The sequence below is a fragment of the Streptomyces misionensis genome, from assembly GCF_900104815.1.
Lineage (GTDB): Bacteria > Actinomycetota > Actinomycetes > Streptomycetales > Streptomycetaceae > Streptomyces > Streptomyces misionensis.
Genome location: NZ_FNTD01000003.1, coordinates 111,460 through 165,652 on the forward strand (window position 1 = coordinate 111,460; position 54,193 = coordinate 165,652).

65 protein-coding genes and 1 CRISPR repeat array (2 of these 66 running past the window's edge) are annotated in these 54,193 nt (G+C 70.5%); of the genes, 40 read left to right on the forward strand and 25 right to left on the reverse strand.

The features are described 5' to 3' along the window. On the reverse strand, positions 1-95 hold the 5' end (the start) of the coding sequence (locus BLW85_RS00740) for a hypothetical protein (protein ID WP_074990021.1). Its footprint begins 316 nt before the window's first position; only the first 95 of its 411 coding nucleotides appear in the window; its start codon is at positions 93-95; the stop codon falls past the left edge of the window. A gap of 551 nt (positions 96-646) precedes the next feature. Here BLW85_RS00740 and BLW85_RS39105 point away from each other — a divergent pair. Then, a complete protein-coding gene (locus tag BLW85_RS39105; RefSeq protein ID WP_074990022.1) occupies positions 647-1,021 on the forward strand; it encodes a hypothetical protein in 375 nt (124 codons plus the stop codon). Positions 1,022-2,114: 1,093 nt separating this feature from the next. Then, a complete protein-coding gene (locus BLW85_RS00750; protein ID WP_074990023.1) occupies positions 2,115-2,324 on the forward strand; it encodes a hypothetical protein in 210 nt (69 codons plus the stop codon). A 325-nt stretch (positions 2,325-2,649) separates the two neighbouring features. Here the strand turns inward: BLW85_RS00750 and BLW85_RS00755 are convergent, their stop codons facing one another. Further along, the gene (locus BLW85_RS00755) at positions 2,650-3,666 is read right to left on the reverse strand and encodes a hypothetical protein (protein ID WP_208624799.1); all 1,017 of its coding nucleotides are present in this window, start codon (positions 3,664-3,666) and stop codon (positions 2,650-2,652) included. A gap of 50 nt (positions 3,667-3,716) precedes the next feature. Here BLW85_RS00755 and BLW85_RS00760 point away from each other — a divergent pair, with 50 nt between their 5' ends. Beyond that, complete coding sequence (locus BLW85_RS00760) at positions 3,717-4,202, forward strand: hypothetical protein (protein WP_074990024.1); 486 nt, start codon at positions 3,717-3,719, stop codon at positions 4,200-4,202. Positions 4,203-4,358: 156 nt separating this feature from the next. Here BLW85_RS00760 and BLW85_RS00765 read toward each other — a convergent pair whose 3' ends face one another. Next, the gene (locus tag BLW85_RS00765; RefSeq protein ID WP_074990025.1) at positions 4,359-5,804 is read right to left on the reverse strand and encodes a pentapeptide repeat-containing protein; all 1,446 of its coding nucleotides are present in this window, start codon (positions 5,802-5,804) and stop codon (positions 4,359-4,361) included. Between the two features lie 462 nt (positions 5,805-6,266). Between BLW85_RS00765 and BLW85_RS00770 the strand changes: the two genes are divergently transcribed. Next, positions 6,267-6,764, forward strand: coding sequence for a hypothetical protein (locus BLW85_RS00770; RefSeq protein ID WP_074990026.1), 498 nt, complete (start codon positions 6,267-6,269; stop codon positions 6,762-6,764). Positions 6,765-6,789: 25 nt separating this feature from the next. On the opposite strand, the gene BLW85_RS40520 is transcribed toward BLW85_RS00770, so the two are convergent. Next, positions 6,790-6,918, reverse strand: a complete 129-nt coding sequence (locus BLW85_RS40520; protein WP_279628557.1) for a hypothetical protein — start codon at positions 6,916-6,918, stop codon at positions 6,790-6,792. Positions 6,919-7,179: 261 nt separating this feature from the next. On the opposite strand from BLW85_RS40520, the gene istA reads away from it, so the two are divergent. Further along, positions 7,180-8,781 (forward strand): IS21 family transposase, encoded by a 1,602-nt coding sequence (gene istA / locus BLW85_RS00775; protein WP_074990027.1) that lies wholly within the window; start codon positions 7,180-7,182, stop codon positions 8,779-8,781. Continuing rightward, positions 8,778-9,542 (forward strand): IS21-like element helper ATPase IstB, encoded by a 765-nt coding sequence (istB, locus tag BLW85_RS00780; protein ID WP_074990028.1) that lies wholly within the window; start codon positions 8,778-8,780, stop codon positions 9,540-9,542. The genes istA and istB overlap by 4 nt, the downstream gene beginning before the upstream one ends. On the opposite strand, the gene BLW85_RS40700 is transcribed toward istB, so the two are convergent. Both BLW85_RS40700 and BLW85_RS00790 read right to left on the reverse strand, forming a co-directional pair. Beyond that, positions 9,539-10,438 carry a tetratricopeptide repeat protein gene (locus tag BLW85_RS40700; protein WP_341867924.1) on the reverse strand — a complete coding sequence of 300 codons (900 nt, stop codon included), beginning with the start codon at positions 10,436-10,438 and terminating at the stop codon, positions 9,539-9,541. The two genes, istB and BLW85_RS40700, sit on opposite strands and share 4 nt — an antisense overlap. A gap of 84 nt (positions 10,439-10,522) precedes the next feature. Further along, on the reverse strand, positions 10,523-11,365 hold the full coding sequence (locus BLW85_RS00790; RefSeq protein ID WP_244174770.1) for a tetratricopeptide repeat protein: 843 nt from the start codon (positions 11,363-11,365) through the stop codon (positions 10,523-10,525). A 258-nt stretch (positions 11,366-11,623) separates the two neighbouring features. On the opposite strand from BLW85_RS00790, the gene BLW85_RS00795 reads away from it, so the two are divergent. Beyond that, entirely contained in the window at positions 11,624-12,286 is a 663-nt protein-coding gene (locus BLW85_RS00795) for a hypothetical protein (protein ID WP_074990029.1), read from the forward strand. Positions 12,287-12,347: 61 nt separating this feature from the next. On the opposite strand, the gene BLW85_RS00800 is transcribed toward BLW85_RS00795, so the two are convergent. The 4 genes from BLW85_RS00800 to BLW85_RS40850 form a co-directional block, all read right to left on the reverse strand. Further along, positions 12,348-14,342 carry a hypothetical protein gene (locus BLW85_RS00800; RefSeq protein WP_143060389.1) on the reverse strand — a complete coding sequence of 665 codons (1,995 nt, stop codon included), beginning with the start codon at positions 14,340-14,342 and terminating at the stop codon, positions 12,348-12,350. A 435-nt stretch (positions 14,343-14,777) separates the two neighbouring features. Next, positions 14,778-14,948 carry a hypothetical protein gene (locus tag BLW85_RS39110; RefSeq protein WP_167381342.1) on the reverse strand — a complete coding sequence of 57 codons (171 nt, stop codon included), beginning with the start codon at positions 14,946-14,948 and terminating at the stop codon, positions 14,778-14,780. Between the two features lie 22 nt (positions 14,949-14,970). Beyond that, positions 14,971-15,132, reverse strand: coding sequence for a hypothetical protein (locus BLW85_RS39890; RefSeq protein ID WP_244174771.1), 162 nt, complete (start codon positions 15,130-15,132; stop codon positions 14,971-14,973). 577 nt (positions 15,133-15,709) lie between these two features. Then, on the reverse strand, positions 15,710-15,844 hold the full coding sequence (locus BLW85_RS40850; protein ID WP_425275321.1) for a hypothetical protein: 135 nt from the start codon (positions 15,842-15,844) through the stop codon (positions 15,710-15,712). Positions 15,845-15,909: 65 nt separating this feature from the next. Beyond that, positions 15,910-16,489: a CRISPR direct-repeat array (repeat unit 28 nt; unit sequence GAGCTACCCCCGCCGGCGCGGGGACGAC). Positions 16,490-17,100: 611 nt separating this feature from the next. Here BLW85_RS40850 and BLW85_RS00810 point away from each other — a divergent pair. Continuing rightward, positions 17,101-17,508, forward strand: a complete 408-nt coding sequence (locus BLW85_RS00810; RefSeq protein WP_074990031.1) for a hypothetical protein — start codon at positions 17,101-17,103, stop codon at positions 17,506-17,508. On the opposite strand, the gene BLW85_RS39895 is transcribed toward BLW85_RS00810, so the two are convergent. The 5 genes from BLW85_RS39895 to BLW85_RS00835 form a co-directional block, all read right to left on the reverse strand. Further along, positions 17,505-18,083, reverse strand: coding sequence for a hypothetical protein (locus BLW85_RS39895; RefSeq protein ID WP_074990032.1), 579 nt, complete (start codon positions 18,081-18,083; stop codon positions 17,505-17,507). The two genes, BLW85_RS00810 and BLW85_RS39895, sit on opposite strands and share 4 nt — an antisense overlap. A 268-nt stretch (positions 18,084-18,351) precedes the next feature. After that, the gene (locus BLW85_RS00820; RefSeq protein ID WP_074990033.1) at positions 18,352-18,696 is read right to left on the reverse strand and encodes a DUF6415 family natural product biosynthesis protein; all 345 of its coding nucleotides are present in this window, start codon (positions 18,694-18,696) and stop codon (positions 18,352-18,354) included. Then, on the reverse strand, positions 18,693-19,322 hold the full coding sequence (locus tag BLW85_RS00825) for a hypothetical protein (RefSeq protein ID WP_143060390.1): 630 nt from the start codon (positions 19,320-19,322) through the stop codon (positions 18,693-18,695). Before BLW85_RS00825 ends, BLW85_RS00820 begins: the two co-directional genes overlap by 4 nt. A gap of 77 nt (positions 19,323-19,399) precedes the next feature. After that, positions 19,400-19,948: a hypothetical protein gene (locus tag BLW85_RS00830; protein ID WP_143060391.1), complete on the reverse strand. Its 549-nt coding sequence runs from the start codon at positions 19,946-19,948 to the stop codon at positions 19,400-19,402. 87 nt (positions 19,949-20,035) lie between these two features. Continuing rightward, complete coding sequence (locus BLW85_RS00835; protein WP_074990036.1) at positions 20,036-20,680, reverse strand: TetR/AcrR family transcriptional regulator; 645 nt, start codon at positions 20,678-20,680, stop codon at positions 20,036-20,038. 62 nt (positions 20,681-20,742) lie between these two features. Between BLW85_RS00835 and BLW85_RS00840 the strand changes: the two genes are divergently transcribed. From BLW85_RS00840 to BLW85_RS00855, 4 genes are all read left to right on the forward strand, one after another. Beyond that, positions 20,743-21,543, forward strand: a complete 801-nt coding sequence (locus BLW85_RS00840) for a 2OG-Fe(II)-dependent halogenase WelO5 family protein (protein ID WP_074990037.1) — start codon at positions 20,743-20,745, stop codon at positions 21,541-21,543. Beyond that, positions 21,540-22,610: a serine/threonine dehydratase gene (locus BLW85_RS00845; protein ID WP_074990038.1), complete on the forward strand. Its 1,071-nt coding sequence runs from the start codon at positions 21,540-21,542 to the stop codon at positions 22,608-22,610. The genes BLW85_RS00840 and BLW85_RS00845 overlap by 4 nt, the downstream gene beginning before the upstream one ends. A gap of 95 nt (positions 22,611-22,705) precedes the next feature. Then, complete coding sequence (locus BLW85_RS00850) at positions 22,706-23,494, forward strand: aminotransferase class IV family protein (protein WP_279628558.1); 789 nt, start codon at positions 22,706-22,708, stop codon at positions 23,492-23,494. Positions 23,495-23,503: 9 nt separating this feature from the next. Next, positions 23,504-24,415, forward strand: a complete 912-nt coding sequence (locus BLW85_RS00855; protein WP_074990039.1) for an SUMF1/EgtB/PvdO family nonheme iron enzyme — start codon at positions 23,504-23,506, stop codon at positions 24,413-24,415. A gap of 10 nt (positions 24,416-24,425) precedes the next feature. Here the strand turns inward: BLW85_RS00855 and BLW85_RS00860 are convergent, their stop codons facing one another. Beyond that, a complete protein-coding gene (locus tag BLW85_RS00860) occupies positions 24,426-24,761 on the reverse strand; it encodes a hypothetical protein (RefSeq protein WP_143060392.1) in 336 nt (111 codons plus the stop codon). 95 nt (positions 24,762-24,856) lie between these two features. Here BLW85_RS00860 and BLW85_RS00865 point away from each other — a divergent pair, with 95 nt between their 5' ends. Both BLW85_RS00865 and BLW85_RS38175 read left to right on the forward strand, forming a co-directional pair. Then, positions 24,857-25,174 (forward strand): hypothetical protein, encoded by a 318-nt coding sequence (locus tag BLW85_RS00865; RefSeq protein WP_074990041.1) that lies wholly within the window; start codon positions 24,857-24,859, stop codon positions 25,172-25,174. Further along, positions 25,147-25,377, forward strand: coding sequence for a hypothetical protein (locus BLW85_RS38175; protein WP_074990042.1), 231 nt, complete (start codon positions 25,147-25,149; stop codon positions 25,375-25,377). The genes BLW85_RS00865 and BLW85_RS38175 overlap by 28 nt, the downstream gene beginning before the upstream one ends. On the opposite strand, the gene BLW85_RS38180 is transcribed toward BLW85_RS38175, so the two are convergent. Then, a complete protein-coding gene (locus tag BLW85_RS38180) occupies positions 25,374-25,610 on the reverse strand; it encodes a hypothetical protein (RefSeq protein WP_074990043.1) in 237 nt (78 codons plus the stop codon). The two genes, BLW85_RS38175 and BLW85_RS38180, sit on opposite strands and share 4 nt — an antisense overlap. Before the next feature lie 24 nt (positions 25,611-25,634). Between BLW85_RS38180 and BLW85_RS00875 the strand changes: the two genes are divergently transcribed. After that, positions 25,635-25,964 carry a DUF6233 domain-containing protein gene (locus tag BLW85_RS00875; protein WP_074990044.1) on the forward strand — a complete coding sequence of 110 codons (330 nt, stop codon included), beginning with the start codon at positions 25,635-25,637 and terminating at the stop codon, positions 25,962-25,964. A gap of 30 nt (positions 25,965-25,994) precedes the next feature. On the opposite strand, the gene BLW85_RS00880 is transcribed toward BLW85_RS00875, so the two are convergent. After that, positions 25,995-27,122, reverse strand: coding sequence for a hypothetical protein (locus BLW85_RS00880; RefSeq protein WP_074990045.1), 1,128 nt, complete (start codon positions 27,120-27,122; stop codon positions 25,995-25,997). Positions 27,123-27,815: 693 nt separating this feature from the next. On the opposite strand from BLW85_RS00880, the gene BLW85_RS00885 reads away from it, so the two are divergent. The 3 genes from BLW85_RS00885 to BLW85_RS39115 all read left to right on the forward strand — a co-directional run bounded on the left by BLW85_RS00885 (position 27,816) and on the right by BLW85_RS39115 (position 29,570). Further along, the gene (locus tag BLW85_RS00885; protein WP_074990046.1) at positions 27,816-28,151 is read left to right on the forward strand and encodes a hypothetical protein; all 336 of its coding nucleotides are present in this window, start codon (positions 27,816-27,818) and stop codon (positions 28,149-28,151) included. A 3-nt stretch (positions 28,152-28,154) separates the two neighbouring features. Continuing rightward, positions 28,155-29,333, forward strand: coding sequence for a site-specific integrase (locus BLW85_RS00890; protein WP_074990047.1), 1,179 nt, complete (start codon positions 28,155-28,157; stop codon positions 29,331-29,333). An 87-nt stretch (positions 29,334-29,420) separates the two neighbouring features. Next, the gene (locus tag BLW85_RS39115) at positions 29,421-29,570 is read left to right on the forward strand and encodes a hypothetical protein (RefSeq protein ID WP_167381343.1); all 150 of its coding nucleotides are present in this window, start codon (positions 29,421-29,423) and stop codon (positions 29,568-29,570) included. 1,040 nt (positions 29,571-30,610) lie between these two features. Here BLW85_RS39115 and BLW85_RS00900 read toward each other — a convergent pair. The 5 genes from BLW85_RS00900 to BLW85_RS00920 all read right to left on the reverse strand — a co-directional run bounded on the left by BLW85_RS00900 (position 30,611) and on the right by BLW85_RS00920 (position 37,386). Beyond that, complete coding sequence (locus BLW85_RS00900; protein WP_244174772.1) at positions 30,611-31,261, reverse strand: DciA family protein; 651 nt, start codon at positions 31,259-31,261, stop codon at positions 30,611-30,613. 9 nt (positions 31,262-31,270) lie between these two features. Continuing rightward, positions 31,271-32,782, reverse strand: a complete 1,512-nt coding sequence (locus BLW85_RS00905; RefSeq protein ID WP_208624800.1) for a transcriptional regulator — start codon at positions 32,780-32,782, stop codon at positions 31,271-31,273. 1,046 nt (positions 32,783-33,828) lie between these two features. Beyond that, positions 33,829-34,509, reverse strand: coding sequence for a RibD family protein (locus BLW85_RS00910; RefSeq protein WP_074990049.1), 681 nt, complete (start codon positions 34,507-34,509; stop codon positions 33,829-33,831). Positions 34,510-34,513: 4 nt separating this feature from the next. Further along, a complete protein-coding gene (locus tag BLW85_RS00915; protein WP_074990050.1) occupies positions 34,514-35,947 on the reverse strand; it encodes a helix-turn-helix domain-containing protein in 1,434 nt (477 codons plus the stop codon). Positions 35,948-36,066: 119 nt separating this feature from the next. Continuing rightward, positions 36,067-37,386, reverse strand: coding sequence for a GNAT family N-acetyltransferase (locus BLW85_RS00920; protein ID WP_074990051.1), 1,320 nt, complete (start codon positions 37,384-37,386; stop codon positions 36,067-36,069). Positions 37,387-37,751: 365 nt separating this feature from the next. On the opposite strand from BLW85_RS00920, the gene BLW85_RS00925 reads away from it, so the two are divergent. The 15 genes from BLW85_RS00925 (at position 37,752) to BLW85_RS00990 (ending at position 49,552) form a co-directional block, all read left to right on the forward strand. Further along, entirely contained in the window at positions 37,752-38,546 is a 795-nt protein-coding gene (locus BLW85_RS00925) for a hypothetical protein (protein ID WP_244174773.1), read from the forward strand. 178 nt (positions 38,547-38,724) lie between these two features. After that, positions 38,725-39,033 (forward strand): WhiB family transcriptional regulator, encoded by a 309-nt coding sequence (locus tag BLW85_RS00930; protein WP_079172192.1) that lies wholly within the window; start codon positions 38,725-38,727, stop codon positions 39,031-39,033. A 146-nt stretch (positions 39,034-39,179) separates the two neighbouring features. After that, on the forward strand, positions 39,180-39,521 hold the full coding sequence (locus BLW85_RS00935; protein ID WP_143060393.1) for a hypothetical protein: 342 nt from the start codon (positions 39,180-39,182) through the stop codon (positions 39,519-39,521). Between the two features lie 100 nt (positions 39,522-39,621). Beyond that, positions 39,622-39,825, forward strand: a complete 204-nt coding sequence (locus tag BLW85_RS00940) for a hypothetical protein (RefSeq protein WP_074990054.1) — start codon at positions 39,622-39,624, stop codon at positions 39,823-39,825. Then, positions 39,818-40,000 (forward strand): hypothetical protein, encoded by a 183-nt coding sequence (locus tag BLW85_RS00945; protein ID WP_074990055.1) that lies wholly within the window; start codon positions 39,818-39,820, stop codon positions 39,998-40,000. The genes BLW85_RS00940 and BLW85_RS00945 overlap by 8 nt, the downstream gene beginning before the upstream one ends. 13 nt (positions 40,001-40,013) lie before the next feature. Next, positions 40,014-40,604 carry a DUF6197 family protein gene (locus tag BLW85_RS00950; RefSeq protein WP_244174774.1) on the forward strand — a complete coding sequence of 197 codons (591 nt, stop codon included), beginning with the start codon at positions 40,014-40,016 and terminating at the stop codon, positions 40,602-40,604. Positions 40,605-40,720: 116 nt separating this feature from the next. Next, complete coding sequence (locus tag BLW85_RS00955; protein ID WP_074990056.1) at positions 40,721-41,080, forward strand: hypothetical protein; 360 nt, start codon at positions 40,721-40,723, stop codon at positions 41,078-41,080. Positions 41,081-41,319: 239 nt separating this feature from the next. Further along, positions 41,320-43,227, forward strand: a complete 1,908-nt coding sequence (locus BLW85_RS00960) for a DUF2637 domain-containing protein (protein WP_074990057.1) — start codon at positions 41,320-41,322, stop codon at positions 43,225-43,227. A 31-nt stretch (positions 43,228-43,258) separates the two neighbouring features. Continuing rightward, positions 43,259-43,426, forward strand: coding sequence for a hypothetical protein (locus BLW85_RS39120; protein ID WP_167381344.1), 168 nt, complete (start codon positions 43,259-43,261; stop codon positions 43,424-43,426). Positions 43,427-43,555: 129 nt separating this feature from the next. Continuing rightward, positions 43,556-44,032: a hypothetical protein gene (locus BLW85_RS00965; RefSeq protein ID WP_074990058.1), complete on the forward strand. Its 477-nt coding sequence runs from the start codon at positions 43,556-43,558 to the stop codon at positions 44,030-44,032. Further along, positions 44,029-44,337: a hypothetical protein gene (locus BLW85_RS00970; RefSeq protein WP_074990059.1), complete on the forward strand. Its 309-nt coding sequence runs from the start codon at positions 44,029-44,031 to the stop codon at positions 44,335-44,337. The genes BLW85_RS00965 and BLW85_RS00970 overlap by 4 nt, the downstream gene beginning before the upstream one ends. A gap of 128 nt (positions 44,338-44,465) precedes the next feature. Then, entirely contained in the window at positions 44,466-46,619 is a 2,154-nt protein-coding gene (locus tag BLW85_RS40525; protein ID WP_279628559.1) for an ATP/GTP-binding protein, read from the forward strand. Positions 46,620-46,640: 21 nt separating this feature from the next. Next, entirely contained in the window at positions 46,641-47,057 is a 417-nt protein-coding gene (locus BLW85_RS00980) for a conjugal transfer protein TraB (RefSeq protein ID WP_074990061.1), read from the forward strand. An 80-nt stretch (positions 47,058-47,137) separates the two neighbouring features. Next, complete coding sequence (locus BLW85_RS00985; protein ID WP_074990062.1) at positions 47,138-49,285, forward strand: chromosome segregation protein ParM; 2,148 nt, start codon at positions 47,138-47,140, stop codon at positions 49,283-49,285. A gap of 78 nt (positions 49,286-49,363) precedes the next feature. Continuing rightward, positions 49,364-49,552 carry a hypothetical protein gene (locus BLW85_RS00990; RefSeq protein ID WP_074990063.1) on the forward strand — a complete coding sequence of 63 codons (189 nt, stop codon included), beginning with the start codon at positions 49,364-49,366 and terminating at the stop codon, positions 49,550-49,552. Here the strand turns inward: BLW85_RS00990 and BLW85_RS39125 are convergent, their stop codons facing one another. Beyond that, complete coding sequence (locus BLW85_RS39125; protein ID WP_167381345.1) at positions 49,553-49,714, reverse strand: hypothetical protein; 162 nt, start codon at positions 49,712-49,714, stop codon at positions 49,553-49,555. Between the two features lie 153 nt (positions 49,715-49,867). On the opposite strand from BLW85_RS39125, the gene BLW85_RS00995 reads away from it, so the two are divergent. The 4 genes from BLW85_RS00995 to BLW85_RS01010 all read left to right on the forward strand — a co-directional run bounded on the left by BLW85_RS00995 (position 49,868) and on the right by BLW85_RS01010 (position 52,431). Further along, entirely contained in the window at positions 49,868-50,434 is a 567-nt protein-coding gene (locus BLW85_RS00995; RefSeq protein ID WP_074990064.1) for a DUF6197 family protein, read from the forward strand. A gap of 114 nt (positions 50,435-50,548) precedes the next feature. Further along, a complete protein-coding gene (locus BLW85_RS01000) occupies positions 50,549-51,316 on the forward strand; it encodes a hypothetical protein (protein ID WP_074990065.1) in 768 nt (255 codons plus the stop codon). A gap of 49 nt (positions 51,317-51,365) precedes the next feature. Next, positions 51,366-51,620: a hypothetical protein gene (locus BLW85_RS01005; protein ID WP_074990066.1), complete on the forward strand. Its 255-nt coding sequence runs from the start codon at positions 51,366-51,368 to the stop codon at positions 51,618-51,620. Positions 51,621-51,861: 241 nt separating this feature from the next. After that, positions 51,862-52,431, forward strand: coding sequence for a DUF3885 domain-containing protein (locus BLW85_RS01010; RefSeq protein ID WP_208624801.1), 570 nt, complete (start codon positions 51,862-51,864; stop codon positions 52,429-52,431). 10 nt (positions 52,432-52,441) lie between these two features. Here the strand turns inward: BLW85_RS01010 and BLW85_RS01015 are convergent, their stop codons facing one another. Further along, positions 52,442-52,996 (reverse strand): YrhB domain-containing protein, encoded by a 555-nt coding sequence (locus BLW85_RS01015; RefSeq protein ID WP_074990067.1) that lies wholly within the window; start codon positions 52,994-52,996, stop codon positions 52,442-52,444. A 157-nt stretch (positions 52,997-53,153) separates the two neighbouring features. Between BLW85_RS01015 and BLW85_RS01020 the strand changes: the two genes are divergently transcribed. From BLW85_RS01020 to BLW85_RS01030, 3 genes are all read left to right on the forward strand, one after another. Continuing rightward, on the forward strand, positions 53,154-53,399 hold the full coding sequence (locus tag BLW85_RS01020) for a hypothetical protein (RefSeq protein WP_074990068.1): 246 nt from the start codon (positions 53,154-53,156) through the stop codon (positions 53,397-53,399). Continuing rightward, positions 53,396-53,692 carry a hypothetical protein gene (locus BLW85_RS01025; RefSeq protein WP_074990069.1) on the forward strand — a complete coding sequence of 99 codons (297 nt, stop codon included), beginning with the start codon at positions 53,396-53,398 and terminating at the stop codon, positions 53,690-53,692. Before BLW85_RS01020 ends, BLW85_RS01025 begins: the two co-directional genes overlap by 4 nt. Before the next feature lie 110 nt (positions 53,693-53,802). After that, on the forward strand, positions 53,803-54,193 hold the 5' portion of the coding sequence (locus BLW85_RS01030) for a Pycsar system effector family protein (RefSeq protein WP_074990070.1). Its footprint extends 65 nt past the window's final position; 391 of the gene's 456 nt are visible here — the first part of the coding sequence; its start codon is at positions 53,803-53,805; the stop codon falls past the right edge of the window.

Genomic DNA, 54,193 nt, shown 5'->3' on the forward strand with positions numbered 1-54,193 from the left:
GCGCTGAGCAGCCGGGTCGCCGCCCGCATCCCCTCGTTGCCCACGCCCTGCAACAGCTCCTCGGCGAGCGGCTCGCCGCTTGCGACCGTCGTCACCGCTATCTCCGTTCCCTCGGCGACCGGCGCCGTGGTGGCCGGCCTCGCCTGCGGTCGCCGACGTGCGGCCGCGCCGCACACGCCGGACGATCCCCCGGACGCCTTCGCCCACCGCCAGGCGCACCAGCGGGTCCTCCGCCAGCGTCCGCGCCGTGTCCATCCAGTCCATCGCCGTCTCCCTTGGCCTTCGGGCAGCACGCCCGTGGAAGGCGCCTTGCTCTCCAGCCCTTCGGGGTGGAAAGGCGACACGGCACAGGAAGGGTGAGATGGAATTCTCTGGGCAGCGAGATGGTGGTCCGCCATCCCGCCCGGACCCAGCAGGAAGTAGACGGCCTCGGGGAACATCGGTACAGCGGTTGGCGATGAGAACGATCTTGGTCAGGGCGTGAGCAGGCTGACTCGGTCCTCGTACTCGCGACGCGCCTTGCGCTGGACCGGGACTGCGGGGAGGACCTGGCTGCCGTCGAGCGCACACCCCGGTCGCCTGCCACGGCGGCGAAGAACCCCCGGTTCCGCCCCACGAGGCGGGGGAGCGCCCGTACAGTGACGCCATGGACATGAGCTGGGTCAAAAACGGCGTGCGCTACACCCTGAAAGTGGTCGAGCACCCGGACTGGACGGTGCTGTCCGAATCGAGCACTCCCGGCGTGCTCCGGGCCCTGCTGCGCGGGACCAACAACAAGATCGTCGGTCACGCGGGCCTGCGCTCCGCGACCAGTGTTGTGGCGGGCGTCGCCGCGGTGTCGGCGACGGTGGGCGGTGGGCTGGTGTACGCGGGCATGAAGCTCAAGAGCCACCTGGACAACCGCAAGGCCGAACACGACGAGGCGCCCGCGGGCGCCGCCGAGCAGACGGCCGCGAGCGCCAATGTGGTCGAGGTCGAGGAGACGGCCGTAACCGAGACTCCGCGACTGCGCGCTGTGTGAGCGTCAGGCGAAGCGCCGGCGCGGGTGCAGATCCGCATGATGCTCAGGGCGTCGCCCTTTCCGCGCGTACGCAGGACGCCACGGCGACGGCCCGCGCGCAGCACGCTCTCCACGACGCTGCGGGGCCCGGACCGACGTGCGGCCGCGCCCTCGTGAACCACTGCTCGTAAGGCAGGGGCAACCGTGTGTGGTTGGTGCTGTTCGCGCGCGGTGACATGGCCGCAGTCCCTTCGATCCAGGTCATCGCTGGTGAGGGTCGTCCTCAGCGCCAACCGCTGTACCGATGCTCCCCGAGGCCGGTAGAGGAGCGTCATCACCCCCGCGCTGACCACCAGGGCGGTGCCGATGGCGGGGTGGCGGTACGCGATGTATCCGACGAACGCCTCCCCCGAAGGGGTGGCGCAGGCACCTTGAGGCGAAGTGGCGGGGCGAGGACGTCGGGCCGTTGCCCCGTGAGGAGTCGGACCAGGACGCCCTGTTCTGACCCCCCGTCCTACCAACAACGCCCGGAGTAGCCGAGGGGGCCCGCCGCCGTGAAGGCCAGTGAGGCCCGCTGGCGGCCGCGGCCCCGGTAGATAGGCATCTTCCTTGACGGCGAGGTCGACGCCGACGGCTGCGAGTTCTTCAACAAGGTTCACGACGAGATCGCCGTCATGACCTGGAGTTCGTCTTCGGCCCCAACGCGCAGCACCTGAGGGCGATATCGATCGTCACGCTTTCATGCAGGTCAGGCACGGCTTCTGACCGCGGTTGGGTGATAGGAGCCACGACGCTCCGCATGTGTGCAATGCGTCACAGTTGTCGGGCGGCTGGACGACGGTAGTCGCAAACGTGATCATGCCTCTGACCTGCGGTCCAGCTGCGGCCCACCCTGTCCCCCGCCGTGCGCTATAGGAAGTCCCTCTTCAGCGCGCTTCGGGTACGCCACGGTCGGTCGGGTGTCGGTGAGCCCCCATAAGCTGATGAACATCCGAGGCCCTTCGGACGGCGAAGGGAGACCCTTGCGAAGTCGTGCCCTAGGAAAGCCACTTCGCGTGGGTCTCCCCCTCGCCTGACGTCGGGCTGCCGTTCCGTCGTAAGGAGACCGGAAGCCGTGACGCTTATCGACCGTACCCCAGCTGGGGCGGCCAACTCAGTTCGTGCGTATGCCTGGGCCACAGTCGTCACCACCCTGGCGACCCTCGCCACCATCCTCGTCCTCGCCCTTACCGGCGACCATGACGCGGCTGTCGCCGTCGCCGCGGCCGGAGGCGCGGGAGTGGTGGGCGGTGCCGTCCAGATCACCGTGCACGTCCGCCGCTGACACATCCCTTCCCCCCTCTCGACCGTCACCGTAGAGGGGGGCACTGACAACGCATGTCGGCAAGCCCACTTACGGCGGCAAGCGCGACGCACTAACTCGCTGCTGTCGTCATCTGCTGCCGGTCGGGGACCGGTCCGCCGGGCACTTCGCGTGCGCGTCTGGGGCAGGCTGCCGGACGAGCGGGGGCGGCTTCTCCCGGGGAGAGGCTGCCCGGACGCGTGTTGAGCCGGGGTTGTCCGGACCGGGCCGCTCCCCGGATACAGTCGCGGGCGGGGCACGGAGCCAGGATCAGTGGCTCCGGGCCCCGCCCGTCGGGACTGTCCGGTCAGTCGTTCTTCTCCGGCGGGGTGAGCAGGGCGAAGAACGACTCCGCGTCCTCCTGGGTCAGCTTGCCGTCCATCGCAACGGCCTGGCGCAGCGTGTAGAGGGTGTCCTCCGCCGGGATCTCCCACCGGGTGTGGGCCTCGCGGGTGATCTCGCCGATGTGGTGGTGGGCGGACTCGGGGTGGTGGCGGATGAACCAGTCGAGCATCGCCGCGACCGGGCGCGAGACCCACAGGTGCAGCCAGCCCTTCTCCCTCACCGGCTTCCTCGGCCGGGCCTGCACCTGGCGGTCCAGGTCGATGGCCTCGGCGAAGTCGTGCAGCACCGCGCCCTCGATGGTGGAGCCCAGCAGGTGGGTGGGCAGGACGCGGTCCAGGCTGGTGGCGACGTTCCAGGCCAGCGCGTCGGCGATCTCCCGGACGGAGTCCTCGTTGCGGGCGCGCAGGACCCACCGCTTGCGCACGTCCGGCCGTCCCCACAGGGTGTTCTGGAAGTCGGCGGCGAAGTGGTCGCGGACCTCCGCCGCCCCGCGCGACAGCTGGTCGCGGTCGCCGGCCGACATCACGGCCCGGACGCCGTCGTAGGAACGCCGGCGCGCCTCGACCCAGTCGTCGGCCACGGCCCGGGCCCACTGGTCGCGGCCGCCGACCAGGGCCTGCGGCTGGGGCACCTCGCTGTTGCCGCGCGAGATGTAGGCCCGCAGCGTCGAGGCGGTGATGCCGCCGAGCTCGGCCATCTCCGGCACGCCGATCAGCTGGGCGCCGCTCAGCTCCGGGGTGGCAAGGTCGACCACGCACCGCTCCAGCGGCAGCGCGCCGTCGCGCTCGGCCTGGTGGGCGGCCCACAGCGCCAGGTGGTCGCCCCAGTTCTCCACCACCGGCGCCGGCGCCGCGGCGTCGATGTCGGCGACGTCGAGAACGGCGGCCCGGGCCGCGTCGGCGCGGCGGTCGAGCATGTCGGCGGCGCTGACGGTGACGGCGGCGCGCGCCGGCCTGAAAGAACTGACCGACACGCTCATCAAGCGCGCCGTCGTCGCCGAACGGGAGGAGGGCACCACCTGGGCCCAACTTGGCCGACGCCGCCGGCATCAGCAAGCAGGCCGCCCACGAGCGCTGGGCCCCGGACGTCACCACCTGGGCCCGCGTCGGCCGCACCGTGTTCCCGCCGGACAGCGTGCAGATGGCGCTGGAGGCCGCCCGCCGCCTGGACCAGGTGCACGCCAGCCGGCGCCTCGACCACCCGGCCGACGCGGTCAGCTCCTGCCTGGACGCCGTGCGCTTCCCCGGCGCGGTCGCCGCCGAGGCCGCTCGCAGGGAGCGGGCGGCGGCCCTGCACGCCCGGCTGGAGCCGCTCGACGCCTGGCTCAGCGGTTCGTACGACGAGTGGCGACTGCTCACCGAGGGCGGCGCCCGCCCGGAGACCCGGGCGGCGGTGCTGACCCGGCAGGCCGCCCCGGAGGAGGAGATCGCCGCCGTGTACGAGGAACTCACCGCCGCCGACCGGGAGTACGCGGAACTGCTCGCCGCCAAGGCCCAGGCGGGACGGAGGCGGTGACGAGGAAGTGACGGTCACGGTGGAGTCGGTGGTCGACGCCGAGGGCGTCGGCGAGCCGGACGGCGCTCCGGCACTGTTGGACGCGGGTCTTCAGCGACTACGGCCCGGCTGGTGATGTCACCAGCCGGGCCGTAGTCGAGTGGATCACAGGCCCAATCAGGAGTTGGCTGCATGCCAGGCAGGTGGCAGGGTTAGCCCGGTCGGCATGGGCGTCCCGCCTGGCGGCACGAGGCCCAGCGGCTGCGTGCCAGTGGTGTCGCTGAAGTTGACGGTGCCGCCGGAGAACCGTGCCACGCTGAAGTCGACACTGCCGCTGGAGAAGTTCGCCGCGCTGAAGTCGACTGTGCCGCTGGAGAAGCCTGCCGTGCGGAAGTCGACTGTGCCGCTGGAGAAGCTTGCCGCGCGGAAGTCGACCGTGCCGGAGAAGCTTGCCGCGCGGAAGTCGACCGTGCCGCCGGAGAACCGTGCCCGGCTGAAGTCGACTGTGCTGCTGGAGAAGCTTGCCGCGCGGAAGTCGACCGTGCCGCCGGAGAACCGTGCCGCGAGGAAGGCGACCGTGCCGCCGGAGAACTCAGCCGGGCTGAAATTGACCCTGCCGCCGGAGAACCGCGCCTCGCTGAAGTCGACCATGCCGCCGGAAAACCCCGCCAGGCCGAAGTCGACCCTGGCGCCGGAGAACCGTGCCGCGCGGAATGCGACCCTGGCGCCGGAGAACTCCACCATGTCGAAGTCGACACTGGCGCCGGAGAACTCCGCCTCGCTGAAGTCGACACTGCCACCTGAGAACCGCACCCTGCCGAAGTTGACCGTGCCGCCGGAGAACTGCGCCCCGCTGAAGTCGACCCTGGCGCCGGAGAACCGCGCCCCGGTGAAGTTGACCGTGCCGCCGGAGAACACGGTCCCGCGGAAGGCGACCCTGCCACTGGAGAACTGGGCATAGGAGAGGTCTCCGCCGTCGAACGTGATGCCGGTGAGGTCGAAGTCGTGCCCCTGCCAGGAGTGTGGGTGCTCGGGCTTCAGACGGAGATGGTCGCGGATGAGCCGGACGACGGTGTGCCGGACTTCCCGCAGCGCCAGGTACGCGTGTCGGGCCTCTGCGTCGCCCGCCGGCAGGTCTGTCTCGGCGGTGTAGGGCAGGCGGAGGTAGGCGCACAGCACGTCGATGCAGGTCTGGCGCAGGTCACGGGTGGGGGCGTCGTCGGCGAGGCCCGCCAGGGCGTGCACGCCGCCGAGGCGGACCGCGGCAGCCTCATTGCCGAGCTGGCCGACGGCGGTGGTGAAGCGCTCGGTGTGCAGCCGGGTGGCCTCGCGGAGGGCACCGTCCTCGTCCACGCGCTGGCGCCGGTAGGCGACGATCAGGGCGACCAGGGCGCCGGCCCCGGCCACCACACCGAACGACAGCTTCACTAGGTCGAACAGCGTCTTGGAGTCGATGCGGTGCTCGGGCTTGAGTCCCCTGGCGTCGAGCAGGTCCCAGCCGGTGTAGAACACCGCGGCGGCCACTAGGACCGCTGCGGCAAAGGCGAGGACGAGGACGCGGCCGACCGGCCACAGGCGCAGCCCCCGTCGTTCCGCCTGGCGCCGTAACGTAGGTACTCCCATACCCGATCAGGACCGTTACCGCGGCGAGGTGGTTGCAGCCGTGGTGTCCGATGTTGGCCGTCGTCCGAGACCGTCTGGTCCCGTGCTGCCGTTTCGAACGAGAGGACGTCCCCAACAGACGTGGTCCTACACTGCCTTCACCATTGGCACGATGATCACAAAGGTGGTCCAGTGAAGCGCCTCTTCACTCGCGGAGCCCTCCTCGCCGCAGCCCTCGGAACGGCTGTCTGCGCAATCACGGCCTGCGGGAGTCCGCACACGGCGAAAGCCGCCGTGAAGGCGGGGACCGCCACGCCGACCGCTCCCCCAGCGTCTGCTTCTCCCTCGGCCGCACCGTCCAGCTCCCTTCTGGCAGCCAGCTCTGCACCGTTGACCGAGACGCAACTTTCCGCCGTCGCCCAGACCCTGACTCGGATGGGCGCGCCTGGGCTCACGGAAGACACGTCCGCCCGGAGCACTGGAGTGAACGACGAGAAGCAAAAGGTCGACTCCGGTGGCCCGGCCTGCGAGACCTTCATGAATGCCCTGCAGTCCTACGCGGCCACCTACGCTGTGACCGCAGAGGTCGACCGCGGGTACTCCGCCGCCACGACGAACGGCAAGGAGTTGGTCATGGTCGACCTGGTGAGCCACGCCTCGGCCGCGCAGGCGCACCGCACGGTCGAGGACGTGCGGACTTCATCGAAGTCCTGCCCCCACCTGACTGCCACGCTCGATGGCGGAAGCGGCCGTATGAACCTGGCACCGCTCGCACAGCCGGTCATGGGCGACGACTCCGCCATCGTAAGGATCGGCACGGAGCAGAACGGCGCAGTCGTGCTCGTCACGACTGCCATAGCCCAAGTGGGCTCCACGACCCTGGTCGTCTTTGATTTCTCGCCGAAGGCGTACGACTACGGGGTGGTCGACCAGGTGACCAAGCAGGCCGTCACCATCGTGCGCAATACGAGCCACGGATAGACGCCTGCGCCGGAGATGACTCGTCTCAACGAAGTTTGACCAGTTGCACCGAAGTTTGACCGCGGACTCCACCAGCAGGGGCGGAGATGCGCAGCAGCGTCAGAACGGTGTCGGCGGTCACGTAATTCCCCACGTTCTGCATGATCAGCGCCACGTAATTCCTCACCCGCGTGGTCACGATTCCCCACCGGGGCGCCGACCATCGATGGTGCCGCCGACCATGCTCGAACTGACGCGATATTCCCTGCTTCGGGTGGTTTGACCACTGATTAGTCCATCCTTGCGAATCGGGCGAGTTCCCCATGGGCATGCCGGTGCCCGGGTTGAGGGCCCGGATCTCTCGGAGCGTCGCGGGCCCTCGATCCGCGAGCCGAGAGGCCGACGGACGCACCGGATGGCAAGGAGAACATTCACCGTGATCGACATCGTCGAGATTTACGTGCACTGGTACGCGGGCCGGTCCAAGAGCCAGGTGTCGGCCTCGCTGGGGGTGGACCGCAAGACGATCAGGAAGTACCTGGCGCCGGCGGAGAAGGCGGGGATCACCCCGGGCGGGCCGCCCATGAGCGAGACGGACTGGGCCAAGCTGCTCAAGAGCTGGTTCCCCGAGCTTACGAGCCGGAAGCTGAACCAGGTCAGGTGGGGCGAGATCGAGCCGCACCGCGACTACGTCAAGGAACTACTGAAGACGACCACGGTCACCACGATCCACCAACGCCTTCGCGACGAGGGCAAGTTGAAAGTGTCACTGACGACGTTCCGCCGCTGGGTCCACGAGAACCTGCCCGACGAGGCGGCCCGCTCGAAGGTCACGGTGCTGCGGGACGACGTCGAGCCGGGCTCGGAGGCCCAGATCGACTACGGCTTCCTGGGGCAGTGGATCAACCCCACGACCGGGAAACGCCACCGGATCTGGGCGTTCGTGATGGTGCTGCCCGCCTCGCGGCACATGTTCGTCCGCCCGGTGACGCACATGGACCAGCACGCCTGGACCCTCGCACACGCAGAAGCCTTCCGCTACTTCGGCGGCGTCCCGCACCGCCTGGTGCCGGACAACCTCAAGACCGGGGTCGACAAGCCGGACCTCTACGACCCGAAGATCAACCGCTCCTATGCCGAACTCGCCACCTACTACGGCACGTTGGTGGACCCGGCTCGCGCGTCGAAGCCGAAGGACAAGCCGCGGGTCGAGCGGCCCATGCCTTATGTTCGCGACTCGTTCTGGAGCGGTCGGACGTTCACCTCGCTGGAGCACATGCAGGCTGAGGCCCTGCTCTGGGCCACGAACGTCGCAGGTCAGCGCCAGTGCCGCCCGCTGGGGGGTGCCAAGCCACTGTCCGTCTTCGACGCGGTGGAGGCCAAGGCCCTGCTGCCGCTGCCCGAGGAGCCGTTCGTGCTGGCCCGATGGTCGCAGGCCACCGTCGGCCCGGACATCCACATCAAGGTCGGCCGCACGCTCTACTCGGTGCCCTGGAAGCTGATCGGCCGCCGTGTCGATGTCCGCTCCACCGCCACGATGGTCCAGGTCTTCCACGAGGGTGAGCTGGTCAAGACGCACGCGGCACTTGAGCAGGGCAAACGCACAGACAAAAACGACTACCCGCCCGAGAAGATCGCCTTCCAGATGCGCACGCCGATCTGGTGCCGCGGCCAAGCCTCGCAGGTCGGGGACGCCTGTCGGGAAGTGATCGACCAGCTGCTGGAGGTCAACGCCCTCTACCGGCTCCGAGCCGCCCAGGGAGTGCTTGGACTGCGCAAGAAGTACGGCGACAGCCGGCTGGAGGCCGCCTGCCGCAAGGCGGTCGCGGTCGGTGACCCGTCCTACCGGACCGTCAAGGGCATCCTGGTCGCCGGGACGGAGACCGACCCGGAACCGGAGACCGGCGACGCCGGAGCCTCGGCCTTCCTGCACGGCCCCGAGGGCCTGTTCGCCGCCACCGTCCCCCTGCAGATCTCCGGCGAGGTTCACGACGACCAGGGTCACGCCGACGCCGGCGCCGAGGAGGCCGGCCGGTGAGCGTGATGACCACCGCCCTGCGCGACTCGCTGAAGACGCTGCGGCTGTCCGGCATGCTGGAAACCCTCGACGCCCGCCTCACCCAGGCCCAGAAGGGCGAGCTTGGGCACCTCGACTTCCTCCAGGTCCTCTGCCAGGACGAGATCACCCGCCGCGAGTCCGTCGCGCTCGAACGGCGCCTGCGCAGGGCGAAGTTCGAGCAGCAGGCCACACTGGAGGGCTTCGACTTCGCCGCTTCCCCGAAGCTGCCCGCGGCCCAGATCCGCGACCTGGCGGCCCTGCGCTGGCTTCACTCCGGCGAGTCCGTCATTTTGTTCGGGCCCGTCGGGGTTGGGAAGACACACGTCGCCCAGGCGCTCGGCCACCAGGCCGTCCGCCAGGGCGCCAACGTCCGCTTCAGCAAGACCAGCCGCATCCTCAGCGAGCTCGCCGGCGGTCATGCGGACCGCACCTGGGACAAGCGCATGCGCGAACTCATCCGCCCTGACCTGCTGATCCTCGACGACTTCGCCATGCGCCAGCTGACCGCATCCCAGGCCGATGACCTTTACGAACTCGTCTCCGAGCGGCAGGGACGCTCTCTGATCATCACCAGCAACCGAGCGCCCAGCGACTGGTATCCCCTCTTCCCCAACCCGGTCGTCGCCGAGTCCCTGCTGGACCGGCTGATCAACGCTAGCCATCAGGTGATCATGAACGGCCCCAGCTACCGGCCCAACAAGCGGCCCAAGGCTCCGACCGGTAAGCCGCCGACCGCCTAGCGTCCGGGCTGGTCGACGTTCCACTCCCTCGGCAGGGCCTCGTCACAGAAGACGCAGACGAAGTCCTCTTCGCGCACGATGTTGAGCTGCTGGCAGGAGAGGCAGCGTCGGAACACCACCTCGTGCGTGAAACCGGACGGGCGAACGATCCCGGCCCGGTCCAGGGCCTCGACGACGGCCGACCACGAGCTGACGTCCGGGCAGTAGCCGGTCGACTGATTGCTGACCTCGCCGGCCACCCACCGCCCGGACTCCTCGCGGAAGCTGATCTCGCCAGCGCCAAGGACCGCTTCTCCACCAGCACACACCACATGCTCACTGCGACGCGGCGCGAGACGCAGGACCCCAGCCTGATCGATAACGAAGGTGAAGGGCTCGGCCAACTCCTCCACCGTCCGAGCCGAGACCCACTCGTGGAAGTTCGCCGGCGACCGCATGCCCTGACCCTCGCCGTCCGGTCGGACGAGGCTCCTCAACTCGGCCGGCCCGACATAGCGATAGCTCCACCCGCGCATGGTCATGCTCGCCAACCTAGACCCGACTGGGGCGAGGACCTGGGGAATTACGTGACCGCCGGGGTGGGGAATTACGTGATCGTCGACAAACGGTGGTTTGTTGGAGTAGGGGTCGGTGGCGGGTTGGGCGTTTGGCCGGTTCTGGAGGACTCGGATGGCGTCTTCAATGCGGCCGAGGTCGATGAGGCGCTGGGCCAGGACGGAGCTGTTGGAGGTGGGGTGCTGTTCGAGGACAGCGACGGCTTCCTCGGTTCGGCCGGCGTCGGCGAGCACGTCTGAGAGGGACCAGGCCGCGTACCAGGTGTCGCCTTCGTGGTGTGCCTGTGCCTGCTCGATCGCTTCGTCGAGCAGGCCGCAGTCGGCCAGCAGGGGAAGCCGCATCCTGAAGAAGTCCCCCTCCTCCTCTCCACTGCGGCGTTCCTTGAGGGCGTCGAGGTGGGACAGACCCTCCTGGGCGCGGCCATGCTAGGCATACAAGGTGCACAGCGAGGCGACGACCCAGTCCTCCGCTCCGCCCGGAGAGTCCGCCAGGGCGCGCATCACCGCGATCGCCTCGTCGCCCCGGCCGTGACGGGACAGGAGCCCGGCAAGCAGCACTCGGTCGTGATAGCGGCGGGTCGACGCAACGTCCTCTTGCCGGTAGACGGCGATCGCGCCCTCCAGGTCGCCGCGCTCCTCAAGCACTTCAGCCAGGCACTGCGCGGCGTGCCCGTGTCCGTCGGAGGCCGCGTACTCGCGCAGTTCCTCGATCCGGCCGTGTCTGGCCAGCAGATCTGCGAGTTGGTCTCGACCGTTGACGGAGGTGCTGTGCCGGGCGCGTAGCAGGGCGATCGCGTCCTCGGTGCGGCCTTGGCGCTCGCGAATCTGGGCGAGCAGGCCGAGTGCGGTGTCGGCGTCCAGGCCGCCTCGGCAGCACCATGGGCTGTCGCAGCGGTGGTCGACCGTGATCCAGGCGGTCAGCAGCGCGGCGGCGTCCACCAGCACAGCGGCGAGAAACCAGTCCTCGACTCCGGGGCGCAGCAGCTCGAAGGCTTCGGCGCCATGGTCGTGGCGGCCCATGAGGCGCCCTACGAAGTCGAGCGCCATCCGGTCACCGGCCTGCGCATGAGGGCGGGTCAGCGCGATCGCTTCCCGCGCTCGCCCCCAGCTCTCCAGCAGTTCTGCCTGGGCCCGGGCGGCCGGCCACCAGCCCGTGGCGACGTACGGGGCGAGGACCTCCAGCGCGCGGTCCTGTTGGCGGCGCTCACCGAGGAGCTGGGCCCACGCCCGTGCGCCGAACCACTCGCCCTGACCCGCCTGGGACTCCACTTCTTGTTCATGGCCGAGCTCGAGAAGCCGGTCGACCAGCGGCGGCGGGATACAGCCGGACAGAGTCCGGACTTGACGGTCAAGATCAGCAGCGTCCACAGCACCGCACCCCATCGAACGGTTCCAGACTCGACGAGATCACCAACGGAACCAGTTCATGGTCAACGGCTTCCGCGCCGTGATGTACTGCCTGGCCAGCACCGGCTTCGCGTCGGCTCGGTAGCGTGTGGGCCAGGGCAGAGGAAAGGGGAAGGCACGATGGGTGATGGTCTCGGGTGGATCGGCGAGCACTGGTACAGCGGTGCGGTCGTCAAGGACGGGATGCTCGCGGACATCTCCCTCACGGCGGTGCGCGGTGTGGACCCGGTGGACTTCGTGGTCCGTCTCGGTGCTGACCGGCTCAGGGCTGAACGGGCTCCGCTGTTCAAGGACTTCGAGCGGCGAGGCGTGGCGTTGGGCGACAGTGTGGCGATGTTCGGCCGAAGCGGCGAGTGGACATACGTTCTGGAGACGGAGCGGTCTACCTGGCACCTTCTTTTCCTTGACCGGCTGGGCCAGGACACCCTGATGGAGCAGGGCGAAGAATTCGTGTGCCTGGACCGCTTCCTGGTCGAGGCCCCGTGGGTCTGCTACGGCGACGCGGCCGGTGAAGTGAGGGCCATCGGGCCCGGCGACAGTGTGCTGGAGACCGCTTTCCCGCTCGTGGACCGCCTCGGCGCCTTCGCCACGCTGGACGCGGCCCTGCGTCAGACCGGGGCGGTGCGGGCCACCTTCCCCGGATGTGACGACGCTGAGGATGAAGACGAGGAACTGGCGAGGCGGCTGTTCACGGCGGTGGGTGAGCATCTCGGGCTGTCGCTGCCGCGCCGGGAGATCGAACAGGGTCTGCTGCCCGCGGTACACCTGCCCTCGCCGGTGTGAGCCGGAGCTCACAGGGACACCACGCCCTGGCGGCGCGGCGCCCCCTGTGAGCGACGTGGTGCTATTGGTTGTTCGCGGTCATGGTGCACTTCACGGTCGTGCTGTCGCTGGAGCATGCCGCGCTCATGTTCGTGTTCAGCCAGTACGGGTCGCGGTCCAGCAGGCGCTGGTTCGCGTTGAAGGCCGCGAAGCCGGCCATCGAACCGCTGTTGTCGCTCCCGGAGATCGCGGACCGTCCGCAGACCTCCTTCCACGTCGGGGTATGGCCGTCGATGTTGAACAGGTGGACGGTGCTGCCCTGCTTGCTCGCGAAGGTCTGCACACAGGCGTCTCCGCTGCTGACCGGGTTCAGGCCGCCCGCGAGCGAGGGCATCCCACCGCTGTTGTAGGTGGAGTTGAACGCGAACTCGTCGCAGTTGGGCTGGTCTGTCGTGCTGTTGAGGGCGCTGGTGTCGCCGTTGGCCGCTGCCCATCCGGTCGGGCAGATCACCGTCCGGTTGCCGCTGATGTCACTGTCGGCCAGGAAGTACAGCGGCTTGCCGTAGGCCAGGCTGCCGGGGTGATTGGTCAGCTTGTGCTGGATCAGCCAGGCGTGTGCCGAGGCCTGCGGGTACTTCGCCGCGTTGAACGTGTAGGTCGGCACGTAGTTGTGAAACACGCAGCCGATCGTCGGCGCCTGACTGACGATCTTGGTGTTGTCGCACCGGATCTGGTCGGAAGCTCCGCCGTTCTCCAGGTCGCCGTTCGCGACGTCCATGAAGACGGCGGGGGACGACTCCACCGTCTGTGCCGGGAGCTTCGGGTTGCCCTGCAGCGCAACCGCGACACCGAGCTTCATCACCTCGGGGTTGGTAGAGGACGGTCCGGTGAGCGTCGGTCCCCAGACGTAGGAGGCGTCCGAGGTAACCGTGTGGTGGTCGCCGGGAACCCATGAGGCCGCTCCCTGCCAGCCGCTGACGCTCTGGACGTCGCAGTTGCCGGAGGGCTCGCAGTCGATGACGGGAGCGTCCAGTGTGAAGGCGGGGATGGTTGCCGGAACGTCCACGTTGGTGACGCTGATCCGCTCAGTGATGTTCCCGGACTGCGGATCGAGCTTGCGCTCGTTGACCACCAGTGCCTTCACGGTGCCCACGGGGGCGTTGTTGATCATCGCTTCCCACGACAGGGTGAACGACGAGCACTCCTCGAACCGCGTGGTCCATACCCCTGCCGGCGGGTTGGCTGGGTCACAGTTGCTGACCAAGGAGGATGTCGCCGCGGCCCTTTTCTGTGCGTCGGTTTCACGGGGCAGGGTGAAGTTACGGCCGTTGTAGGGCTCGGCCTTGCCGCACACCTTCACTCCGTCCGAGGAGGTGGTGCAGCGGGTCGGGAACAACCCGGGATCGGTGGAGCGATCGCGGTTCGGGGCGGCCGTGGCCGTCCACGGGGAGGCCGGTGCCAGCGTTTTCGTGTACGGCTGGGCGGACTGGTCCGGGTTCACCGCCGAGGCGTTGGGGTTGGGCAGCGTCAAGTCGACGGGCATCGTGACGCGGAATCGTGCCCACGGCGACCACGAGGTCTCGTACAGACCGCTTTCCTTGGCGTAGGCGGAGGTGTGGAAGACGTAGTCGACGTTCGGCTTCAGGTATCCGGCCCCCACGGTCACGGAGGCGAGCGATCCGGACGTGACGTAGCCGGATACCTCGACACCGTACTGGCCACTGCTGATTGGTACCTGGGTCTTGGCGTTCCCCGAGGAGTCGGCGGTCCAGACCTCGAAGGTGAGATCCATCGTGCCGCCGTCGGCGTTGGTCACGGTGTTGCTGAGCTTGACCCTCGGAGTGGTGACCTGCCAGACGCCGGAGGCGTCCTTCGTGCCCGGCCCAGCCGTGGGAGTCTTGCCGGACACGGGACGGGACGCTGTGGCGGTCAGGGGTGTCATCGCTGGCCCGGCGGCCGGCCGGGTCGACGGTGCGGCATTCGGATTCAGGTTGCGATTGAAGCCCCCACCACCGGCCGCAGTTGCGGTCGCCGTTCCAGATCCCAGTAACAGCAGCGCTGCGACGCCGATGGCCAACCGGCGAAGGACGGGCTTACTTCTGGACGTACCAGGCAAGACGTTTCCCTGCTGACCCTGTTCCGCCCATCTGCCGATACAGACTTGGGCCTTTCTTAAGTTTTTCCAGGACACGGGTGTGGTCCTCTCACGCCGGTGACTTCACCAGCAATGACTCTTGGATGGCTGCGACATGCGTTCGACGTCGCCGCCCCTTCCTATGCGATCGGCACATGACGTGCCACCAGGTGAAGGGTGAGGAAGTGGATAACGGGGACCATGTCGACTGTGATCATCTCCATGGTTTGACCATGGTTGTACTTCAGTCTGTGAAGCTTCCGTGGAGTCCCACTGGTGGGGACACCAACGGGACTTGATTCCTGATCTTGGACACCCGGCGATGCGGGGGGTGTGCCGGAGGTTGCGGCGAGCGAGCAGGCACCGGGCAGTTTCCCCTCAGAGGCGGGGTGTTCGGCTCGACATCTCGGAGGGGCTGCCGCCAAGGGTGCGCCAGCAACCGCGCAGGCTCAGCCGTCCGAGGAACGCCACGGCAGTGATCGCCTCCGCCGCCGGGACGTCCTCCCAGCTCGCCCAGGCCGCGGAGACCGGCACCAGGTCGCCGGACACCTCTTCTGACCGGCACCAATGCTTAGCAGCAGCACCCGTCGGCCACCACATCCGCCGATCTCGGCGCCTCGATCGAGGTCGGCGCCTCGTCCGCGACGACGTCCAGTTCGGGGAACGCGCGGCGGCCCAGTTCCCGCATGGCGGCGGTCTGCCACTCCACCGCTTCGGCGATCGAGGGGTCCATCCTTGACAGCCAGACAGGCCTGGCGGTGCGCCTCGATGGCACGGCGGTAGCCGTCCGTCAGGGTCCGTCGTTTCACCGGCGCGGCGGGCACGGTCGGCCGAGCCGGGTCGGCGGCCGCCGTGGCGGGCCCGGCCTTCACGGGTGCGGGCGCCAGGACGTGCAGCGTGCGGACGCTCGCGCCACGCACCCTCCCGTTGGCAGCCGCGACGGGCTTCGCCGCGCTCCAGCGCAGCTTCGTGCCGTACGCGGGCGCCGTCGGTGGCGACGTCCAGGCGGCCGGTGCCCGCGTCGACCGCCACGGCATGGACGTGCCCGGCGAGTTCCGGCGCGGCCGCGTGGAGGATGTCGGCGAACTGCGCGAGGACGCTCCCGCCGGCGGCCGGGGCAACCGTGCCACGCTCGGCTATCATCATGCTGATCGCGCTGCCGAGCCCAAGCGGCTCGCGGCCGTCGCGGCGTACGACCGCGCCGGTGCGCCGCTTCGGCTTCTTCTTCCGGGCGGCCCCGTTCTTCCGTGCCGCTTCCCGGGCCGCGACCAGGGCCTGGCGCGCGAGGTCGACTCCGCTCGGCTCGGTGCTCACGCGATCACCGCCCCGGCCGCCTCGCAGTCCAGCGGGCGCGCGGCGAGCTCCGGCAGCCGGTCCGTCCACGGCGCGGGCACGGCCGCCTCACTCCGGACCGTCACCCGCTCGCGCAGCTGCTCCAGGCGCACGGCCAGCAGGTACTCCGCGGGCGCGGGACGACCTTCGGGTCGTGCAGCCTACTCACGTGAGTAGGGAGCTACCCCCGCGGGCGCGGGAACGACCGGGCTGCGACCAGTACGTGCAGGCGATGCAGGGAGCTACTACCCCCGCGGGCGCGGGGACGACGCGGAGCGTGCGGGAGGCTTCGCGGCCCTGGAGGAGCTACCCCCGCGGGCGCGGGGACGACGAGGTCAGCGTGATCGTGATCGACTGCTCGAAGGAGCTACCCCCGCCGGCGCGGGGACGACTCTTCCCGTGTGCAGGCTGCGGTGCGTCCTCTAGAGCTACCCCCGCCGGCGCGGGGACGACCTGACATGCGGTGTCGACGGCGCCGACTGTCCGGAGCTACCCCCGCCGGCGCGGGGACGACGACGATCCAGGTGGCGCCGGATCCGACTGTCGGGAGCTACCCCCGCCGGCGCGGGGACGACCGGAGGGCCGGTTTCGTCCGCCGACCGTCCGGAGAGCTACCCCCGCCGGCGCGGGGACGACTTGCAGTAGGTGGGTCGGTCTCAGGCCCTCGGCGAGCTACCCCCGCCGGCGCGGGGACGACCACTCGCGCTTCCCGTTGGAGCGTTGGATCAGGGAGCTACCCCCGCCGGCGCGGGGACGACGCTTCGTGACCTGCGATGACGTCAGGCGGTCAAGCCATTTTGCTTTACTTCGTTCGCGGACCACCAGGGCTTTTCGCTGGGAGAGTTGCGCCACATCGGATTCCTCCGTGGGTCCGAGGATGACTGCAAGCAAGTCCCTGAGCACTACCGGCTCAGGGAACTACCTCGGCAGGCGTGGGACATGAGCTGACTGACGACGTGCGCATGGTGAAGCTGCCCGCAGAGCACGAGGGTGAGGCGGTCGAGTGGCGACCGTAAACGGACGCCGGTCATCCTGCGCTCGGGGGCCGGGAACCTCAACAGCTTCCCGTCGTGCACCGACCCGGGGCGGCGTGCTGGCCTTCGGGCTCGAGGGGCCCGCCGGCCGAGGACGCGGTTCAACGCGCACCGCTGCTCTGCCTGGCAGGAGATACGCGTCTACCACCGCCGCTATGACCACGGGCGGCGCAAACTGGTCGAGATCGTTACAACCCCGCTCCGCACTGCCCCATGGTCGTAGCGCGACAGCCTCGTTCCCGTGATGGAGGAGCGTGTCCGAGGCCGTCTGGCTAACAGGCCGGGCACGGCCCGGCTACCTTGCTGTCCACTGAGTCAGAGGAGGCGAGACGCGGATGACCGAGCAGCATGGTCCGTTCGCGCGTGACGGTCGCCCAGTGTGCGGCGTGTGCCCGTCCCTGCGGCTGCCAGGGGGCCACTTCGACGTCGTCGAGCGCCCTTCCCGGGACTGCCCGTTCGATCCGGCTACAGGCCATCGGTTCACCGCGGCCGACGTGCCGGTATGCGTGCACCCCGACCGGGTTGGGCTGCCGGCCGCTCCGTACGCCACACACGGTCTCCCCCTGCCGTGGGAGACCCCGCCGCCCGTAGAGGCCGGCGAGGTCCCCGCGTGGGTGCGCGCGGCGCTGGACGCGGCGCCGCCGGAAGCCTGCGCCGACTTGATCCGGCAGGCGACCGAGATCCTGCTCGCCTCGGACCCCGGCACAGACGTCACCGCGGTTCTGCGCGCCGCGCTCAGCTAGGCCGCGGCTCCGGCGAAGGTGATGCTGTGCTCCCGGCCGGAGCGGCCCATGCCGATGCTGGCATACAGGCCGGCGAGCACGTCGCGGCGCCGGACGACTTCCTCGTGGTCGAGCCAGTACCGCACCGGCGGCTCGCCCCACGCCGCGCGGTAGCAGTCGTGGGCGTACCCGCCGACGCGGAAGTCGGTGTGCTCCTGGTCGGTCTGGTGGATGATGACGGCCCCGACACGGGCCGCGATCCGGGTGAGCAGCTGCGCCTGGGCGAGCATCGCGTGCGTCATCTCATCGACCGGGACGGCGATCGCGATCTCCGCCGCCTGGTCGTCGTTGGTCGCGTCGTACACCGCGGCCTTCAGCGCGAGGGCGCGCAGGCCCTCCTCGAACAGCGGCTTGGCGTCCGCCTCAAGGCTCCAGCGCTCCACGACCGGGAACCCCGTGAAGCACTGCCAGTCCTCGCTGTACTCCAGGCTCGCGGCCCGGAACGCGGCGAACTCGCGGTCGGTCTTGATGTCGTTCAGGATGCGCTGCGCGGCGTCGGCGACGGCCTCCACGGCGGGCATCTTGACCTGCGACATACGGCTTCCTCTCCTTGACGGGAATGGTGCCTGGTACCCGCCCGACGGCCGAACCGGTGACATCCCGGCCGCCGGGCAGGGGTCTATGGGGGAGCTACTCGCGCGCGGCGGCCTCGTGGCCCCGGCCCGCTCGTCTCGGGGTGCGGGCCGTCCGGGTCGGACCCGGACGGGCTGGTCGGCCAGCCCGTCCGGGAGCTTGGCCCGCTCCGGGCCGGGCCCAAAACAGCGGCCCGTAACTGCCATCCGGCCCGGAGCGGGGGTTCATGGGTCAGGCCGCAGCGGTGTACTCGTACAGCGCCAGCAGCGACCGGACGAGCACGGCCAAGTCGAAGACCGACTCGTCCGGCAGCGCGCCGCGTATCGGGGTGGCCAGGGCGGCGAGGGCCTCGGCGAGGACGTGCTGGGCGGCGCTCCGGTTGAACCTGCCGGCCATGCCCGGCAGCCGTGCCTCGATGACGGGCACGAGGAGCTGCAACTGGCCGCGCAGCATGCCGGCGAGGTGCGCCCGCTGCTCGTCACCGATCGTCCCCGGGGCCCCCAGGACCGCGGTGTACGTACGCCGGACCTGGTCGGCGTCGACGGCCGGTGTGACGGGTGCCCCGAGGGCGGTCATCGGCGTACCGCCTCTCGGGGCACCCGTGTCTGGGTGTGCGTGTCGACCACCGCCACGTCGAGGAGGGTCGCCGCGGTCTGGGCGCCGAGCATCCACCGCAGCCTCGCGTCACCGTTGAAGAGCGTCTGGGGCTTCCCGGCCGGTACCGGCCGCGGGCCCGGCTCGTACAGCTGCCCGTACACCCCGTCGGTGAGCACCTGGCCGACGCGCAGCGACACGAACTTCCCGCGGTTCGGCGTGCACTGGATCATCGCCACCGGCTGGCACGTCTCGCACGTCGGCGGATGCGTCGTCACCTCGCGCTCGGGCCACCCGGGGTCACCGCGGTGCTCCTCGACCAGCCACGGCCAGCCGAGGACGTTGCGGGTGACCGGGCTCCAGCACACCTGACACCGCATGAGCAGCATGCACTCCCGCTGCCGCGGCCCGTGGACGACACCGAGGCGCGGTTCCCCCTCCCCAGGTCTCGACCGCCACGGTTTCCACAGCAGTCCGGCCGCGCGCCGCTGCCCCTGCAAGGCGAGCGCACCGGACACGGCGAGCACGCGCGGGAGGCGGACCTCCTCGGCGCTCCACGCGGCGATGTAGGGGACGGGGCGGCCTTTGTGCATACGGAGTGCGGACATGTCTCTCTCGCGGTGACAAGGCGGAAAAGGGAGGCGTCGGCCGCGCGCGACGGGGGACACACGCGGCCGACGCCCGTTCAGGGGGTGCTCGGCGCCTGGTCCAGTTGCTCGGCACAGGCGTGCAGTACCGCGCGCAGGCGCTCGGGGTCGGCGAGCCGACGGCCGTGGTCCGGGGGGATGAGCCAGAACGGGCCGGGCGGCGTGGTGCGGTCCAGGCGCGGCACCCCGATGTGGTTGATGTACGTCCGGGCGCTGCCCAGGCACTCCACCCCGGCTGGGCTGTCGCGGTGCGGCCAGCGCCGGTCGGTACCCGGTGGCACCAGGATGTAGAAGTGCGGGCGGTAGTAGGCGCTGAACGCCGCCGCGGACAGCTGGAGTTCCGCGAGGCGATGACGCAGCAGCTCCGGGGTGGTGTCGCGGTCGAAGCCCGGATCGAGGACGGTGTACGGGGCCCGGACGGCGTCCCAGGTGATGCCCGCGGTCAGCAGGGCCACACCTTGCATCGCCCACTCTCCGGCGGTCAGCGCCGGGGACGCCGCGGCCTCGTACAGCCACCGCTCCGCCGCCGCGCGCCGTTCCCGGTCCGCTCCGTGCGGTGCGTGCTGGGGGGTTCCTAAAGCCGTCATGCCCATGAACCATCCGTCACTGAGTGTGTCGAGGTGATGACCAGAGAACACCTTGGTCTGGCGGTGCGGAAGGAACTTCTGGCGAACTTAGCCGTCGGCCGGGGCGGCTGCGCGGATCAGCTGGCGGAGGGCTCCGTAGTAGACGTCGTGGTCGACCACGGCGGGCAGGACCGTGCTGAGGTGCTCGGTCAGCACGGGGAATTCCTCCGGGTCGAGCGCGGCCAGCGCGCGCCGGGTGGCGGCCTGCGCGGACTTGGGGTCGCGGTGGTCCACGAAGGAGGCGCTGCCCAGGGTGAGCAGGTACAGCCGCCGGTAGGCGGTGATCGCCTCGACCGGGGTCATGCCCGCGGCGAGGGAGTCGGCGAGCTGGGGTTCCACCAGCCGCTTCAGCAGGTTCTGGCCGAGCCAGGGGCGGTCGCCGCGCAGCGCGACCAGCCCTGGATGGGCCGTCAGCAGCTTGTAGAGGGCGGTGAACCGCGCCTCGGTGGCCACGGCCCAGTCTGTACCGGGAGGGATCTCCGGCAGCTGGGCGGCGAGGTGGTCCGTCACCAGGTCGAGCAGTCCGGCCAGGTCGGTGCAGCGGCGCTGCAACGAGGCCACCCCGATCCCCAGGGACGCGGCCAGCGCCCGGAGACTGAGTGCCTGGTGCCCCTCCCGATCGACGATCAACAGCGCTTCTTCCGCGATGCGTTCAGGCGTCGCGCGGTCCAGGTATGCGGATTGCCGTGGCATGCGAGTCAGCGTACGGTACGCCGTACCGCAACGGTAGGTTCGTGCATCCTCACGGAGGCGACATGTCCCGCACTGCACTCGATCCGCTGTTCACCGCCCAGGCCGCCAAGTCCTTCACCGACCGGCACCTGGCCAACCTCGGCGCCGGCGTCGTCGCGGCCGTCCGCGTCCCCGACTTCCTCGACCCCGCGACCTGCGAGGCCGCGATGGCCGCCCTGGACCGGCTGCCCACCGCCGACTACGACCCGGCCCGCGTCCCCACCCGCATCCTCCGGTTCGGCCCCGCCCTCAACGACTACCGCACCCCGGACGGCCGCTTAGACGCCCCGAGGTACTGGGCCGCCGCGGAAGCCGCCCGCGCCGCCTGGCAGCGCGCAGGGATGCGCCCCGACCCGATCGCCATCTCCCTCGCCCGGCTCGGTACCGCCTGGGGCGCTGCCGTCTCCCCCGCCACCATCGGTGGCCGGCCGGTGTTCGGCGGCACCCTCCGCGAGATCAACGCGGGCGCCCTGATCCACTACGACGACATCAACCGCGAGTTCCCCGGCGGCCTGTTCGACCAGGACGTGGTGGCTCAGCTCGCGTTCAACGTCTGGGTGTCCGCTCCGGCCGACGGCGGGGCCACCACCGTGTGGCGCCACCGCTGGGAGCCCGCCGACGAACTGCACCGCGAGGCCTACGGCTACCAGGCGGAGGCCGTGAAGGACTACCAGAGCGTGAGCCTCACCCCGGAATGCGGTGACGGCCTGCTGTTCAACCCCGCGAACTTCCACGCCGTCGAACCGGCCCCCGCCGGGCGCCGCGTCGCCTTCGCGTTCTTCCTCGCCATCACCACCACCGGCCAGCTCATCGCCTGGTCATGACCCACCCACCGCAGGAGCAGCACGTGCACCAGCTCACGTACGGCGACATCAAGGCCGCCACCGACCGGATCGCCGGCCGCGTCCGGCCCGTCACCCTCACCCGCCTCGACGAGGGCGCGGTCCGTACCGGCCACCGCGACCCCCTGGACGAGCGGCCCGAGCAGCCCTGCGAGGTCTGGCTCGCCCTGGAGTTCATGCAGCACACCGGCAGCTTCAAGGCCCGCGGCGCCGCCAACTTCCTCCAGGCCCACCGCGACGCGGGCACCCTCCCGGACGCCGGCGTGACGATCGCCAGCGGCGGCAACGCCGGCCTCGCCTGCGCCTGGGCCGCCCAGGCCCAGGGCGTCCGCGCCACCGTGTTCCTCCCGGAGACGGCCCCCGAGGTGAAGGTGGCGCGGCTGCGCTCCTACGGCGCGGACGTCCGGCTGACCGGCGCCGAGTACGCGGAGGCGGCCGCCGCCTGCGAGGGGTACGCCGCGTCGAGCGGGGCGCTCGCCTCCCACGCCTACGACCACCCCCTGATCGCCGCCGGCGCCGGAACCCTGATGGAGGAGATCCACCAGCAGCTCCCCGACCTGGACACCGTGGTCGTCGCGGTCGGCGGCGGCGGACTGTTCGCCGGGGTGGCCACCGCCGCCCAGCAGTACGGCATCCGCACCGTCGCCGTCGAGCCCGAGCACTGCCGCGCGCTACACGCCGCGCTCGCCGCCGGCCACCCCGTCGACGTCCCCGTGAACTCGGTCGCCGCCGACTCCCTCGGCGCCCGCCGCACCTCCACCATGGCCCTGCACGCCGCCCAGCAGGACCACGTCACGTCCGTCCTCGTCTCCGACGACGACATCGTCCACGCCCGCCAGACGCTGTGGGACCACCGCCGCCTCGCCGTCGAGCACGGCGCGGCCACCGCGCTCGCCGCCCTCCTCGCCCCCGACCAGGGCGGCCGGGAACTCGGCCTGGCGGCCCGCCGCGCGACGCCGAGCCGGAGCTACCGGCCCGGCAACGGCGAAAAGGTCTGCGTCGTCCTGTGCGGCGCGAACACCAACACGGCCACCCTCACCCACCCCTGAGCCTCCCCCGGGCGCTCCCGAAGCAGGTCACCCCGCGCTTCGGGAGCGCCCCACCATTTTCTGGACCGCCCCGCGAAGACCGCCCCCGTGCTGACATGCTGATGAACATGGCGACCCTGAACGGACGATCCGTTGACCCCGATGCCCTTCTGGCCCTCGCGCTCACGAACTTCGGCCACTTCACCTCCATGCGCGTGGACGACCAGCACGTTCGTGGCCTGAGCCTTCACCTGGAACGCCTCGTCAGGGACTGCAAGACCGTGCTGGGCGCCGACCTCGACCCGGACCGGGTCCGGAACTACGTCCGCGAGACCGTCAGCGACCGCGCCGGCTCGTTCGTCGCCCGCGTCACGATCTTCGACCCGACCGTGGAGATGGGGCGCCCCGACAAGGCGACCACCCCCAGCGTCCTCGTGACCGTCCGCCCGACCGGCGACCTCCCCATGCCGCCGCTGCGCGTGAAGAGCGCCCCCTACGAACGCGACCTCGCCGAGGTCAAACACCTCGGCCTGTTCGGCGCCCTGCACACCCGGCGTGCGGCCCTCCTCGACGGCTACGACGACGCCCTGTTCGTCGGCCCCGACGGGCACGTCTCCGAAGGCGTCACCTGGAACGTCGGCTTCATCGGCGAGAACGGCATCGTCTGGCCGCAGGCCGACGTCCTGCCCGGCGTGACCCTGGCCCTCCTCCAGCAGACCGGCCAGCACCACACCACCCCGCTCACCCTCACCCAGGCCAAGGGCATGCAGGCCGCGTTCGCGACGAACACCTCCATCGGTGTGCGCGCCATCAGCACGATCGACGACGCCCCGATGGCAACCGAGCACCCACTCCTCACCCAGCTCAGGGACGCCTACCTCGCCATCCCGGGCGAGCGCCTGTAGGAGGCCACGATGACGGGGGTACCACGGTGGACCGGGCGCGAGATCCGCGCCCTGCGCACCGCCTTACGCATGAACGGCCGCTCCTTCGCCGACGCGGTCGGCGTCAGCCACCGGATGCTGGTGCGCTGGGAGGCCGGCGGCGAGGCCGTCGTGCCACGGGCCGGGAACCAGGCCGCCCTGGACACGATGCTGGCCACCGCCGGACGCGCGGTCCAGGAGCGGTTCGCAGCGCTGAACACCGCCGCAGCCGCAGCCGCCGAGGACGCCCGCGCCGAGCAGCTGCTGCGCCGGGAAACGCAGTACACCAAGAGCCCGGTGGACGGAAAGCTCATGGTCCCGGTGGAGGAAGGCATCTACCTCGCAGGCCCCGCAGGGACGCCGACCTGGACCGCGGCGTACCTCATCGACGTCTACCCGACCACGAACGCCGACTACGAGCGGTTCATCCGTGCCACCGGCCACCCGGCCCCGCGGCACTGGCCGAACGGACGATGCCCGGCCGACATCTTCGACCACCCCGTGGTCTGGGTGACCTGGAGCGACGCCGCCGCCTACGCCCAGTGGGCCGGCAAAACCCTGCCGACCAGCCAGCAGTGGGAGAAGGCCGCCCGAGGGCCGAAGGGCAACCCGTACCCGTGGGGAGACGCCCCCACGGCCGCGAAGTGCAACGTGCACGACTCCGGGATAGGGCGCACCACGCCCGTCTCCCGCTACCAGTCCGGCGTGAGCCCCTACGGGGCATACGACATGTGCGGCAACGTCTGGGAGTGGACCGCCACCGAACCCGAGCCCGGCCGGCACGAGCTGAAGGGCAGCGCGTTCACCTCCCCGTTCACCCGCGCCGCCCCGGCCCTGTTCAACGACGCCGCCGACCGCATGTCCGACAACGACACGGGATTCCGCTGCGCCAGCCCGGCGTGAGCCGGTGTTCTCAGCTGGGCAGCTTCGACTTCTGGTCGGGGCAGTCGACCAGCACCGCGGCGGCCACCAACGCGGCCGCCGCCTTCGCGGAGAACCCCTCCTTCGCGTACGCCACGGCGTCGTCGTACCCGCCCTTCTTCAGCTGGCCGCACAGCTCCTTGCCCTCGTCCCCGAGGGTGCCGGCGAGGTCGTCGGTCTTCATCCCGCCGAAGTCGTCTGGGTCCGCGGCCGCCGCCGCGTCCGCGTACTTCCTCTGCGCGTCGGACGGCCCGCTGGAGCCGCAACCCACGAGGAGCGCACCGGCAAGGACGGCGCCGAGAACCGTCGTAGTGATCGTTCGTCTCATGAGCGTCATCGTGGCACCCGTGGAAAACGCGTAGTGAAGACGTGACGAGTTTGTGACGGGTGCAGCCCGCTGGCCTCTGGCGGTATGGTCGTGCCATGCCCTGGTTCCGACGCCGGCCCGCGCGGCCGCGCTCCGACCCGCTGACCATCGCCGTGCTGGAGTACGAGCTGTTCGGCACGCGCCCGGAGCCGGACACCGCCGCGGCGGCCGCCGTGAACCTGGCCATCGCGTTCGGCCTCATGCAGTTGCCTCACCCTGCCGCGCAGGAGCAGCCGGGCGCCCTCGCGGAGCGAATGAGCCCCGGCTACAGAACGCCGCCCGCTCAGCCGCCGCCGGACGCTGTGGCGGATCACCGGGAACGCCGTGCGGCGCATACGATCCACGGGTGGCACATACCTTCGAAGACCTCGTGACGCTGGAGCGCACCGCCGAGGACGCGCACGCCCGGTACCTGGCCGCTGACACCGACCGCGAGACCGCCCGGAGTGCCTGGGTCGAGGCGGCCGCGGCCTTCCAGCAGGCCGTCACCGAGTACGCCGAGGCCGAGGGGAAGGTGCGGTACGAGGTGGAAATGGCCGCGAAGGCGACCGTGCGGCACCCGAGCGACGACTCCTAGGCACCGGATCCCGGGCCGCTGGCGGGATCCTCGTCAGGCCACGCGGCCAGCTGCTCGCCGGCCTCCTCGTCGGTGAGGGCGACGCGCGCGGCCGGGATACTGCCGTACGCACCGACCCAGGAGACGAGCTTCCGGCGCGCTTCGGCCTTGTCGTCCCACCACCCGTGCACCACGGGCCGACCGCCCGTGGTGAGCAGGAGATGGTAGCGGCCGGGGCTCGATGTGCTGGTCACAGCTACAAGCATAGAATCGAACCTATGTCCGATCTCCCGCCCGCTGAACGTCTCGCCAAGCTCCACACCCTGGAGGAGTGGCTGGCGTGGCAGCTGGAGTCGACCCGGCGGAAGATCCGCGACCTCGAACAGCAGCAGAAGCGCCAGGCCCAGCAGTACGTCGTCGAGCCCCCGATCCACATCCACCACCCGGAGGGCGCCACTGTGCACCGCGCCGGCTGCACCACCATCCGCCGCAGCGTCCGGCACATGAGCGCCCGGGACGCGCGGATCGCGCTGGAGAAGGACCCCAGGATGTTCCACGCCTGCGAGGACTGCGCCCCGGGTCGGAGCCTGGGCCTCACAGCCGGCTAGGCGTCGTGGGCGCCCTCCTCTCGCCGCCAGTCAGGTGCCCGAAGCGCTCTTGCGGAGGACGGCCACCAGCTCCTGGAGGATGGCGTTGAGCCGGGCGGGCTCCGGCAGGTCGCCCATCTGGATCACTGGGACGTTGGGGCTGATGGGGCGGTGGAGTGCGTCGTCGGCGATGTCCCGGAAGTCGAGGAGCTTCTTCGCGTGCGCGCCGTCGGTACGGCGGACAGCGAACACGTACTGGCTGGCGAGCTGCTTGTACTCCCTGAACCCGAAGACCGGGGGTATGTGGTCCAGGATCGCCCGGACCAGGGCCGCGCTGGCGTACGGGTGGCCGGCCTCGTGGTTCGCGTTCAGCTCCCGGGCCAGGTCCAGGAGCTTGTGCACCTTCCAGGTGGTCTGCTTGGCCGCGTCCTCCAGGTCGTCCAGGAGGGCGGGGTCGATGTACGGGGCCCGCTCGTGCTCGGCCGGCTCCGGCTCCGGTTCGGGGAGGATGGGGCCGAACTGCACGTAGTGATCGCGGACGTAGTCACGGGTGTACTTCGCCGCTTCCTCGACCACGATCCGGCTGGTGACCTCGATGTAGTCCTCGACGCTGCTGACGTCGCGGAAGGCGAGGATGCTGCGGTTGATGCCCACCCACCACGAGTTTTCGTTGGACGCGCGGCTGCTGCCGGCGATGGAGATGCACGGCTCGTACGAGAGCAGGTCAGGCAGCATGTGGATGAACGCCGGCTTCAGGTGCGGCATCGCCTCGGCGAGTTCCTCGGAGCGCAGCTGGGCGTTGGTGATCTCGTGAGGCGAGAACTGCTTGTCGGTGTGGAGCTTGACCATGTGGCGCAGGACGCGCACAAACGGCTCGCCCACCACCATCCGCACCTCGGGCAGGACGAGGGAGGAGGCCACGGTCAGCCGGACGACGTCCGTCTCGGCGAGCGCCGTCCGCGGGCCGACGGTGAAGCCGTACCCGGCGCCGAACGGCGTGGAGCTCCCGATCCGAGGCAGCGAGGCGAGCACCTTGTCGGCATCGATGCGGTCGGCGTCGAAGTGGTGCTGGATGTGGCCCCACAGCGGCGGTTCGCCGTAGGCGAGCCACGGTGCGGCGATCTGATGGAGCAGGCGCTGCTGATCGTTCGACAGCTGGGCGTTGAAGAGGTCGGTCACATGTACCCCGTGCGTGAGGGTGGCGAGGCGCGGCCGCGAACGCGGGAGCCGCCAACAGAGTGTCAGAAGTCCCTAACCTACCGGGGTTACCGTGAGTAACATGTTCCGGGCGTATGGCCCTGTTCCGGCCCTGGGGATCAATCGAACCGTGGTTGGCGCCGGGATTGATCTTCGTCGTTTAAGTAGCGAGGCTGGCCGACTTCAGCGGCGAGACCCCCGGCTCCGTAGGTCGACCTACGCGGAGCCGAGGGTCCCAGGGCACCCTCGCCCGGCGCCGCCGACCGCTGGCGGACGAGACTGCACCGGGCGGATGTGCTCCCCGGGCCCGGCGAGCACATCACCGGGCTCAACGACCGCGCCGACGCGCCGTTACGGGGTGGAGTTGATGCGTCGGCGTCCCGGGTGACGGCGCCAGGTGGCGCCCGCGGGGGTGTGGGCCGTACCGTTTCGGTGGGACGGCCCCTGGCCTGCCTGACTCCACCACGCGATGCGCGGTACCGCCGCGGCGCCCCTCAGCGGGGCGCGCCCTTTGCAGAGGGTGCGGTGCCGCGCATCGCGTGCGTCGCACGACTCCTGACTCCCCCTCACGCCCCGCCGGTGTCGCGCTTCTCCGGATGTTACCGCCGGTAGCCCCGTATATTCTTCAATATACGGGGGTGCTTGTCTGAGCGCCCCTGAGAGAGGAGACCCGCTGTGACGACCCTGCCCCCGCGCGTCGACTGGCACGGCAACGAGCGGCCGGCCAGCGCCATGGAGGTGGACCGGGCCGAGGGCATCGCGGCCCGCATCCGGCGCGAGGTCGCCGAGATCCGCACCGCCGCCGAACAGCTCGCCGCCGGCAGCCCGTTCGAGGCCCAGGTCGCCGAATTCCTCACCGTTCGGGCCGAGATCCTCGAACGGGCGGGAGGCACGGCCGAGCGCGCCACCTCCCTCGGCCGACACGACGACACCCTCGCCGAGCCGGGCATGTTCCCGAACCCCGCCCGCAGCGCCCTGCTCATCGCCCGCGCCTACCTCGGCAAGGCGTAACCCATGGAGCTGCACGAGGAGGAGGTCGTAGACGCCGAGCTGGTCGATGAGGACCACCTGCCGGCCGCGCTCACCGACCCGGGCATCGTCCTGGGCGGCGCTCTCGGTCGGCCGGTCCTCACCCAGCACACCGTGCTGCGCCCCGGTGAACTGCCCACCACACAGCGGCCGCAGTACACGCCCCAAGAGTTCTACCTCTCCGAGCAGGCCGCCCGCCTCATCGATGAGGAGTCCCTGCCGGAGAACACCAAGCGGAACCGCCGCTCACAGCGCGGCATGTTCGAGGACTGGTGCGCCGAGATGGGCCGGGTGGCCGTCCCGTGCCTGACCACCACGTACATCGAGTACATCGCCTCCCTCATCGCCCAGGGCAGGTACAGCCCGAACACCATCCGGGCCCACAAGAGCGCGGTGCGCGCCATGCAGCCCGAGGACGCCAAGCCCGGCACCACCGAGGTCAACCGGCTCGTCAAGGAGTACGCGAAGAACTGGCACCGACGGAACCAGGTAAAGAAGGCACCACCCATCTCCGACGACCACTACCGCGCCATGGTCGCCACCTGCGACCAGCGCCACCCCATCGGCATCCGCGACCGCTGGGCCCTCCTCGTCGGCCGCGGCGGCCTCCACCGCCGCAGTGAACTCGCCGACCTGCTGCTGGAGCAGATCGAGGTCGAGGACGACTGGGTGACGCACTACGTCGCCATGTCCAAGACCGACCAAAACGCCCACGGCGAGCACACCGACATCCCGGCCGACCCCGACGACCCCCTGATGTGCCCCGTCGACGCCACCCGGAAGTGGCTCAACTGCCTGCGGCGCCTCGGCATCCGCAGCGGCCCCGCCTACCGCGCCCTCACCGTCGCCGGAACCCTCCAGGACCGCCGCACCGCCACCGCCCGCGGCGACCACGTCACCGGCGACGCCATCAACGACATGATCCGCGGCCGCGCCTTCGCGGCCGGCCTGCCCAACTGGCAGGACATCAGCGCCCACTCCCAGCGCCGCACCGGCGCCCAGCGGATTGCCGCAGTCGGCGGCGATCCGACCAAGCAGGGCCGCTGGAAAGCCGGGTCGGCCGTGGTCAAGCGCGAGTACCTGGACCGGGCCCAGTCCCGCGCGGAGAACCCCTGGCTGCTGGTGCAGGAGAAGCGGCGGACGGCGAAGAAGACCGCCCCGTAGCAGGCTAGATGTGATGCGGCTCACGGACTTCCCGTACTGTGCTGCGCCCCCCTTCAAGCCGAAGGGGTGAGGAAGGAGGTGATGCCCATGTGCCACATCTGCGGTCACCCTGGCCCGGAACACGCGGTCACGCTCGCGCCCGGCCAGTCGCTGCCGAAGCCCGGCACGTACGCGCCGCTGTGCACCGACCAGTGCGCGGCCTGCCGCAAGCAGCGCGCCGAGACGGACGCCCGCTGACGCGACGACGCCCCGCCGGTACGGTCCGGCGGGGCGTCGTCGTCTGTCCAGACGGAGCCCGGGTCGCATGGCGCCGAGCCCGATGGCGGCGTCGTCACGCCAGGTGCGCCGCTGCCCGTCGGCGGTGCGCAGCGCCACCAGGACCCCGAGCCGGGCGAACCACTGGCCGGCCGTGAGGGTGGCCTGTCCCTCGCCGCAGATCACGCACACCGGCTCGGTCGGGTCGCCGGGGTGCCGGGCAATGGCCCCCATCCAGCCGAGGGCGATGGCCCCGGCGCACTCCATACACCCGAGCAGCGGGTCCGCCTGGTCCTGGTCGGTGACGAGGCGGCCGTCCCGGGCGACGACTGCGCCGGTCCCCAGGTCGACCACCGGGCCGTCGCCGCGCGCGCTCATGCGGCGCAGCGCCTCCTGGAGCTGACGGCGTCGATGGTGCCGTGCGGGAGCTACCCCCGCGAGCGCGGGGACGACCGGTCGGGCCAACCAGGCCCGTCGCGCCTGGAGGAACTACCCCCGCGGGCGCGGGGACGACAGTCCAGCGGACTCGGTCCGTTGGAGGCGTAGAGAACTACCCCCGCGGGCGCGGGGACGACGCGGCGCCCACGGTCAGTGCGTGCAGCCGGGAGGAACTACCCCCGCGGGCGCGGGGACGACACTTCGTGACCTGCGGTGTTGTCCGGTGGTCAAGTCATTCTGCTTTACCTCGGTTGCGGACCGCCAGGGCTCGGCTTTTCGCCCGGGTGACTCCCGCTCTCGTGGCGCGTGTTTTGTACGGGCCCAGTGCAGGACCCAGCGATCCCCACCGGCAATGCGACCGATCTGCGCATTTACGCCGTGCGCCGCGCTACCGGCAGCTGCGCGACTGATGATTCGCAGTCGGCCCGTTGAGCGCGTTCGGCCCGGGCCCGGCGCAGCGCAGCCGCTTCGGCGGCTGCTGCCTGGCGGCGCCGCTGTACGCGGACGGCTTCGATCGGGCCGGGCTGGTCGTCGGGGTCCGGGTCGGGGAAGGCGAGCCGGCTGAGCGCGCGCAGGGCGCGGGTCTATGACTCGATCGCCTTCTGGCTAGGCAGGTCTGCGTGCCTGTCAGGCCGTGCTGCTTGGTGAGCGGCGAGCGCCTGGTGGTAGCCGTGGCAGGCCATCTCGCGGGTCTTCAGCGGTGTCTGGGGCGCGGCCGCGGTCTGCGGGGCGGGCTTCACCGCGGGGGGTTCGGGCGTGGCGCCGGCGGCCAGGACGCGGATGGTGCGAACAGCGTCGGTCCCGACTTCCTGATTCACCGTGGCGATGATCCGGGCGGTGATCAGCCGCAGCTGCGTGGCGTATGCAGGCGAGTCGGGGCGCAGGTCCAGCTGTCCGGACTCGGGGTGGAACGCGACGGCCTGGACATGCTCGGGCATCCGGGGCGAGACCGCGGCCGCGATGTCCGTCCAGCGGTCCAAGACGCTGCCGCCGGCAGCCGGAATGGCCCAGGCGCGCTCCGTCATCAGGCCCTGAAGCACGGCGGCGAACCCGGTCGGCTCGCGGCCGTCGCGCTTCACGGCACGCTGGGTGCGGCGGCGCGGCATCGCGGCCTCGCTGTCGCCGCGTTTACGGGCAGCCTCCCGAGCGGAGCGCAGCGCGACCCGTGCGAGGTCGACGCCCGACAGCTCCGGGCCGTCTGCGCCAGCCCGCTCGATGCGGGTGGTGTCGGTCATCTGGGCCTCCTACCGGTGGGTGATGGTCGTGTGCGAGCTGCGGGCGGTACTGGCCAGCTGGCGGGCACGGCGCATCATGTCCGCGCCGTAGATGCGTTCGGCTGCCTCGCGGCCCATGGAGTCGACCGCCAGATCGATCAGGTCGGTCACGCCCCGCATGAGCTCACCTCGCGCCTGCGCACGCATCTGCTCAAACTGCGGGTCAGCCAGCCCCAAGTCCTCGTACCGGTCATCCGTGCTAGGGGCTTGGGCCTGGCGGTGGCCGCCGTTGGCCGCCTCGTGGACGTAGGCGATTGCCCGCGCCACCTGGCGCGTGACGGCGCGGCTGCTGGGGGCCTGCCAGTCGCCCTCGAACCGCTCCCGCTCGGCACGGACCTGCCGGATACGGTCACGGCGGGCGGCCTCGAGGGCGCCGCGCCACCGCTCGATCGCGTCGGCGCGCTTGGCGGGGGTATCGAGGATGTTCTCCCCGCCTGAGAGCAACACGGCGAGCAGGCCGGAGCCCCGACGGACGTGGGCTGCCTCGCCGCGGAAGTGCAGCCAGGCGCGGACGTCGGTCACGGTCCATCCGGCATCGGCCACGTTCCGGGCCACCCAGGCGATCCGGGGCACCGAGCACCCGCGCAGCCACCCGAGCTCCTGGGTGAGCTCCCTCGCCAGCTGGAAGCGACGGCCCACTGCGTTCAGCTTCCGGCGGCCGCCGGCCTTCGCCTTGGACTTCTTCGGGGTGGGGGACTTGCTGGCCCCGCTTGCGAGCTTGCTCTCAGGGGGGAGGGAAGTACCACCCGCAGAAGAAACAGTTGAGGTACCGACCTGCATTGGGGTGCAACGGACCTCATCCGAAACAGCCGTCACACGCCCCTGCTCAGCGCCCCTCACCGAGGCCTTCGCCCGGGCCTTCGACGACGTCTTCGAACGCGGCTTGCGCACCTTCCGGGCCGCCTTCTTCGCCAGCTTCGCCATCAGCTCCCGGCCGGCCTCCGCGATCCCGGACACCGCCCGCGTGTACGCCGGAGCATCGGCATCGCGCTGCACCGTGCGGATCCCCAGCGCGGCATCGAACTCCACCGGGATCATCCGCGCGAACTCGCTGGCCTGCGCCGGGCCGCCGGACACCCGTGTGCCCTTGACGATCCACGCGAGCAGCCCCGCCTCCCGCAGCATCGCCAGGTGGTATTCCACCGACCGCTCCGACAGCCCGGTCCGGCGCACCAGGTACTCGATGCCCGGACGGCACGGAAAGAGCTGCGCGAGCTCCTGGGCGACGCGCACGGTCGTCGGCCCGAAGGAGCGAGGGCCGTGCGAGCGGTGCCGCCGCGGCTTGTAGAGCCCGGACCCGGCTACCCAGTGGACCGCCTGCATCCAGGAGTAGCCGTCGCCCGCGATCCGACTCGACGACGTCGACAGCCACTGGCTTGCCTCCGGCACGTAGAGACCGGGCAGCACGGAGACGCCCTCGTCGTCGACCGACGGACGCGGAGAAGGGAGTAGCACGGCGGCCGGTGCCGCCACGCTGCTCATCGGCCCACCCCGGCCGGAGAGACGCGCGTTTCCTGATCCACCCGCCGACCCTGCACGTGACGGCCTGTGGAAGGAGCCCGCCGAGCCCCGATTACTCCCGGCGCTCCCGTCAGGCGGTTAAGAACATTGGAATTGGTCCCGTCACACGGAACAGGGCGCTTGGCCGCAGTGGTAGCGCTCGTCGGACCGGCGCACGACGTGATGTCAGCTACGGTCAGACGGCGATGTGGCTGGTCTGCGTGGTATGGCGGGTATATGCGGGCATGCCGAAGCTGGCGCCCCGCAGGATGGTCATGCACAATGACTCCTGTGTCGAGGGGCTTGCCTCACGGCATGACGAAGCCCCTTCGCGGTGCTTCGGGTTCTGGGAGAACCGAGTTCGAACCGCTCGCAGCCGGGTGGCACCGGGGCGGGCAGCTCCTCCAAGAGGCGGCAACCTCGAGGAGAGCAGGTGGGCTCAGGTCCTGGTGACGGCAATCACCGGTGAACCGAAGCCCGGGGCGGCCAGAAGTCCTGCCGAGCAGGCGCCGCCCCTGAAGACTTACGTCATAACCGCCCCCTCAATAGGGGTGTGGGACGTCTGAGACATCACGAACGCCCCGTCGACGGACCAGCGGCCGGCATGGCTACTGACCCCACGGCGGGGTGCTGTGTGTCCGGTGATGGGTACGGGTACCCTGATCACGTCGGCACCTTCCTTCACGCGAAAAGGGTGCTCGGCAGGCCTTCGGACTCCTTCCACAAAGTCCGTCGGCCCGTGGCCCCTCCCGGCTTGCCAAGGCCGGTCGACGGGGCCACTTCTTTTTTGATCAACGCTGTTGGTCACTCTACCGTTCCCGAGATCCGCACAGCACACCTGTGCGTGACGTGTCGTCACCACAACGCGCTGAGGTATGGGCTAGACAGATCCGGGCGCCAGCTTGGGGCCGTCCTCACCGACGATGACTGCGCCGACCGAGTAGGAGCCCGCGGCCGGAGGCACAGCGCGGCAAGATCGATCACGCGTTGTATCCAGCGGATGTCCTGGTCTCGGTCGGGCGTGTACATCAGCCCCGATCCTTCGGGGCGTAGCGCAGCAGCACGACGTCGCCGATCGCGTGGGTCTCCAGCAGCCGCATACGGGCGGTCGACCCGCCCGGGTAGTCGGCGGTGCCCAGAAACTTCGGGGCGCCAGCCTGCCCCACCAGCAGCGGGGCGACGGCGATGTGGACCTCGTCGGCCAGGTTCTGGGACATGAGCTGGGTGTGGATTGTGCCGCCGCCCTCCACCATGAGTCGGCCGACTCCACGGCGCCCCAGCTCGTCCAGGACCAAGCCCCAGTTAAGCTCGGGGCCGAGGCTGACCACGTCAGCGAGGTCCCCGAGGGTCGCCTTCACCTTGTCGACAGCGGAGTCGACCGTGAAGACGAGCTTCTGATCCCCAAAGTGCCAGAACTTCAGGTCAGCGTCGAGGTCGCCGGAGGCCGTCACCGTCACCTTCAGCGGGTACTCCGACCGACCCTCCGCGAGCCGCTTCGCGCGGCGCTCCTCGGAGTTGACCAGCAGCCTCGGGTTGTCCTTCCGCATGGTCGTCGCGCCGATCAGGATCGCGTCGCAGGAGGCACGCACCTCGTCCACGCGGTCGAAGTCCTCAGCGTTGGAGAGCAGCAGCCGCTCGGGGCTGGTGTCGTCCAGGTAGCCGTCGACCGACATGGCGGCGGACAGCAGAACGTACGGGCGGGCAGTCATCTGCTCAGGCTTCCGTTTCAGTCTCGTGTACGAGGGTGGAGTCGAAGGCGGCGCGGAACTCATCTACGACCGGCTCGCGCTGCCAGGGGATCAGGGCCTTGTCGAGGCGGGCGAGCTCGTTGGTGATGCGGCCGGAGCCGGTGTCCTCCGCCACGGTCAGCGCGTGCATCCCGATGGTGGCGGCCTGCTCCGGGGCGCGGGCACCGGCCAGCGCAACGGCCTGCCGAGCCATGTAGACGCCGCGGTCGCGGTGGTAGCCGTCGGGCATCATCCGGATCGCGGCGGCGAACGCCTCCGCGGCCTGGGCGTGCTTGCCCAGAGCCTCCAGGCCCTGGGCGCGGTGAATCTCCACGTACGACGCGGTCAGCCACACACCCCACGGGGTGGGGTCGGCGGCGGCGCCATCGAGGACGTTGCGGACGTCGTCGATCGCCCGCTCGCTCTCGTCAGCATCACCGCGCAGCGCGTGCCCGTAGGCCTCGTACGTGCGCGCGACGGCGGCGAGTCGGCTGCGTGGCCGCGCCATCCGCTGGGCGGCTTCGGCGAGGTCGACCACATCGACCAGATCTCCGGTGTCGCCGGCCAGCTGGGCCTTGCGGGCCATGACATACGTGCTCAGGTCGCCGTCGCCGACCGTCTGCGACCACTGCATCGCCCGGTCCAGCCAGTACGACGCCGCCTTCGGGTTGCCCAGGTCCTGGTAGAGCCAGGACAGGAGTTCGCCGTACTGGGTCTGCAGCTCCATGAGGTCATGCCGGTCGACGCCCTTGGCGTCGCGTCGGAGCACCTGGATGACCTCGATGTGGTCGCGCACTGCGCTGACCGCACGCCGGGGCCCGAGCAGGTTGTCGGTGTCGATCAGCACCCGGCGCGTGCGGCGCAGGTGCTCCACCGGCGTCGAGCCGTACGCCGACGCGGCCCGCGCCTTGCGAACCAGCCCCGGTACCGAGCGTGAATCCGCGGACGCCGGCGAACCGACGCCGACCGTCGCAGCGGCTCCCAGCCCCACCCCCGCGCGCAGCAGCGCACGCCGATCCAGAGCCACCCAAACCACCGACCCATCAGCTAGACGACAGGGGACAGAGATCCCTTCACCGTCCGACGCTGCCTCGTCCGGTAAGGCCAGGGCCAGATCCACAGACGACTTGGCCACATAAGCCGGCGAATTGGCCACATGGCAACGATCGTCGTCGATCCGCTCCCACAGCCGGAAGAGCATCCCGTTGGCGCCCAGCACCTGGTCCAGGAGCGCGGCCTGCGCTCGGTCAGCCTTCCGCTCAGCGCGCTCGAATCGCCCCAGGTGGCTGTGGTCGATCCGTGCTCGCTCGGCCAGGCCGCGCAGGGTCAGTCCACGCGTCTGACGTAGCTGCCGCAGTTCGTAACCCCAGTTATGCAGGGGGGACAACCAGGGCGTCAGCTCCCGTGGTTTCTGTGCCATCCCGCCTCAATCCTGTGGCTGATGTGGCCATTTCGCCCGGCCACATGGCAGTTATGGAACCGGTGGCTCCCCGCGGGCTAGAACCGAAATGGCGGTTCGAGTCCAGCGAGGGGGTGATGCTAGTGCTTGGTATCCGACGCTGCCGTCTCAAGCACCGGTCCGGTGCCTCGGGCGTAGTTGGCCGGGCGCTGGAACAGGGCACCGCTACTGCGCCCGTCGGCCTCTACGGTTCGTACGTGCGTGAAGCCGCGGTCGGCGTAGTACTGCTGCAACGCTTCGTTGGAACGCCACGCGTCAAGGCGCAGCAGCTCCTTGCCCTGACTCAGGGCCTGCTGTCCAGCCCAGTCGAGCATGGCCGATCCGAGGTCCAGGCCCGCGACGTCACGGCGTACGACCATGCGGTGTACGTAGAGGGCGGGTTCAGCGGCCTCGGCGGGGCTCCAGAAATCGGCGTCGGCGTGCTCGTCGAGCGTGATGGTCGCCACGGGGGCCCCGTCTGCTTCGACGATCCAGCATTCGCCGGCCTCGATGTTCGTCTTGATACGGTCCTCGCGCGGCGGGTACTGCCACTGATCGATCCCGCGCTTGTTGAGCCACGATGCGGCGTGCTCCCACAGGCCGGTGACCGTGCGCAGGTCCGTCTCGGTGGCCTGACGGATGGTCGGCGCGCCTTCGAGCTGCGGTCGGCTGCGCTCGTACGTGATGACGTGGCGGTCGCCGGGCAGGACATTGACCACGGCGCGGACGGGTTCTCCCTCCCTCGTGTAGCCCGTGCACAGATGCACTGCGACAGGCGTACCGGGGCCAAGTTGCAGCCGGTCGGCTTCCTCAGGGGTCGGCATGCGGACGTGGAACTCATCGAGGGCGCGGACTTGCTCGTAGCCCAGCTCGGACAGGACGACGTTCGCACCTCGTGCGATGTCGTCCGGGTTCATGATCTCGCTGTTCTGGACCAGGGACAGCGGGAAGTGGCTGTCGTTCGTGTTGTACGGGATGCCGTCGATGAAGCGGACGCGTCGGCGGACAACGACCAGTTCGCCCTCGCGGAGCTGGAGACGCTCACGGACCTGACGCGACGGAGCCTCCACCTTCACCTCGATGTGCTGGCTGGCCTCCCGGCCTTCCTCGGACATCTGGGTGAGGAACTGATCCATCTCCGGGCTCAGCGGCCGCTTCCGGAACTCGCCCTGTGGCCTGTAGACCATCGGCCTCTTGCTGCGGACGAAGTAGCCGCGAGGGCGGTCGCTGATGATGAGGCCCTCGTTGACCAGTACTTTCAGTCCCTGGACGGCGGTCGATCGAGTGGTGTCCCACTCGGAGGCAATCTCGGCCTCCGTGGGCAGGCGATCACCCGGGGCCAGGGTCCCGTCTGTGATCTGGGCACGGATCTTGTCCGCGATGCGCTGGTAGAGGGCCCGTGCCCTGCCGCTGACTGCCATGGGAGATGTCTACATGCCAGGGAATGACTAGTCAATCTAGCCGAAGGACTTGACCCCACGTCGCGCAGCGTGCATGCTTCATTGCGTCGGGCATTGAGTAGTCAATCTAAGCCTACTAGCTAAATGCCCAGTTGCTTGACCATTTGCAAGATCGCAGGAAGCCCCTTCCCCTCATGGGGAGGGCCGGGGTTGATAGCTCCACCAAATCCCCCGGACCAGTCCTCTGGCTGGTGTGGCTCCCGCGTTGCACGTCGCAGCGCAGATGCGCTGTCCGTCCATCAGGACGCCGGGGCCGACCCGTGCGGCCTGGCGGGCGGAGAGAGCACCGCGACACGCCCCGTCCCTCCGATCACGAGGAGTCCCCAATGACGACCACGACGCCCGCCATGCAGAAGGCCCGCAAGCGCCGCCGCAAGACCCGCACCCCGAACGTCAACAGCCGACCACCGATCATCGCTTCGGGCCTCAAGGCCAACCAGATCGACCTGACCCCTGGCAAGGAGCACATGGTCTGCCCCGACTGCTCCACCTGGGTCCCGATCACCGGCATGCTGGGCACGCCGAAGCTGGCCCCCCACCACACCGGCCGAGCCAACACCGCCGAACCGCGCCGCTGCACGGCTGGCACCAACCGCCAGGTCACCATCGACGTCGAGGTCGACGCCTGGCGTACGACGCTGATCGAGGCGGTTCCGACCACCGCCTCCCGCCGCGCCACCAAGGTGCTGCCGAAGCCGAAGGTGAAGCCCGCCCCGGCCGCCAGCCAGATCACGCCCGCCCCGCTCAGCGCGGAACAGGTCCGCCGGGCTTTCCGCCAGCACCAGCAGCGGTGCCTGGCCTGCAAGGGCGAGGTCGCCGGCCGCGACGGACAGCCACTGCCCTGCCGCGACGGTGAACGCCTGGCCGTCACCTTCCTTCGACTGCACCGCCAGGAGCCCAAGCGGCGGGTCGTCCGCGAGTTCTTCGCCCGGGAACGCCGGCGCTTCGACCGCCGGTACGCCGCGGCTGCCCCCGCCAAGCGGACATCCGAGTGGGCGGCGGTCCTCCCGAAGGTGAAGGACGCCGACACCCGCCGTGCGCAACTGCCCAACGGTGACACGCCGCTCGGTGCACGGCCGGTGCCGATCACGACGCTGCACCCCGAGCGCCGCGCGAGCTGACCTGCTCCGGACGAACGACCACAGCCCCGGCCACCCCGCAAAAGGGAGGCCGGGGCCGTGGCTGCTCGTACGAGCAGCCGAAGCAGCTCACCCCCGGCCGGTTCGGCCGCCACAACATGCAACAGCCCCGGGGTGGCCGCCCCGGGGCTGTTGCGTACTGACCTTTTGGGAGGCCCTGATGAATCGCACCTCCATCGTACGCACCAGCTACGCCCCCTCCGCCGACCTGCCGGTCAACACCAACTGGCGCGAGTACGGCGCCTGTACACGGGAGGACCCCGACCTGTTCTTCCCCATCGGCAACACCGGCCCGGCGCTCCTGCAGATCGAGGAGGCGAAAGCGGTGTGCCGCAGGTGCCCGGTGCTGGAGCGCTGCGCCTCCTGGGCCTTGGAGATGGGTGAGGCCCACGGCGTCTGGGGTGGCATGAGCGAGGGCGACCGCCGCCGCATCAAGCGCCGCGCCGCCCGCAACCGCACCAAGGCCTGACGGCCTGCCACGGTCCGTCTCCCGCCCACCAGAGCAGAACAAGGGCGGGAGACGGGCCGCGGCAGGCCGACCGGCCAGCCGAAGAGGACAGCCCCGGAAGGTCAGAGGTCCGGGGCTGTCCGTGATCAAGAAAGCGAGAATCTCTCTTGAACACGACGATGATCACACGCCCGGTTCCCCGGGCGCCACAGAGGGACGACCGGTTCGCACGGGTCCTGAACGCCATCAACTCCCACCGCACCCGCCCGCCCAGCCGGCCGCGCGGCGTCGAGCCGGGTGCCGCGCTCGGCGCTCACCTCCTGGCCGTCGTCCGCGCCCAGGACGCCGCGATCCCCGCCGAGCGCCGCGCGGCGCGCACGGTCGCCGAGATGCGGGCCCGCCTGGCCGGGCTGTACGAGGAGGAGCAGGACGCCTGCGGCCTGTGCGGGAACTGGACGTGCACCTGCGCCCAGGGCCGTGCCCGCGCGGCCGGGGCGGCGGTGGCCTGATGCGCGACCGCGTCCCCGCCCTGGCCCTGGACGACAAGGAGCGCGACGAGCTGTCGCGCAAGGTCCGCGAGGTCAACGGCCAGTCGGAGAAGCGCCCGAAGTGACCCCGCTCATAGACGCGGCCCGGGCGGCGCAGCACCGCGCCGCCCGGGCCGCGCTCGCGGTCGGTCCCGCGCATCCCCTGGCACGTCTGCTGCTGGCTGCCGCCGCGCTTGCGGCCGCGGCCGCGTGGGACGCAGGGCACCGCGTCACCGACCTGCACTCCGCCCGCCGGCACCACCAGGAGAGACGGGTCCGTGCCTGACGACCTGTACCAGCGCTACCAGGCAGCACACCGCGCCTATCAGACGCATTCCGCGTCCTGCGGCGACTGCACTCGCAACACCCCTGACTGCCGGGACGGCAAGCGGCTGTTTGTCACCTTCGCCCGGCTGCAGGACGCCTACCTCACCCGACTCAAGCAGCGCCGCACGCGCTGAGAGGAGACCCCTCATGACCATGCTCGCGCCCGCCCAGACCGCTGCGACGACCACGGTGGTGTTCACCGACGCCACACTGGCCAAGGCGGCCGAGCTCGCCGCCGACTCCTACCTCCCGGTCTGGACCGGCCCGTCCGGCGAGGAGTCCACCGGCGAGTCCGTAGCCCGCCACCTGGAAGCCACCAGCGTCCTGCTGGAGAAGGACGGCTGGATCCGCGTCTACGACTACAGCCAGGACTGGTTGACCGGCGGCGTGGACGTCCCCGCCGACGACGACTCCATGACGGTCAAGGAAATGCTCCGCGTGCTGCTGCGCTTCATCCGCGAGGAGAGCGAGAGCGGGAGCGGTGCCCGGCCGCAGCGGACCCTGTCCGCCGCCCTGCGCCACGTCGGTGAGGACGGCAGCCACGGTGACACGGACACCGCGGTCGTGGCGGGCTGTGTCCTGGACCGGGTGATCCAGGCCCACACCGGATCGGAAGCGGCCCGCGCCGCGGCGTGGTCGGAGCGCCAGCATCGTACCCACGCGGACATCACCGCGCTGCTGGCCGCCGGCGCCGCGTTCGCCCGTACCTACGGGCCCGCCGCCGGGCAGACGGTCTGACCCGCGTCTGACGGCTGCCTGACCCGCCCGGACCAGCCCCGCTCCCGCGCGGTGGCTGGGCCGGGCGCGGTCCAGGGGAGCCGGACAGCCCGGACCGACAGTCGAGGGAGGCCCTCATGGCCACGACGATGACCCCGCTCCAGCCCGGCACGGAGGCCACTGCTCAGGCCGCTGCTTTCGCGATCTTCGGCAGCGACATCCCGCCGATCGACCCGGAGGAGTACGACGGCAGCTGGCGTACCACCCTCCACGTCATCGCGGAGGAGTGGGTGGGCGAGGGCCGCTTCGAGCGGCACGCCGCCCGCACCGCGGCCGCGCTAAACGAGCTGTTCGCCACGCAGAAGCGCTACGGCGTCGGCTCGCCGGAGACACGCGCCGACAGTGACAGGCTCCGGCCGCTGATCGACCGGTGCCGCCACTTCGGCATCACCACCGCCGACCTCATCCGGCATGGCGCGCAGTTCCCCGCGAGCTGATTTCGCGCCCGCCCGGCGGGAGCCGCATCCAGTTTCGTGCCCGCCCTGCGCTGCTTCGCGAGTACGGCCGCCCGCCTCCCGGGCTGCCGGCCTTTTCGTGCGCGCGGAGCGGGTAGAGCCGGTGCCAGTTTCGTGATCAACCGACCGCGCCGACCGCCGCTTCGGGAACGCGCCGCCGCGTTTCGGGAGCAGCCCCGCCGTTTCGCGCACGCTCTGAACGACCCTCTCGGAGGCCCCACATGACGCTCACCGACTGGCCGCGATCCGCGGCTGAACCCGACCCCGACTCGGCTTCACCGGCCGCCGTTTCGGGGACGCCCAAGCCGGTTTCGCAGCCGCCCGGCACCGTTTCGGAGACGGCGGCGTTCGTTTCGGAGACGGAAAGCGGAACCGGAACGAAGCCTTCCTCGGCGAGGCTGACCGGTACCCAGAAGTGGACGGCCGGAGCGATCGTCGCCGCCGCGCTCGCCCTCGCGGGCATCGGCCTGTACCTGTCCTTCGAGCACGTCGCCCAGTTCGCCCACGAGGAGCTGCGCTTCGGCTCGCTCGCCCAGGGCCAGCTGTTCGCGGTCGGCGTCGACGTCGGCATCATGGTCATGATCGCGGTCGACCTGCTGATGGCCTGGCTCAAGCGCCCCATCAGCTGGATCCGCTACCCGGTGTGGCTGCTGACCGGCGCGACGGTCGTCCTCAACGCCGCGTCCGGAGCCCCGGCAGGGTCCTGGACGCTGCTCGACTACGTTGCCGCCGGCGCCCACGGCGTCGTCCCGGTCCTCTTCATCACGGTGGTGGAGCTCGGGCGTACCGCGATCGACCGCGTTGTCCGCCCTGAGCAGGCCGAACGGGACTCGATCCCGTGGCTGCGATGGGTGCTCGCCCCCGTGGCGACGGCCCGGATCTTCCGACGGATGCGGCTGTGGGGCGTCACCTCCTACCCGGAGATGATCCGCCGTGACCAGCAGCTCATCGCGTACGAGCAGTGGCTCAAGCGCAAGTACAAGGGCGACATCTCCAAGGCCAGCGAGGACGAGCTGCTGCCGATGAAGATGGCCCCCTACGGCTACACCGTCGACCAGGCCCTGGCCATGCCCGACGAGCAGGAACAGGCAGCCCAGGAGCGAGCGGAAGAAGCCGAGCGCCGGCGCCTGGACGCCGAGACGCGCAGTGAGGTCGCCAAGGCGGAGTCCGAGGCGGAGCGGCTGCGCGCCAAGGGCAGGGTGGAGCTGGTCCAGGCGGAGGTCGACGGCCAGACCGGCCAGGCCCGCGCCCATGCCCGGGCCCAGGTCAGCGCCGCAGAACGGGCCGCTGAGCTGGAGCAGCAGGCCCTCGACAACGCCGTGGTCGCCGAAGCCCGCGCCCGAGAGGCCGAGGCGGACCGGAAGGCGGCCCAGGAACGCAGGGCGGCAGCCGCCGCTGACCTGGAGAAGGCCGAGCTCGAGCGCCAGGCAGCCGAGCAGCGCAAGGCGGCGGCCGAGGCCGACAAGGTCGCGGCAGCTGAGGCCAGGGCGATCGAGACCGAACGGATTGCGCTGGCACGCCGGAATGCGGCGGCCGCGGACCTGGAGGCGGCCGAGCTGGAGCGCCAGGCAGCCCAGAAGCGGAAGGAGGCGGCGGAGGCCGACCGCATCGCCGAGGCGGAGGCACAGGCCATCGAGACCCAGACCATCGCCGAAGCCCGCAGGGCTGCCGCCGAAGCGGACCGGGCCGCTGCCGAAAGGGAGAAGGCCGCCGCCGAAACGCGGCGCGCTGCTGCCGAAGCCGACTGCAAGAAGGCGGAGGAGGAGCGCCTCAAGGCGGTCGCGCTCGCCGAGATCGCGCGCTCGCAGAAGGAGGCCGCCGAAGCCGAGCGGGCTGCTGCCGAAACGCGGCGGGCCGCTGCCGAAATCGAGCGGCGCGCGGTCGAAATTGAGGACGCCGCGAAGCTGACGCCGCGCGAGCGGGCGGTCCGCAAGGTCGCGCGCATGGCATTCGCGGCCGGCGCGGTGTTCGTCGGCCTGGACGCCGACGGGATCCACCGCGAGCTGTGCCGGGTCGTCTCGATCGCCGACGTCCAGCGCGAGTTCGACGTGTCGTCCACCGACACCGCCTCCAAGTACCGCCAGGAGGCCGTCGCGCTCATCGCCGACGGCTACCGACCCCAGCAGTGACCTGCGTATTCGCCGAAGTGAGGAGTTCGAGATGAGTACCCCGATGTACGCGGTCGGCGTGGTCCTCGTCCTGGTGACCCTGGTCATCGCGCTGGCCACGCCGTTCGTGCTGGTCCACTACCGCATCCCGTACGAGCACGGTCCCGAGTGCTGGTGGTGCCACCCGCACCTGCTGCCGCGCCGGCGCCGCGCCCGCTGACACCCCAGCCGCTCCATCGTCCGGCACACACCAGTGAGGGCCAGCCCGCTCGAATCGGGCTGGCCCTCCGCTGTGCGCTGCCGGAAGCAGCCAACAGCCCCACCAGTACACCAGGAGGGAATCCTCACCGTGAACAGCAACGACCCGAACTACTCCCCTCTGCGCGATGTCGCGCAGAACCCGGAGGCAACCGCCCGGTACCTGGCCGACGTTCAGCGGGTCCTGCTGGACATCGGCAGGAACCTGGAGACCCTCGCCCAGGAGATCCGCGTCCACTGCCGCGACACCCACGTCGAGGGCGACCGGTTCTACGACGCCTGGCTGCGCGCCCAGCCCGTGGAAAGGGCGTTCAAGGACGTCCTGAGGAACGTCGAGGCCGTCACCAAGGGCCTCGAAAAGGGCGCCTACAAGCGCCGCGCCCACGATGAGGCGGTCGCAAATACCGCCCGAAAGCGAAAGGAAAAGGAGCTGGAAAGGCAGCGTAAGAAGACCCCGCAGCCGCTCCAGGCCGCGCCGACTCCGCCGCAGCAGGGTGCGTCAAGCCAGAATATCGGCTATGGTGGCCCCACGTCGATTTACGACATGGGTACCAGGGAGTCGGCGTGACGCGCCCCCTCACCAGCATCGAACGCTCCATTCAGGGGCGGAACGACTGGCTGAAGGAAGAGGAGCGCAAGGCGATCGAACGTCGCGGTGAGATCGGCCGGATGGAATTCTGGCTCCGCGTTACTCGATCCCGAATCACCAAGGACGTCAAAGCCGGACGCAATGACGTCATTCCCGGGTTCACCAGCGTCTGCCGCCTTTTCAAGCTCGCGATCGACAAGCGTGCCGAGGGCGACGCGAGGCTGTGGAACCACCTCATGCAGTACGCGAGCCAGGTGCTGGAACAGCACGACCCGCGTAACTGAGCGTCACCAACGAAGGTCCCGCCGGGCTCCGGCGGGGCCTCGCGCGCGTAAAGCGTGCACACGTGCACGTGCACGCGCGTGCACACGAGACCCCACTGTCTGTCAAGTCCCTGGAGGGGAGGTGCACCGTGTCCGACGAGTCCGACGACTCCGGCAGCGGAACCCTGGTCCGCGGCCCCTGGAGCGGTGATTCCACGTTCGCACCGCCACCGATCCCGAATTTCGCCGACACCATTCCACCGCCGGAAGACATTCCGGAGGCTCCTCCGGAGTCTCCGGAGGAGACGACGATGGAACTTCCGGTGATTCCGGCTGCACCGGATCCGGCAACGGCGCTGCGTTCGGAGGGAATCACGGCGCCCGATCCGGAAGATGACGCGGATATCGATTTGGAAGGCGAATACGTTCAGCCGCGTTCTCTCGCTGACCGTCTCGGTGACTGGCTTGAATTCCGGCTGGAAAGGGCGCGGGCGCTTCATGAGGGTGAAGCACCTTTCCGTGAGGCTGAAATAGCGCGGAAGGCTGCACTGCTGGAGGGCCGCACCGCGCAGGAAGTCGCGATGATGGAGCAGAACGGAAAGCTCCATGCCGCGATGATGAAAGCGAAGGGAGACAAGGCGGCGGCGCGCGGAAAGGCGGATGCCGACCGCATGAGGTCGTCCGGCTCCGGCCTGGGGGTGGACAAGGGCCGATCGAAGGCCGGCGGCGGGGGAGGGCCCTCGCGCGGCGGTGGCGGCAGCGGCGCCTCCCGCAACGTCTCCGGGCCCGGGCCGAACCGCTCCAACTCCGGCGGCAGCAACGGGCGTTCCGGCTCCGCCGGTGGCGGCAAGGGCGGCGCGAAGGGCCCTGACCGGCCCTCTGGCAGCCGTACACCCAGTTCCGGTCGCAACGGGTCGTCCGGGGGGTCGAAAGGCTCTCAGACGGGCTCTGGCGGCTCCGGCAAGAACGGCAACTCCAAGGGCGACGGGGGCGGCCGGGGCCAGAACGGCCCGGCGTCCAGCGCCCGTGCCGAGCGGGCCCGCAGCCGCCAGGAGCGCGCCGGGGCCCGGCAGGCCGGACGGCAGGAGCGGCGCAGTGCCGGTCACGCCGCCGGCCTCGCCGACCGGACCAAGGACCGCGACCAGGCCCGCGCCAACCGGCAGCAGGCGTGGGAGTACCGCCGGGCCAGGAAGGCGGAGCGGGAGGCGGCGCGGAAGGCGAAGCGGGAAGCCGCGGCGTCGGCCACGCCGGGCCGCACCACGTTGGGCCGGGCCGTCGCGGAGGAAGCCCAGCGGCGCTTCGACAAGCGCCGCGCCGACGCGAAGGACGCGAAGGCGGGCACTGAGAAGGTCAGCCTGATCAAGGACAAGGACGCCAAGGGCAAGGGCACCGACGGCAAGGACGAGAAGACCGCCAAGGACGGCCCTGACGGGGCCTCCAGCGCGACAAAGGACGTCCCGTCGTCCGATGAGCCGGGGAAGGGCTCAAAGGCCGGTGACAGGCCGTCTGATGACTCGAAGAAGCGGCGTCGGTTCCGGCGTCGGCGCAGCGGTGCGACGGGACCGGCCGGATGGCGTGGACGCGCCCGCCGCACCGGTCGCACCGGGCGTGCTGGGCGCGCCGGCCGACGTGGCCGCCCGGAAGGCAGCCCGTTCGGCGCGCAGGACCCTCCCACGGTGGAGTGGCCCGATCGCCCCCGCCGCCCGCCGCGCACCGACGGCAAGGGCACGGGCGAGGACGACATCGTCGACGCGGACATCGTCCCCGATAGGCCCGCGGCCGTGACGACCGGCGTGAAGGGCCTGCCGCCCGCGCCGGAGAAGCACACTGCCCGGCCCGGAACCAGCCGACCCACCGGCACGGAAGGGAGCAGCGTGAGCAGCTCGGAAGTCAGCAGGCCGTCCGGGCAGAGCGGCCTGGCCGTCCAGCACCGTACGGACATCACGTTCGACGAGTACCTGATGGAGATGGCGAACATCGCCATTCAGGCCGCCGTCGACCAGGAGCGGGCCGAGGCCCTCATGGAGGCGCTCGGCAAGGTTGCCGATGCCCTGCGGGACATGGCCACCGACCTGGTCGGTGACCACAACGTCTCCACTCAGGTCACCGACTTGATCACCGACCTCGCCGACGCTGCGGCCCGTATGAAGTCCCAGGCCGAACAGTGCGCGATCGAGTGCGGCCTGGCCAAGGAGGCCGCCAAGCTCGCGGCCGCCATGGTCGCCCGCGTCTACGGCCAGGACATGGACGCCAAGGAGGACGCGGGCCTGACCTACGCGTCGTCCGCCACCCACCACGACTAACAGCTCGGAGGACTCCCGCTGATGAGTGACCTCGCACCGCACACCGGCAGCGCGGCGCCCGCGCCGGCCGACGGCGACAACCGTTACAAGGCCGTCCAGGCCAAGCTGGGCAGGCTGGGCAAGGCCATGGACGACGCCGCTCTCGAGCTGGAGTCGCTGCGGCGCAGCATGCAGGCCAACGCCACCCGCACGGAGGGCGTCGCCGTTGACATCGTCAACGCCGGCCTGGACCCGAAGTTCGTGGAGCTGACCAACAACGTCGCGCTCGCCCTGGGCGGCGCGGCCGTCCAGGTCAAGAAGCTTCACGAGACGGCCGAGGAGGCCGCCGATCTCACCCACCAGACCAAGCGCACCCACTCCAAGCTGTACGGGGCGCTGGACGACATCCGCTCCAACCGGCGTGAGAAGACCCCCAAGCCGGGCTTCCTCACCCGCTGATCCCCCACCCACCCATCCCGTCACGGGCGGCCCTGCGGCAACCGCGGGCCGCCCGTCCTGCTTCTGTGAAGGAGACACCGGTGTCCACGCCGCGCAGTGTCGCGCTCGAACGCCTCGCCTACACCCTCGCCGCGCCTGTGCTGGCCGTGGCTCCGAACCTTTACCCCGACAGCCCCGTCAACCAGGTGGTGCAGCTGGCCGGTGCCGCCGGGGTCGGCGGCATCGTCCTGGCCGCCAAGGGTGAGGAGACCGGCGCCGGACGCAAGATCCTGCGCTGGGCGCCGCTGGTCCTGGCCGCTGCCGTCGACGTCGCCGCCAAGCACACCCTGGGCTGGGGGCCGTACTGGATGGACGGACTGCTTGCCGCCGGATGGGCGGTGGCCGGCTACCTGGTGATGCCGTTCTCCCGGCACACCCGCCGCCGTCACCGTCCTGCTCTGGCCGCCCCGGTCCCGCAGCCGGTGGCCGTCGCGGCTTTGGAGCCGTCGGTGGCGCAGCCGGACGACGGAGCCGGAGCCGACCTGCTCACCCGCGAGGCGCGGATGATGTGGGAGCGCGCCGGGATGCCCGCCCGCACCCGCGTCGTCAAGGCCACCCGGCACTCCGGCATGCGGGTCGACCTCACCCTGCTGCTGCGCGCCTCGGAGACCGGAAGGCCGATCACCGGCCTGTCCCCTGAAGCCGTCGGCGCCGCGTTCGGCGTGCCCGCGGCTGACGTCACCCTCGCGGACGTTCCGGTCCAGCCCGGCCGGCAGGGCGGGCCCGGCTGGATGGAGGCCCGGATCACCCCGGAGGCCAACGCCCGGCGCCGCACCGCGCCGACGCCCCAGGAGCGTTGGATCGACCGGGTCGGCGGACCCAAGGGTGGCGCGCCCGGCTCCGAGCTGGTCCACAAGACCCGTGACGAGGCACGGGGGGTGACCTTCTACCGGGCGGGGATGACCGATTCCACTGAGACGCCGCGTATCGACCTGGCCAAGGTCTGCCGCGCGCTCGGGCTGCCCGAGGACGACTCGTGCGTGTTCGTCCTCATCGACGGGTCGGAGTTCCTGATCAGCGCGTTCGACGAGCCGCCGCTGAGCCAGATCTTCGCCGCCACGCGTGAGCTGCTCACCCCCGACGCCAAGGGCATGTACGTGTGCGGGTTCACCATCACCGGCCAGCCGGTGAAGACGATGGTGTTCCAGCACGACAAGAACGCCGCGGCCCACGGCCTGACCCTCGGGGTCAGCCGGTCAGGCAAGACGCAGTTCTTCGCGATCAACATGGCCGCCCAGTCCCTGGCCGGTCAGGTGGTGTGGCTGTCCACCGTCCGCAAGGACGAGAAGACCACCGTGCTCGGGAAGTACATCGACCGGCAGGGCTCGAACGCGCTGTGGATGGCACGCCAGCTGCGGGCCGCGAAGGCGCTGTGCGAGATCAGGGCGGAGATGCCCTGGCCGCACGACGGCCAGCCGCACGACTACAAGCCGGGTGACCCGCGTTGCCCCTACCGGCAGCTGAATGTGTACGCGGATGAGTTCATGACCGCGGCGCAGGACGGGGACTTCGGAGAGTTCATCCAGAAGGACGGCGAGGACCTCACGGTCACCGGGCTGAAGTACGGCATCGGCTTCAACCCGGCCGGGCAGTCGCCGTTCGCGCACAACGGGTTCTCCACCGAGATGAAGGACAACCTGCGGCAGAACAGCCGCCCGGTCATCTTCAACATGGGTTCGCCCGGCGCCACCCGCAAGGCGGCGGAGGGCACCATGGAGAACCCGTACGACGTGCCGACCATCCCGGCCCGCTACTCCCGCAGCGAAGGCTCCGCGATCGAGCGGGCCATGCGCGGCGAGGCCGACCCCGAGAACGGCGTCTCCACCGGTGGCGTCGCGGTCATCGTCCTCGACAACGGCCGTGCCGTTCTCATGCGGTCGCTGTACGCGGACTTCGATACCGACCTCTCCGAGCTGTTCCCCGACGAGGTCAACCGGCTCACCGACTACGAGATCAGCGAGCTGGAGAAGCGCGGCCTGTGGTTCGACTGGAACGAGCCCGTGCGGCCCGGCGAGTTCTGGCCCGAGCCCGACGAGGACGACGACGGCGAGGGCCGCTCCCGCCGGCGCGGCGGAGGCGGCGGCAAGGGTGGTGGCGGGCGCGGCTCCAAGAGCGGCAACCGCCGCTCCGAGCAGGTCGCCTCGCCCCGCCAGGCGCTGGAGGCCATCAAGAGCCTCACCGAAGCCTGATCACCCCCCTATCCCCTGGGCCGGCCTGTCCGAGCGCGGCCAGCCCCACCCGATCCCTCGCGAAGGAGCACCACCACCGTGGCCCTGTCCATCTCCGCCGCCGTGCTGCTGGGCATCATCGTCGTCGTCCTGGTCAAGGGCGGCTACGTCCGCGTCGGCTCCGCGCTGGCCTGCACCCTGTTCGGGTTCACCCTCGCCGCGACCGGCCTGGCCCCGACCATCAACAGCGGCCTCGCCTCGCTCACCGGACTGCTCTCCAGCCTCTGACTACGCCTCGGTCCACGGCGGGTCCGGGGTGTCATTGAGTCCCTCGCAGTTCCAGCAGTCCCACTCCGAGGGGAGTTCCCACTTATCCACCCAGAAGCCGACCTGCTTGCCCACCAAGTAGTTGTCCTCGCCGCACCACCCGCACTCGAAGACGAACTCCACCCCAGCCCCTTCCCCGCGCTTGTAGGTCCGAGGATGCCCGGGGCGCGGGTTCGATGACACCCGAACACCCAATCCCCCGCTGCACAACGCCGAAAGGGCGCCGCCAGACACCAACCGGCGGCGCCCTTTCGGCGTCCCCTGCCTGGAGCCCCGATGCCCCATGCCGCGCACTCCCCCGCCATAGACCCACCCTCCCCGACCACCACCCAGGCCGCCGCACCGCCGGCAGAACTGTCCCTCGAGGAACGCCTCACCCTGGTCGACGCGAAAATGACCGTGAAGCTGGACGAAGCGGCCGTCAAATACGAGGTCAACACGGCCCACATCCCCACCGAGCCGGTGGACCTGGCCGACATCGTCACCGGCCCCGTCGACACGGAGCCCGTCGCCACCGGGCCCGCCCCGCTGCCGGACCTGCACCCGACCCCGGTCGCGGCCCTGCTGCAGCGCGCCCACCACCGCCTGCTCACCGGCGGCTGGTGCAAGGACGTCCTGGTCGACGAGGACGGCGCCCGCTGCATGCTCGGAGCCATCCGCATCGAGGCCCGCGGCGACAGCGGCCTGGAAGCCAGCGCCGCCACCGTGCTCCTGGACACGATCCGCCGCAAGTTCGGCAACGTCGACTCCGTGCCGTCCTTCAACGACGCGCACGGATCGCCCCGCATCCCGCTCCGCATGGTCGACCAGGCCGCCCGCCTCGCCGACGCCCGCGGCCTGTAACCGCTCCGAGTCCCCTGCCTCGCGCCCGTACCCCGCACGCCCGGGGCCCGGACGCGGGGCAGGCCACCCGGCCGCAACGCCCACCACCCACACCAGCGAAGGAGTAACTGCCCCATGTCCAGCAACGACAGGCAGATGAACGGCCAGCCCCGCCCGAACTGCTTCCTCGACCATCTCGAGCTCCCGCCCGCCCGCAAGGACAAGCAGCGCCTGGCGCGGCTGCGCGCCGCATGGAAGGCGTCCTGGGAGGAAGGCGGCTTCCTCTACCAGCGGTGGGAAGAGCTCTACCAGGCCCGGCACGCCAGCTGGCACGAGCTCGCCGCCTGGATCAAAACGGCCGCTCTGTTCGGCGGTCTCAGCCTCATCGTCATGATGGTGGACACCGCCGGCGACATCGCCTCCGCCGCCCTCAAGGGGCTCAACGACGTCCCGGCCACCAGCGCCGGTGACGGCAGCGGCCTGTGGGGCACAGTCGACCACCCCGTCCGCGCGTTCCTTGCCGACCAGGCCGCGCACCTGGCCGTCGCCCCCGCCGCCCTGTACGCGTTCTGGCAGCTGACCGGGCTGCTCGGGCTGGTCGGCGGGTTCTTCGGCAACGCCGGCGCCCGCATCGCCTGGCTGCTGTTCGGCATCGGCAGCCTCGCCATGATCTGGACCGCCGCCCCGATTGGGGGCCGCGCCGCCGCCACCGGGCTCGCCGCCCTCATGTGGGCACTGGCCAGCATCTTCGCCCTGCGCGGTCTGACCCTGCGGCCCATCGTCCACAACCACCCGCCGCAGTACCAGTTCAACCCCGCCCTCCACCTGCACGCCACCCTCCCCGCCCCCGCCCCGGCAGGCGACGACCTCGGCCCCGACAACGTCCACCCGCTCCAGCGCTGACCCCGCACCCGCACCGTCCGGCACCGCCACCACGCACCGAAGGAATCCGATGAAGACACACCTCGAACAGACCGAGGACTGGGTCGGCACCTTCCACGGGAGCCACCACGGCCGCCCCGCCACGGTCACCGCGACCCGCGACGACACCCGCCCCGAGCCGTACGCCTGGACATGCACCTGCGGCGCATCCCAGTCCTTCCCGACCGAGGACGGCGTGTGGCCCACCGCCTGGCGGCACACCCACCCCACCCGCGTCGACCGGCTGCGCTCGTGGGTTATCCGCCGCTTGCGCACCGCCCGCTGACCTGACGCCCTGCCTGGCCCTCGCCCCGCCCCGTTCGGGGGCCGGGCGAGGACTGGACAGGCCGCCCGGCCGCACGCACCCACCCCGCCCACGGCCGTGTCCGGCCTGCTTCCTTAAACGCGACTGGACCGGCTACATCAGCAGCCGGCGAAGCGACAGTAAAGAAGTCGGTGTCTCTCGTTCGTGAGCACCGGCACCATGGTCGTCTGTAGCTTCATGCGCGAGAGGACGAGTGCGACGGGTGTCTGGAGACGGGCAGGCGGATCTGACGGAGCTGTGGCAGCAGCGTTGGCCCAGTTGCCCGCCGGTTGGGTACAAGCTCCGGGGCCCATATCGGGATGTCTGGGTACGTTTTCACAGCCTGCCGGAATCGAAGCGGTACGCGGAGGACGAGAGCGAGTACGCCGTCGTCCTGGAGCGTTACAACACCGTCCTCGATGAGCTGTTCGCTGGTGCGGACGTGTATGTGATCACACCACTCTGGACGACCGAAGCGGAGGTTCCACCCTCGCAGGCCGTCAGCGGGTATTGGCAGAGCTTGCTGGTGGAGGACGATCCTGACCCTGCGTTCCGCACGTACTGCCACCTCTTCGCCACCCGCCGGCCCTGGCGGCGTGGCTGCATCGACGAGCAACTGCGAGACACCGCCGACGACAAGGTGGCGGGCGTCCTCATCACCGACACCAAGATGCAGCGCATCCACCACCCCTACGACGGTGGCGCCGACGTTTTCCTCGCCACGCCCGAGGAACGGGACCGGGTGCGCGATCGGCATGCCGACTGGCTTTCCCGTCACCCCTCGGGTCTCTGAACGGCTCGGATCACCGCTCCGCTCGAATGGTCTTCACCGCAAGCACCGGGTTGAGGGGCTCCACCAGTTCCTTGGTCGCGACGGCTACGAGGCGCGCGGGCGCCTCACTCTCCAGCAACGCGCTCACGTACTCGAGGGCTTCCGCAGGCGAGAGCACGGACAGTCTCTGGCGCAGTGTCCGCACAGCGTGCATGCGTCCGCGCGTAGCGGCAACTCCGCGGAGCGCATCGTGTAGATCGTCCACCGCCGTGCGCACTGGAAGCCCACGTATCCGGGCTCGGTAGTCGTCCTCCCATGCCCCAGTCAGCGCGGAGACGACGCCGACCTGATGCAGCCCCCCGTCGACACGGTCGACCAGGTATGGCCCGTTGCCCGCGAGCATGAACTTCGGATTCCGAGTGCGCACGAACTCCTCGGACGTCCAAGAGACGATCCACACCAGTTCGTGCTCCTCAACGTCCATCACAGCCATGCGCAGTGCCTCCGCACTCGCAGCCCGCCACTGTTGATAGTCGCGCTCCAGCTGTTCCTCAACGGCCTGAACGGCGGCTTCTCGCTCGATCACGCGTGCAGCATCCCGTACCGGCCCGGTCTCGACCAGCGAATTCCCTCAGACCCGGGCCAACACGCAGAAAGGGCCAACGAGCCACCTGCGCCCGCCTCCTACATCGCTCCCCCGGCCAAGCACCTGCTGGCCGCCTGACCCGAGAGGACCACCGCCCATGAGCACCGCCACCCTCGCCGCCTTCACCGAGCCCGACCGTCCCAAGAACCTGCTGATCCGGTTCATCACGGTCGGCGGCAGCTACGTGGACGTCACCGGCCCCGGCGAGCACTCGGACAAGAACCGCTGGAACTGCCACGGCTGCGGCGACTCCTCCAACCGGCCCGAGTACGACTTCCTGTTCTGCATCCGGCCGGACGCCAACACCCACGCCGCCAACTGCCGCGCCATCCCGCTCAGGTGACCGCCCACCGTCCGCGCGCCGCCCTGCTCTGTGCCGCCGTCGTCCTGCTCGCCGCGGCGACGGCCGCCGCCGCGCTCAAGGCCGGCCACTGGCGGCTGTACGCCGACCGGCACCGCATCCAGCTGACGTCCCAACCCCGCCGCTCCTGCCCCGACTGCCGCGGCGCGGGCGGCTGGTGGACCGGCGACGCGAACCCGGAGATGGAGGCGTGCGGCTGCTGGGCGGACCGGCCCGAGCTGCGCGTCCGGCTCGTGCCCGTCCCGGCCTGGCCGGACAACGAGCCCCCGTTCTGAACGACCCGACCCCGGCCTCACCGGCCGGGGTCGGACCGCCGGGTGGCCGCGCATCGGCAAAGGGCCGGCCACCCCGCTCCCTCACCCTTTCGAGATTGGGAACCCAGCCCATGACTACCACGGGCATCGACACCGACCAGAACCTGGACACTGCCTGTGCCTCGGTCGCCAGCGAGATCGGACGCACGGACGGCAAGGCGTCCTTACTGCTCGCCTTCAACGGCGCGGTGCTCGCCGGCCTCGCGTCCGTCGCCGACAAGGACCTGCCGCCCGCCACCAAGGTGTTCGGCTCGCTCGCCGTGCTCGCCCTGGGGGCGGCCGCCGTGCTGCTGCTCCTGGTCGTCAGGCCCCGCATGCGCGGCGACGACAAGGCGTCCTTCCCGTACTGGGCGCGCCTGGACGAGGACGAGATCCGGGCCTGTATGGACGGCGACACCCGAGCCGCCCGTGTTCGGGTCCTGTCCGTTCTGGCCGTCGCCAAGTTCACCCAGCTGCGGCGCG

Coding starts and splice junctions, on each gene's coding strand:
- BLW85_RS39105 (WP_074990022.1), top strand. CDS start 647: ATGGACATGAGCTGGGTCAAAAACGGCGTGCGCTACACCCTGAAAGTG.
- BLW85_RS00755 (WP_208624799.1), bottom strand. CDS start 3,666: ATGAGCGTGTCGGTCAGTTCTTTCAGGCCGGCGCGCGCCGCCGTCACC.
- BLW85_RS00765 (WP_074990025.1), bottom strand. CDS start 5,804: ATGGGAGTACCTACGTTACGGCGCCAGGCGGAACGACGGGGGCTGCGC.
- BLW85_RS40700 (WP_341867924.1), bottom strand. CDS start 10,438: ATGCGGCTTCCCCTGCTGGCCGACTGCGGCCTGCTCGACGAAGCGATC.
- BLW85_RS00795 (WP_074990029.1), top strand. CDS start 11,624: ATGGGTGATGGTCTCGGGTGGATCGGCGAGCACTGGTACAGCGGTGCG.
- BLW85_RS39890 (WP_244174771.1), bottom strand. CDS start 15,132: ATGGACCCCTCGATCGCCGAAGCGGTGGAGTGGCAGACCGCCGCCATG.
- BLW85_RS00810 (WP_074990031.1), top strand. CDS start 17,101: ATGACCGAGCAGCATGGTCCGTTCGCGCGTGACGGTCGCCCAGTGTGC.
- BLW85_RS39895 (WP_074990032.1), bottom strand. CDS start 18,083: ATGTCGCAGGTCAAGATGCCCGCCGTGGAGGCCGTCGCCGACGCCGCG.
- BLW85_RS00820 (WP_074990033.1), bottom strand. CDS start 18,696: ATGACCGCCCTCGGGGCACCCGTCACACCGGCCGTCGACGCCGACCAG.
- BLW85_RS00825 (WP_143060390.1), bottom strand. CDS start 19,322: ATGTCCGCACTCCGTATGCACAAAGGCCGCCCCGTCCCCTACATCGCC.
- BLW85_RS00830 (WP_143060391.1), bottom strand. CDS start 19,948: ATGACGGCTTTAGGAACCCCCCAGCACGCACCGCACGGAGCGGACCGG.
- BLW85_RS00835 (WP_074990036.1), bottom strand. CDS start 20,680: ATGCCACGGCAATCCGCATACCTGGACCGCGCGACGCCTGAACGCATC.
- BLW85_RS00840 (WP_074990037.1), top strand. CDS start 20,743: ATGTCCCGCACTGCACTCGATCCGCTGTTCACCGCCCAGGCCGCCAAG.
- BLW85_RS00845 (WP_074990038.1), top strand. CDS start 21,540: ATGACCCACCCACCGCAGGAGCAGCACGTGCACCAGCTCACGTACGGC.
- BLW85_RS00850 (WP_279628558.1), top strand. CDS start 22,706: ATGCTGATGAACATGGCGACCCTGAACGGACGATCCGTTGACCCCGAT.
- BLW85_RS00855 (WP_074990039.1), top strand. CDS start 23,504: ATGACGGGGGTACCACGGTGGACCGGGCGCGAGATCCGCGCCCTGCGC.
- BLW85_RS00860 (WP_143060392.1), bottom strand. CDS start 24,761: ATGAGACGAACGATCACTACGACGGTTCTCGGCGCCGTCCTTGCCGGT.
- BLW85_RS00865 (WP_074990041.1), top strand. CDS start 24,857: ATGCCCTGGTTCCGACGCCGGCCCGCGCGGCCGCGCTCCGACCCGCTG.
- BLW85_RS00875 (WP_074990044.1), top strand. CDS start 25,635: ATGTCCGATCTCCCGCCCGCTGAACGTCTCGCCAAGCTCCACACCCTG.
- BLW85_RS00890 (WP_074990047.1), top strand. CDS start 28,155: ATGGAGCTGCACGAGGAGGAGGTCGTAGACGCCGAGCTGGTCGATGAG.
- BLW85_RS39115 (WP_167381343.1), top strand. CDS start 29,421: ATGTGCCACATCTGCGGTCACCCTGGCCCGGAACACGCGGTCACGCTC.
- BLW85_RS00900 (WP_244174772.1), bottom strand. CDS start 31,261: ATGACCGACACCACCCGCATCGAGCGGGCTGGCGCAGACGGCCCGGAG.
- BLW85_RS00905 (WP_208624800.1), bottom strand. CDS start 32,782: ATGAGCAGCGTGGCGGCACCGGCCGCCGTGCTACTCCCTTCTCCGCGT.
- BLW85_RS00910 (WP_074990049.1), bottom strand. CDS start 34,509: ATGACTGCCCGCCCGTACGTTCTGCTGTCCGCCGCCATGTCGGTCGAC.
- BLW85_RS00915 (WP_074990050.1), bottom strand. CDS start 35,947: ATGGCACAGAAACCACGGGAGCTGACGCCCTGGTTGTCCCCCCTGCAT.
- BLW85_RS00920 (WP_074990051.1), bottom strand. CDS start 37,386: ATGGCAGTCAGCGGCAGGGCACGGGCCCTCTACCAGCGCATCGCGGAC.
- BLW85_RS00925 (WP_244174773.1), top strand. CDS start 37,752: ATGACGACCACGACGCCCGCCATGCAGAAGGCCCGCAAGCGCCGCCGC.
- BLW85_RS00930 (WP_079172192.1), top strand. CDS start 38,725: ATGAATCGCACCTCCATCGTACGCACCAGCTACGCCCCCTCCGCCGAC.
- BLW85_RS00950 (WP_244174774.1), top strand. CDS start 40,014: ATGACCATGCTCGCGCCCGCCCAGACCGCTGCGACGACCACGGTGGTG.
- BLW85_RS00955 (WP_074990056.1), top strand. CDS start 40,721: ATGGCCACGACGATGACCCCGCTCCAGCCCGGCACGGAGGCCACTGCT.
- BLW85_RS00960 (WP_074990057.1), top strand. CDS start 41,320: ATGACGCTCACCGACTGGCCGCGATCCGCGGCTGAACCCGACCCCGAC.
- BLW85_RS39120 (WP_167381344.1), top strand. CDS start 43,259: ATGAGTACCCCGATGTACGCGGTCGGCGTGGTCCTCGTCCTGGTGACC.
- BLW85_RS00980 (WP_074990061.1), top strand. CDS start 46,641: ATGAGTGACCTCGCACCGCACACCGGCAGCGCGGCGCCCGCGCCGGCC.
- BLW85_RS00995 (WP_074990064.1), top strand. CDS start 49,868: ATGCCCCATGCCGCGCACTCCCCCGCCATAGACCCACCCTCCCCGACC.
- BLW85_RS01000 (WP_074990065.1), top strand. CDS start 50,549: ATGTCCAGCAACGACAGGCAGATGAACGGCCAGCCCCGCCCGAACTGC.
- BLW85_RS01005 (WP_074990066.1), top strand. CDS start 51,366: ATGAAGACACACCTCGAACAGACCGAGGACTGGGTCGGCACCTTCCAC.
- BLW85_RS01020 (WP_074990068.1), top strand. CDS start 53,154: ATGAGCACCGCCACCCTCGCCGCCTTCACCGAGCCCGACCGTCCCAAG.